Origin of the sequence: Streptomyces sp. NPDC000410 (assembly GCF_040300305.1) — a bacterium.
Lineage (GTDB): Bacteria > Actinomycetota > Actinomycetes > Streptomycetales > Streptomycetaceae > Streptomyces.
The window spans coordinates 1-56,334 of record NZ_JBEPDM010000044.1 but is presented as its reverse complement, the minus strand read 5'-3'; the positions used below and the strand labels follow the sequence as shown (position 1 = coordinate 56,334).

53 protein-coding genes (1 of these 53 only partly in view) are annotated in these 56,334 nt (G+C 70.5%); 23 read left to right on the top strand and 30 right to left on the bottom strand.

Going from position 1 to position 56,334, the window contains the following annotated elements; translation table 11 throughout:
• Positions 1-1,049 carry the 5' portion of a menaquinone biosynthesis decarboxylase gene (locus ABT342_RS30340; protein ID WP_351580987.1) on the bottom strand. It extends 409 nt beyond the left edge of the window, so the window shows 1,049 of its 1,458 coding nt (coding positions 1-1,049); the start codon lies at positions 1,047-1,049; its stop codon lies off the left edge, out of view.
• An 88-nt stretch (positions 1,050-1,137) separates the two neighbouring features.
• Between ABT342_RS30340 and ABT342_RS30335 the strand changes: the two genes are divergently transcribed.
• Both ABT342_RS30335 and ABT342_RS30330 read left to right on the top strand, forming a co-directional pair.
• Positions 1,138-1,545, top strand: a complete 408-nt coding sequence (locus ABT342_RS30335) for a PLD nuclease N-terminal domain-containing protein (RefSeq protein ID WP_351580985.1) — start codon at positions 1,138-1,140, stop codon at positions 1,543-1,545.
• A 78-nt stretch (positions 1,546-1,623) separates the two neighbouring features.
• Positions 1,624-2,574 (top strand): isopenicillin N synthase family dioxygenase, encoded by a 951-nt coding sequence (locus ABT342_RS30330; protein WP_351580983.1) that lies wholly within the window; start codon positions 1,624-1,626, stop codon positions 2,572-2,574.
• On the opposite strand, the gene ABT342_RS30325 is transcribed toward ABT342_RS30330, so the two are convergent.
• Complete coding sequence (locus ABT342_RS30325) at positions 2,561-3,100, bottom strand: SRPBCC domain-containing protein (protein WP_351580981.1); 540 nt, start codon at positions 3,098-3,100, stop codon at positions 2,561-2,563. The two genes, ABT342_RS30330 and ABT342_RS30325, sit on opposite strands and share 14 nt — an antisense overlap.
• A gap of 207 nt (positions 3,101-3,307) precedes the next feature.
• Between ABT342_RS30325 and ABT342_RS30320 the strand changes: the two genes are divergently transcribed.
• Both ABT342_RS30320 and ABT342_RS30315 read left to right on the top strand, forming a co-directional pair.
• On the top strand, positions 3,308-5,374 hold the full coding sequence (locus ABT342_RS30320; protein WP_351580979.1) for a hypothetical protein: 2,067 nt from the start codon (positions 3,308-3,310) through the stop codon (positions 5,372-5,374).
• Positions 5,374-6,951 carry an ABC transporter substrate-binding protein gene (locus ABT342_RS30315; RefSeq protein WP_502965638.1) on the top strand — a complete coding sequence of 526 codons (1,578 nt, stop codon included), beginning with the start codon at positions 5,374-5,376 and terminating at the stop codon, positions 6,949-6,951. Before ABT342_RS30320 ends, ABT342_RS30315 begins: the two co-directional genes overlap by 1 nt.
• 179 nt (positions 6,952-7,130) lie before the next feature.
• On the opposite strand, the gene ccsB is transcribed toward ABT342_RS30315, so the two are convergent.
• From ccsB to hemL, 7 genes are all read right to left on the bottom strand, one after another.
• Entirely contained in the window at positions 7,131-8,204 is a 1,074-nt protein-coding gene (gene ccsB, locus ABT342_RS30310; protein WP_351580975.1) for a c-type cytochrome biogenesis protein CcsB, read from the bottom strand.
• Positions 8,201-9,871 (bottom strand): cytochrome c biogenesis protein ResB, encoded by a 1,671-nt coding sequence (gene resB / locus ABT342_RS30305; RefSeq protein WP_351580972.1) that lies wholly within the window; start codon positions 9,869-9,871, stop codon positions 8,201-8,203. Before resB ends, ccsB begins: the two co-directional genes overlap by 4 nt.
• Positions 9,872-9,878: 7 nt before the next feature.
• Entirely contained in the window at positions 9,879-10,643 is a 765-nt protein-coding gene (locus tag ABT342_RS30300) for a cytochrome c biogenesis CcdA family protein (RefSeq protein ID WP_351580969.1), read from the bottom strand.
• A gap of 4 nt (positions 10,644-10,647) precedes the next feature.
• Positions 10,648-11,265, bottom strand: a complete 618-nt coding sequence (locus ABT342_RS30295) for a TlpA family protein disulfide reductase (protein ID WP_351580966.1) — start codon at positions 11,263-11,265, stop codon at positions 10,648-10,650.
• Between the two features lie 88 nt (positions 11,266-11,353).
• A complete protein-coding gene (locus ABT342_RS30290) occupies positions 11,354-12,589 on the bottom strand; it encodes a polysaccharide deacetylase family protein (RefSeq protein WP_351580963.1) in 1,236 nt (411 codons plus the stop codon).
• A gap of 130 nt (positions 12,590-12,719) precedes the next feature.
• Positions 12,720-13,412 carry a histidine phosphatase family protein gene (locus ABT342_RS30285; protein ID WP_351580960.1) on the bottom strand — a complete coding sequence of 231 codons (693 nt, stop codon included), beginning with the start codon at positions 13,410-13,412 and terminating at the stop codon, positions 12,720-12,722.
• On the bottom strand, positions 13,409-14,725 hold the full coding sequence (hemL, locus tag ABT342_RS30280; RefSeq protein WP_351580955.1) for a glutamate-1-semialdehyde 2,1-aminomutase: 1,317 nt from the start codon (positions 14,723-14,725) through the stop codon (positions 13,409-13,411). The genes ABT342_RS30285 and hemL overlap by 4 nt, the downstream gene beginning before the upstream one ends.
• A gap of 125 nt (positions 14,726-14,850) precedes the next feature.
• Between hemL and ABT342_RS30275 the strand changes: the two genes are divergently transcribed.
• On the top strand, positions 14,851-15,414 hold the full coding sequence (locus ABT342_RS30275; RefSeq protein ID WP_351580952.1) for a hypothetical protein: 564 nt from the start codon (positions 14,851-14,853) through the stop codon (positions 15,412-15,414).
• A 220-nt stretch (positions 15,415-15,634) separates the two neighbouring features.
• Here the strand turns inward: ABT342_RS30275 and corA are convergent, their stop codons facing one another.
• Positions 15,635-16,732 (bottom strand): magnesium/cobalt transporter CorA, encoded by a 1,098-nt coding sequence (gene corA / locus ABT342_RS30270; protein WP_351580948.1) that lies wholly within the window; start codon positions 16,730-16,732, stop codon positions 15,635-15,637.
• Between the two features lie 241 nt (positions 16,733-16,973).
• On the opposite strand from corA, the gene ABT342_RS30265 reads away from it, so the two are divergent.
• Together ABT342_RS30265 and ABT342_RS30260 are read left to right on the top strand one after the other, a co-directional pair.
• Positions 16,974-17,279, top strand: coding sequence for a hypothetical protein (locus ABT342_RS30265; RefSeq protein WP_351580945.1), 306 nt, complete (start codon positions 16,974-16,976; stop codon positions 17,277-17,279).
• Positions 17,280-17,367: 88 nt separating this feature from the next.
• Entirely contained in the window at positions 17,368-18,102 is a 735-nt protein-coding gene (locus ABT342_RS30260) for a Mut7-C RNAse domain-containing protein (protein WP_351580942.1), read from the top strand.
• A gap of 86 nt (positions 18,103-18,188) precedes the next feature.
• Here ABT342_RS30260 and ABT342_RS30255 read toward each other — a convergent pair whose 3' ends face one another.
• On the bottom strand, positions 18,189-18,764 hold the full coding sequence (locus ABT342_RS30255) for a TetR/AcrR family transcriptional regulator (RefSeq protein WP_351580939.1): 576 nt from the start codon (positions 18,762-18,764) through the stop codon (positions 18,189-18,191).
• A 124-nt stretch (positions 18,765-18,888) separates the two neighbouring features.
• On the opposite strand from ABT342_RS30255, the gene ABT342_RS30250 reads away from it, so the two are divergent.
• The gene (locus ABT342_RS30250) at positions 18,889-20,346 is read left to right on the top strand and encodes an FAD-dependent monooxygenase (RefSeq protein ID WP_351580936.1); all 1,458 of its coding nucleotides are present in this window, start codon (positions 18,889-18,891) and stop codon (positions 20,344-20,346) included.
• A gap of 39 nt (positions 20,347-20,385) precedes the next feature.
• On the opposite strand, the gene ABT342_RS30245 is transcribed toward ABT342_RS30250, so the two are convergent.
• Positions 20,386-20,925 (bottom strand): hypothetical protein, encoded by a 540-nt coding sequence (locus tag ABT342_RS30245; protein ID WP_351580933.1) that lies wholly within the window; start codon positions 20,923-20,925, stop codon positions 20,386-20,388.
• 104 nt (positions 20,926-21,029) lie between these two features.
• Between ABT342_RS30245 and ABT342_RS30240 the strand changes: the two genes are divergently transcribed.
• The 3 genes from ABT342_RS30240 to ABT342_RS30230 all read left to right on the top strand — a co-directional run bounded on the left by ABT342_RS30240 (position 21,030) and on the right by ABT342_RS30230 (position 24,094).
• The gene (locus ABT342_RS30240; protein ID WP_351580930.1) at positions 21,030-21,365 is read left to right on the top strand and encodes a YnfA family protein; all 336 of its coding nucleotides are present in this window, start codon (positions 21,030-21,032) and stop codon (positions 21,363-21,365) included.
• A 54-nt stretch (positions 21,366-21,419) separates the two neighbouring features.
• Positions 21,420-22,196: an SDR family NAD(P)-dependent oxidoreductase gene (locus ABT342_RS30235; RefSeq protein ID WP_351580927.1), complete on the top strand. Its 777-nt coding sequence runs from the start codon at positions 21,420-21,422 to the stop codon at positions 22,194-22,196.
• 248 nt (positions 22,197-22,444) lie between these two features.
• The gene (locus tag ABT342_RS30230) at positions 22,445-24,094 is read left to right on the top strand and encodes an alpha/beta hydrolase (RefSeq protein ID WP_351580924.1); all 1,650 of its coding nucleotides are present in this window, start codon (positions 22,445-22,447) and stop codon (positions 24,092-24,094) included.
• Between the two features lie 113 nt (positions 24,095-24,207).
• Here ABT342_RS30230 and ABT342_RS30225 read toward each other — a convergent pair whose 3' ends face one another.
• Positions 24,208-24,381 carry an SRPBCC family protein gene (locus tag ABT342_RS30225; protein WP_351580921.1) on the bottom strand — a complete coding sequence of 58 codons (174 nt, stop codon included), beginning with the start codon at positions 24,379-24,381 and terminating at the stop codon, positions 24,208-24,210.
• A gap of 72 nt (positions 24,382-24,453) precedes the next feature.
• Positions 24,454-25,647 carry an RtcB family protein gene (locus tag ABT342_RS30220; RefSeq protein WP_351580919.1) on the bottom strand — a complete coding sequence of 398 codons (1,194 nt, stop codon included), beginning with the start codon at positions 25,645-25,647 and terminating at the stop codon, positions 24,454-24,456.
• A gap of 163 nt (positions 25,648-25,810) precedes the next feature.
• Here ABT342_RS30220 and ABT342_RS30215 point away from each other — a divergent pair, with 163 nt between their 5' ends.
• From ABT342_RS30215 to ABT342_RS30205, 3 genes are all read left to right on the top strand, one after another.
• A complete protein-coding gene (locus tag ABT342_RS30215) occupies positions 25,811-26,635 on the top strand; it encodes a DUF3558 domain-containing protein (RefSeq protein WP_351580916.1) in 825 nt (274 codons plus the stop codon).
• 167 nt (positions 26,636-26,802) lie between these two features.
• On the top strand, positions 26,803-27,537 hold the full coding sequence (locus tag ABT342_RS30210) for a DUF3558 family protein (protein WP_351580913.1): 735 nt from the start codon (positions 26,803-26,805) through the stop codon (positions 27,535-27,537).
• A 179-nt stretch (positions 27,538-27,716) separates the two neighbouring features.
• Positions 27,717-29,057: a DUF2637 domain-containing protein gene (locus ABT342_RS30205; protein ID WP_351580910.1), complete on the top strand. Its 1,341-nt coding sequence runs from the start codon at positions 27,717-27,719 to the stop codon at positions 29,055-29,057.
• A gap of 85 nt (positions 29,058-29,142) precedes the next feature.
• On the opposite strand, the gene lysS is transcribed toward ABT342_RS30205, so the two are convergent.
• Positions 29,143-30,876, bottom strand: coding sequence for a lysine--tRNA ligase (lysS, locus tag ABT342_RS30200; RefSeq protein ID WP_351580907.1), 1,734 nt, complete (start codon positions 30,874-30,876; stop codon positions 29,143-29,145).
• Between the two features lie 251 nt (positions 30,877-31,127).
• Between lysS and argS the strand changes: the two genes are divergently transcribed.
• The 3 genes from argS to ABT342_RS30185 all read left to right on the top strand — a co-directional run bounded on the left by argS (position 31,128) and on the right by ABT342_RS30185 (position 34,752).
• On the top strand, positions 31,128-32,897 hold the full coding sequence (gene argS, locus ABT342_RS30195; RefSeq protein ID WP_351580904.1) for an arginine--tRNA ligase: 1,770 nt from the start codon (positions 31,128-31,130) through the stop codon (positions 32,895-32,897).
• Between the two features lie 120 nt (positions 32,898-33,017).
• Positions 33,018-33,695: a hypothetical protein gene (locus ABT342_RS30190; RefSeq protein WP_351580901.1), complete on the top strand. Its 678-nt coding sequence runs from the start codon at positions 33,018-33,020 to the stop codon at positions 33,693-33,695.
• A gap of 136 nt (positions 33,696-33,831) precedes the next feature.
• Entirely contained in the window at positions 33,832-34,752 is a 921-nt protein-coding gene (locus ABT342_RS30185) for an NAD(P)-dependent oxidoreductase (protein ID WP_351580898.1), read from the top strand.
• 3 nt (positions 34,753-34,755) lie between these two features.
• Here ABT342_RS30185 and ABT342_RS30180 read toward each other — a convergent pair whose 3' ends face one another.
• Positions 34,756-36,090, bottom strand: a complete 1,335-nt coding sequence (locus ABT342_RS30180) for a helix-turn-helix domain-containing protein (protein WP_351580895.1) — start codon at positions 36,088-36,090, stop codon at positions 34,756-34,758.
• Positions 36,091-36,285: 195 nt separating this feature from the next.
• Between ABT342_RS30180 and ABT342_RS30175 the strand changes: the two genes are divergently transcribed.
• From ABT342_RS30175 to ABT342_RS30165, 3 genes are all read left to right on the top strand, one after another.
• Positions 36,286-36,999: a DUF4232 domain-containing protein gene (locus ABT342_RS30175; RefSeq protein ID WP_351580891.1), complete on the top strand. Its 714-nt coding sequence runs from the start codon at positions 36,286-36,288 to the stop codon at positions 36,997-36,999.
• A 139-nt stretch (positions 37,000-37,138) separates the two neighbouring features.
• A complete protein-coding gene (locus tag ABT342_RS30170; RefSeq protein ID WP_351580887.1) occupies positions 37,139-37,573 on the top strand; it encodes a hypothetical protein in 435 nt (144 codons plus the stop codon).
• A 172-nt stretch (positions 37,574-37,745) separates the two neighbouring features.
• The gene (locus tag ABT342_RS30165) at positions 37,746-38,537 is read left to right on the top strand and encodes a DUF4253 domain-containing protein (RefSeq protein ID WP_351580884.1); all 792 of its coding nucleotides are present in this window, start codon (positions 37,746-37,748) and stop codon (positions 38,535-38,537) included.
• 43 nt (positions 38,538-38,580) lie between these two features.
• Here the strand turns inward: ABT342_RS30165 and hemB are convergent, their stop codons facing one another.
• The 6 genes from hemB to ABT342_RS30135 form a co-directional block, all read right to left on the bottom strand.
• A complete protein-coding gene (gene hemB / locus ABT342_RS30160) occupies positions 38,581-39,576 on the bottom strand; it encodes a porphobilinogen synthase (RefSeq protein WP_351580882.1) in 996 nt (331 codons plus the stop codon).
• 319 nt (positions 39,577-39,895) lie between these two features.
• Positions 39,896-41,560, bottom strand: a complete 1,665-nt coding sequence (locus tag ABT342_RS30155; protein WP_351580880.1) for a bifunctional uroporphyrinogen-III C-methyltransferase/uroporphyrinogen-III synthase — start codon at positions 41,558-41,560, stop codon at positions 39,896-39,898.
• Positions 41,557-42,516: a hydroxymethylbilane synthase gene (gene hemC / locus ABT342_RS30150; RefSeq protein WP_351580876.1), complete on the bottom strand. Its 960-nt coding sequence runs from the start codon at positions 42,514-42,516 to the stop codon at positions 41,557-41,559. The genes ABT342_RS30155 and hemC overlap by 4 nt, the downstream gene beginning before the upstream one ends.
• Entirely contained in the window at positions 42,513-44,129 is a 1,617-nt protein-coding gene (locus ABT342_RS30145) for a glutamyl-tRNA reductase (protein ID WP_351580873.1), read from the bottom strand. The genes hemC and ABT342_RS30145 overlap by 4 nt, the downstream gene beginning before the upstream one ends.
• Positions 44,126-44,959: a redox-sensing transcriptional repressor Rex gene (locus ABT342_RS30140; RefSeq protein ID WP_351580870.1), complete on the bottom strand. Its 834-nt coding sequence runs from the start codon at positions 44,957-44,959 to the stop codon at positions 44,126-44,128. Before ABT342_RS30140 ends, ABT342_RS30145 begins: the two co-directional genes overlap by 4 nt.
• A 274-nt stretch (positions 44,960-45,233) precedes the next feature.
• Entirely contained in the window at positions 45,234-45,509 is a 276-nt protein-coding gene (locus ABT342_RS30135; RefSeq protein ID WP_351580867.1) for a glutaredoxin family protein, read from the bottom strand.
• A gap of 136 nt (positions 45,510-45,645) precedes the next feature.
• Between ABT342_RS30135 and ABT342_RS30130 the strand changes: the two genes are divergently transcribed.
• The 3 genes from ABT342_RS30130 to ABT342_RS30120 all read left to right on the top strand — a co-directional run bounded on the left by ABT342_RS30130 (position 45,646) and on the right by ABT342_RS30120 (position 49,260).
• Positions 45,646-46,596 (top strand): HAD family hydrolase, encoded by a 951-nt coding sequence (locus ABT342_RS30130; protein WP_351580864.1) that lies wholly within the window; start codon positions 45,646-45,648, stop codon positions 46,594-46,596.
• A gap of 382 nt (positions 46,597-46,978) precedes the next feature.
• On the top strand, positions 46,979-47,773 hold the full coding sequence (locus tag ABT342_RS30125; protein WP_351580861.1) for an ECF subfamily RNA polymerase sigma factor, BldN family: 795 nt from the start codon (positions 46,979-46,981) through the stop codon (positions 47,771-47,773).
• Between the two features lie 266 nt (positions 47,774-48,039).
• Positions 48,040-49,260, top strand: coding sequence for a DUF5667 domain-containing protein (locus ABT342_RS30120; RefSeq protein ID WP_351580858.1), 1,221 nt, complete (start codon positions 48,040-48,042; stop codon positions 49,258-49,260).
• 91 nt (positions 49,261-49,351) lie between these two features.
• On the opposite strand, the gene ABT342_RS30115 is transcribed toward ABT342_RS30120, so the two are convergent.
• The 8 genes from ABT342_RS30115 to ABT342_RS30080 form a co-directional block, all read right to left on the bottom strand.
• Positions 49,352-50,467: a lysophospholipid acyltransferase family protein gene (locus ABT342_RS30115; protein WP_351580855.1), complete on the bottom strand. Its 1,116-nt coding sequence runs from the start codon at positions 50,465-50,467 to the stop codon at positions 49,352-49,354.
• A 15-nt stretch (positions 50,468-50,482) separates the two neighbouring features.
• Complete coding sequence (locus ABT342_RS30110; RefSeq protein WP_351580852.1) at positions 50,483-51,559, bottom strand: NAD-dependent epimerase/dehydratase family protein; 1,077 nt, start codon at positions 51,557-51,559, stop codon at positions 50,483-50,485.
• Between the two features lie 185 nt (positions 51,560-51,744).
• Positions 51,745-51,843 (bottom strand): 30S ribosomal protein bS22, encoded by a 99-nt coding sequence (locus tag ABT342_RS30105; protein WP_003948845.1) that lies wholly within the window; start codon positions 51,841-51,843, stop codon positions 51,745-51,747.
• 110 nt (positions 51,844-51,953) lie between these two features.
• Entirely contained in the window at positions 51,954-52,163 is a 210-nt protein-coding gene (locus ABT342_RS30100) for a helix-turn-helix domain-containing protein (RefSeq protein WP_158687078.1), read from the bottom strand.
• Between the two features lie 128 nt (positions 52,164-52,291).
• Complete coding sequence (locus tag ABT342_RS30095; protein ID WP_351580849.1) at positions 52,292-53,107, bottom strand: phosphatase; 816 nt, start codon at positions 53,105-53,107, stop codon at positions 52,292-52,294.
• 90 nt (positions 53,108-53,197) lie between these two features.
• Positions 53,198-54,373, bottom strand: coding sequence for an acetoin utilization protein AcuC (locus tag ABT342_RS30090; protein WP_351580846.1), 1,176 nt, complete (start codon positions 54,371-54,373; stop codon positions 53,198-53,200).
• A complete protein-coding gene (locus tag ABT342_RS30085) occupies positions 54,324-55,538 on the bottom strand; it encodes an MFS transporter (protein WP_351580841.1) in 1,215 nt (404 codons plus the stop codon). Before ABT342_RS30085 ends, ABT342_RS30090 begins: the two co-directional genes overlap by 50 nt.
• Positions 55,539-55,581: 43 nt before the next feature.
• Positions 55,582-56,226, bottom strand: coding sequence for an HAD family hydrolase (locus ABT342_RS30080; protein ID WP_351580838.1), 645 nt, complete (start codon positions 56,224-56,226; stop codon positions 55,582-55,584).
• Positions 56,227-56,334 lie beyond the last annotated feature (108 nt).

Below are 56,334 nucleotides of genomic sequence, written 5' to 3'. Positions count from 1 at the left end.
AGGTGGTAGTCCACGATGTCCGGCACGATGATCTTCAGCAGCGGCAGAAAGAAGCGCTCCGTGGCGCGGCCCAGCGGACCGTCCTCGGTCGGCGGCCGGCCGACCACGATCGACTGGAGCAGCGGGCGGCGGCGCATCGTGACGCAGTCGATCTTCAGCGCCGGGAAGTCCTCCTGCGGCGTGTAGAAGCCGGTGTGGTCGCCGAACGGGCCCTCCGGCAGCATCTCGCCGGGTTCGAGCCACCCCTCCAGGACGACCTCGGCGTCGGCCGGGACCTGCAGCGGCACGGTCTTGCAGTCGACCATCTCGACCCGCTTGCCCTGCAGGAAGCCGGCGAACAGGTACTCGTCGATGTCCTCGGGCAGCGGCGCGGTGGAGGCGTACGTGACGGCCGGCGGCGCTCCGAAGGCGATGGCGATCGGCAGCTTCTCGCCGCGCCGGGCGGCCACCTGGTAGTGGTTGCGGCTGTCCTTGTGGATCTGCCAGTGCATGCCGATGGTGCGCTTGTCGTGGCGCTGGAGGCGGTACAGCCCGAGGTTGCGGATGCCGGTCTCGGGGTGCTTGGTGTGGGTCAGGCCGAGGTTGAAGAAAGAGCCGCCGTCCTTGGGCCAGGTGAAGAGCGCGGGCAGCCTGTCCAGGTCGACGTCGTCGCCGGTGAGCACGACCTCCTGCACCGGGGCGTTCTCGGACTTCACCTTCTTCGGCGGTACGTGCGTCATGGCGCCGAGCTTGCCGAAGGCCTCGCGCACGCCGATGAAGCCCTTGGGCAGCTCGGGCTTGAGCAGCCCGGCGACCTTCTCGCTGATCTCGTCGTACGACTTCAGCCCCAGCGCCTTCAGCAGGCGCCGGTCGGTGCCGAACACGTTCATCGCCAGCGGCATCGCCGACCCGCGGACGTTCTCGAACAGGAGCGCTGGGCCGCCGGACTTCTGGACCCGGTCGACGATCTCCCCGACCTCCAGGTACGGATCGACTTCGGCCTTGATGCGCTTGAGGTCGCCCTCGCGCTCCAGCGCCCGGAGCAGCGAGCGAAGATCGTCGTAAGCCATGCCGTCCAGTATCGGCCACCCACTAGTCTGGAACGGTCACCGGGGCCCGTCCGCGCCCCGCAACCACTGCTTGGGGGCCCGTTCCACCATGATCAGATATCTCCCCTTCATCCTGATCCTGGCACTGACGATCTACGCCTTCATCGACTGCCTCAACACCCCCGAGGACGAGGTCAAGCACCTCCCCAAGGTGGTCTGGGTGATCATCATCCTGCTCTTCTCGATAGTCGGCCCGATCGTCTGGTTCGCCGCGGGCAAGCTGCGCCACGCCCCGGCAGGCGGCTCGACCCCGTCCGAGTGGCACCGCAACCACAAGACGCGCTGGGTCGCGCCCGACGACAACCCCGAGTTCCTGGACGGGCTGAAGAAGGCGAACGAGAAGGACGAGGAGCTCCTGAAGGACTGGGAGGCGGACCTGCGGCGCCGCGAGGACGAGCTGAAGCGGCGCGAGGGCGACCCCGAGAACGGTGAGGACACGCCTCCGGCCGCGCAGTGAGCACGATGCGGCCATGACGGCCGATGACGGGGCCCGGCCCGGACTTGACGGCGGGGCCGGCGGGAAAGGTATGGATCCATGACGAACCCTGACGTACTCCCGGCGTCCCCCCGCATCCCCGTGATCGACCTGGAGCCGTGGCTCTCCGGGGCCCCGGACGCCCGCGCCCGCACCGCCGCCGCCGTCGACACGGCCCTGCGCACGGCGGGCTTCCTGCTCGTCACCGGCCACGGCGTGGACCCGGCGCTGGGCGGCGAGATCCGGAAGCTGGCGCGCTCCTTCTTCCTGCTCCCGCCGGAGGCCAAGGAGCCGTACGCCGTGAAGGTCGGCGGGCGCGGCTGGCTGGGCCCCGGCGCGGAGGCCAACGGTTACGCGGAAGGGACACGGACGCCGCCCGACCTGAAGGAGTCGCTGTCCTTCGCCGCCGACGACCCGACCGGCGACCCCGCGGTCGACGCGGAGTGGTTCCTGCCGAACGCCTGGCCCGCCGAGGTCCCCGGGCTGAAACCGGCCGTGGAGACGTACCTCCGGCTGATGCGGACCCTCTCGGACCGGCTCCTCGGGCTCCTGGGCGTGGCCCTGGGCGAGCCGGAGGACTTCTTCACCCGGCACACCGGCCATCCGACCTGGGGGTTCAACGTGAACTGGTACCCGGGCCGGGACGTCGTCGGGGAGCCGCGGCCCGGACAGTTCCGGATCGGCCCGCACACCGACTTCGGGACGGTCACCGTCCTCGACCGGCAGTCGGGCCTCGGCGGGCTGCAGGTCTTCACGGACGAGGGCGGCTGGGAGGACGCCCCCCACACGCCGGGGGCGCTGACCGTCAACATCGGGGACCTGATGGCCCGCTGGACGGGCGGGCGCTGGCGCTCGGGCCGGCACCGGGTCCTTCCGCCGCCCGCCGACGCACCGGCCGAGGAGCTGCTGTCGCTCGTGTACTTCTACGAGTGCGATCCGGGCACGGACGTACGGGGCGTCGACTCGCACACGTATCTGCGCGGCCGGCTGGACGCGATCACCGCCGACTGAGGTACTCCTCCCGCAGCTGCCGCCAGCGGTCCGGGGTCCACGCGGACCAGTCGGTGGGCCGCCCGTCGAGCGCGGCGTACAGGTACTCGAAGTGCTGGTGCCAGCCCGCCAGATTGTCCAGGAGCCGCTCGCCGGTCCCGGTGAACTCGTTCGTGAAGCGCAGGACGGTCGCGAACGAGTCGGCGGGCAGCGGCTCCATGTGGAAGCGGATCCGGCCGTGCAGGTCCAGCGTGTACTCGGCGACGGCCTCCCGGTCCCAGGCGGTGACCTGCCCGGAGGCCACCGTGCCCGGCCCCTCCCCCTCGCTGTCCTCCTCCGCGTCCGCCGCGTTGAGCCAGCGCAGGACGACCCGGCCGCCGAGGCGCGGCTCCAGCAGGTCGGCGGCCGCCAGCCACTGGGGCAGGCCCTCCGGCGTGGCCACGGCGGCCCAGACGTGCACCACGGGGTGCGGCAGATGCATCACGAAGTGCAGGACCTGCGTGTCGCCGTGGGTCTCGCCGGTGCCATGAGGGATCGCTTCCGTCATGGCACCAGCCTCACGCTCCGGCGGCGCGGGCGCTACCTCAGGCCACGGGGCCGAAGTGGGCCTCCCCGCGCCCGCGCGGCCGGGATCACAGCCCGGTGACGGATCGTCGAAATCCCACACGAACACCCAACTCCCTGTCGATATCCTGAACTTGACACTGTGACGGGACGTGCGGGGCAGTCCTCGTGGGGACACAGGGGGTGGCGGGTGGACAGAGAGCTGTACGGCCGCGAGGCGGTGCTCCGGAAGGGCGGTCTGGCCGCGCGCCTCACCGGTCTCACCCCGCACGACTTCGATCCCGTCCCCTACGAGCACGGCGACGACCCGCCCGTCACCGTGTTCACCGGCGGCCGCGGCATGGGCAAGACCGCCCTGCTCAAGCAGCTCCGCAACGCCTACCGGGGCGGCACGCCGCTCGCGCTGATCGACTGCGGGGGCATCGAGCCGCCCGCCGACCACGGGCCGGGATGGACCCCGCTCACCGGCGCGCTGGCCGAGCTGTCCGTCCAGCTCTCGCCCAAGGTGCACGCCGCCCGGCCGGTGGAGTTTCCCCGGCTGGCACTCGGGCTGGTCGCCGTGGCCGCGATCAGCTGGTCCCAGGAGGACGACGAGCAGGCCCGGCGGGACCTCCAGCGGCTCGGGCCGGTGCTGGCCACCGTCCACGCGACCAAGGGCGCCGCCGCCAACTGGGTCACCAAGGTGCTCGCCAAGCTGGCCGCCAACTTCGCGGAGGCCACCGCCCCGATGGCCGGGCTGCTCGCCGAGGCCACCGTCGAAACCGTCCTGGAGGAGGTGTTCGGGCGCTTCCAGGGCAGACCCGAAGCCTGGTACGGGACGTACCGCAACGCCGGCGGACGCGGCAAGGCCGGGCTCCAGCAGCTCGCCAACGACTTCGAGCAGGGCGGCCGGCGGCGGCGCGAGGCCGAGGACTTCCTCGTCGGGGCGCTGATCGAGGACCTGGGCCGTGCCTACACCGGCCTGATCCGGCGCGGCACCCGCCGGGGCCGCCCGGTGCTGCTGCTCGACAACGCCCACCTGCCGCTCGGCCGGCAGCTGATCGAGCCGGTGCTGCGGGCCCGCGCCGACGGCCGCCGCGACCACGTCGTCGTCTTCGCCGCCTCCCGGGTGCGCGGCCACGACGGTCTACGGCACGCGACCCGGCTGCGGCTGCCCGAGACCGCGCACCGCGCGCCCTGCCCGCGCGGGTCCGACATCACCTCGGGGATCCTCGCGGTCGGGCTGACCCCGCTGAGCCCGGCCCAGACCCAGAGCGCCTTCGACCGCTTCGACCCGGCCGGGCGCACCCCCGCCGAGCTGGCCCGGGGCGTCCACCGGCTGACCGGCGGCCGGCCGCTGGGCGTCGCGCTGCTGGCGCGGGCCGCGGCCGAGGCCCCGGCGCGGCTGCGGTCCTCGCTCACTCCGGGCGCCCTGCTCGATCTGACGGTGGAGCTGCGCGAGGACCGCCCGCCGGTGCCGGTCGCCGCCACCCTGCTCGGGGAGCTGCTGCCGGGCGTGCGTCACGGCCCCTTCGCGGTGCTCGCAGCCGCCCATGACGAGGAGTCGGCGCGTCTGCTGGCCCGGACCCGGCTGCGCGGGGACTCCCCGGACGGCGACATGGCCCTGCGCGTGCGGGACCTGCTGCGCGACGAGGACTGGCCGGAGGGGCCCGAGCACTTCGTCGCCGACTCCCTGCTGCGCGCCCTGCTGCTGCACCGGCTGCGCTTCCATGACGCGGACGACCCCGACCACGCCGCGTGGCGGGCGGTGCACGAGACCCTGCACCGGCACTACGGGCCGCGGTCCACCCCGTACCGGCTGCACCAGGAGCTCGCCCTGGGCCGTACCGAGGACGCCGTCACCGAGCTGCGGCTGACCTTCCCGGAGCCGGACGTCCCGGGCTGGCTGGGGCGGCTGCGGTTCGTCGCCTCGGCCCCCCACCCGCGCGAGCCGCACCGCGCCGGACCCGATCCGCGGCGCGCGGTCGCCCTCGGTCAGGAGCCCGGCGGTCCGCTGCCGGCCGGTCTCGACGACGAGACCGTCGAGCTCCATCTGTGTCTGCGGCGGCTGCTGCACGCGGTGTGGCTGCTGACCGATCCGCTCGCCCTGCCGGACGGCGAGGTGGCCGACAAGATGGCCCACGAGCTGCGCGGGCTGTCGGGCCGCCATCTGACCGGCAACAGCCCGCTGTGGGACGCGGCCACCCACTGGCCGAGGGACATCCGGGCCTGGCGGGAGCTGTCGCTGCCGCCGGGCCGGGAGGACGGAGTCCGATGATGACCGGCAACCCGTTCCGGCACCGCGTCTGGTACACGACCAGGCAGAGGATCGTCACGTCCGTGCTGGCTCTCGCCGTTCTGCTCTCCTGCGGCTGGTACGGCGTCAACTGGCTGACGGAGCCGGAGGACCGCGGCTGCGCCCCCGGCGTCGCCCGGCCCCCGGGCAGCGACGAATGCGTCGGGGTCAACGGCGAGGGATACGACTTCGGGGTTCCCGGGCTGACCGCCGTCGCCGCGGCGATCGGCCGGGAGAACGCCACACTCAAGGCCGACGAGTACGTGACGGTGGCGGTGCTGATGCCGCTGACCGCGACCGACCGCGGGACGCGGGAGACCGTGCTGCACGAGCTCCAGGGCGCCTTCGCCCAGCAGTACCGCGCGAACCACACCTCCAACAACGAGACCCCGCGCATCCGGCTCGTCCTCGCCAACACCGGCATGGGCAACGTGCACTGGCGGCCGGCCGTGGACGGGCTGCGGACGATGACCGAGGCCCCGCACCGGCTCCGCGCGGTCACCGGGATCGCCACCAGCTCCACTGAGACGCGGCAGGCGATCACGGCGCTGACCGGCGCGGGCATCGCGGTCGTCGGCACCACCATCACCGCCGACGACATCGCGAACGGCCCGGGGACCGGCCCCGGCGGCAACCGCTACCCCGGTCTCGCCCGGGTCGCCCCCACCAACACCGACGAGGCCCGCGCGCTCGCCCGGTTCGGCAAGGTCGACGGGGCGAAGGCACTGCTCGTCCAGGACACCCGCACCGGCGACCACTACACGGACACGCTCAAGACCGCGTTCGCGGCGTCGATGAAGGGCGCGCCGTACGAGCCGCAGCTGTTCACGTCGCCCGCCGATCCGACGCAGGAGGGGACGACCGCCAATACGTTCCGCCAGATCACGCATCTGATCTGCGACACCCGCGCGGACACGGTCTATTTCGCGGGCCGCCACACCCAGCTGCGGCAGTTCGTCAACGCGCTCGGCGCGCGGGGCTGCGCCGAGCGCTCGTTCACCGTCCTGACCGGCGACGAGGGCTCGTACCTGGGCGCGGACCCCAAGCTCGACCGGGCGGCGCTGAAGCCGAAGGGGAGCGTGAAGCTGACCGTCCGCTACGCCTCGCTCGCCCATCCGGACGCCTGGGCGCCCACGAGCGGCAGGCCGGTCCCGGCGACGGGCGGGTCGACCGCCGCGTACCGCACCTTCGTCGCGGACATGGCGACCGCCGTGCAGGACGGGATCGGCCCGATCGGCCCTGTCTCGTACACCGACGGCCAGGCGATCATCGCGTACGACGCGGTGAAGACGGCGGTCCACGCGATCCGCCAGGCCACCCCGCAGGGCGCGGCCTTCCCGCCGCTCGCGGACGTGGCCACCCAGTGGCCCCGGGTCAAGGGCTCGCTGCGGGTCGAGGGTGCGAGCGGCTGGATCTGCCTGGACAACTACGGCAACCCGTACGACAAGGCGGTCCCGATCGTGGAACTGGCCCCGGACGGCAGCCAGCGCTTCGTCCAGATCGCCTGGCCGGAGGGGAAGCCTCCGGCGGCCCCGTGCCTGCCCCCGCGGCGGGGGTAGGGCCTGTCTTTCGGATCAGGCCGGATCAGCGAGCGGGGTCTGGTGCCGTCATCGCAAGGCGGAGGAGGGAATCGACGCGGAGCGTCGGTGACCGACGACAACGCGGCGAGGTGCGGCACCAGGGCACGCGAGCCCGGCAAGATCCGAAAGACAGGCCCTACGCACGGGGAGGTTCCGCCTCAGACCCCGGCGTAGCTGTGGAGGCTGTTCACGAAGATGTTGACGCCGTAGTAGTTGAAGAGGAAGCAGGCGAACGCGATCAGCGCGATGTAGGCGGCCTTGCGTCCCTTCCAGCCGGCCGTGGCGCGGGCGTGCAGATACGCGGCGTACGCCACCCAGGTGATGAAGGACCAGACTTCCTTGGCGTCCCAGTTCCAGTAGCGGCCCCACGCGTCACCGGCCCAGATCGCGCCCGCGATGATGGTGAAGGTCCACAGCGGGAAGATCGCGGCGTTGATCCGGTACGCGAACTTGTCGAGCGAGGCCGCGGCCGGCAGCCGCTCCAGGACGGAGCGGGCGAAGGAGCCCGGGTCGCCGCCGTTCGCCAGCTTGTTCTCGTAGGAGTCGCGGAAGAGGTACATCAGCGTGGCGACCGCGCCGAGGTAGAAGACCGCGCCGCAGAAGATCGCGGTGGAGACGTGGATCCACAGCCAGTACGAGTGCAGCGCCGGGACGAGCTGGTCGCTCTCGGTGTAGAGCCAGGTGACGGCGATGCCGAGGTCGAGGAGGACCGTGGTGACCAGCGGCAGTCCGATCCAGCGGACGTTCTTCTTCGCGACCAGGAAGCCGAGGTACGCGCCGACCGCCACCGTGGAGAAGGTGGTGGAGAACTCGTACATGTTGCCCCAGGGGGCCCGCTGCACCGACAGGGCGCGGGTGACCACTCCCGCCGCCTCGACGAGGAACGCCAGCGTGGTCAGCGAGATGGCGATACGGCCGTACAGATCACCCTGCACCGTGCCGCCCGCGGCGCCGGGGCCGTCCGGGACGTCGCGCCGGCCGCCCGTCGAGCGGGTGACGACCTTGGGCCCGCCGAGGACCGCGGTGCCACCGCTCTGGACGGTCACCTCGGCATCGGCGGCGGCAGCGGTGGTGGTCAGCGCGGCGGCGGTACGGCCGACCTTGCTGCGGCTGCCGAAGACCCACTCGGCGATGTGCGCGAGGAACGCGAGCGTGTAGACGGCCATCGAGGAGTAGATCAGCACGTTGCTGAACTCCGCGAGGCTTTCGTTGGTGGCGGCGGCGAGGATCACTGCTGCTCAGCCCTCTCGGAATCGGGATCGGGCGCGGTCGGCGCCTGTTCGTTGAGGGTGGCGGCCAGTTCCGCCAGCTCCTCGGGTAGCTTCGCGGACTCGCTGCGGCCGAGCCCCGCCATCTCGACGACGGTGACGCCGTCCTCTCCCCGTACGGCCCGGACCCAGACCCGGCGCCGCTGGATGAACAGCGAGCCGACGAGCCCGGCGATCGCGGCGATCGCACCCGCGAGGGCGAGACCGTCGCCGGGCTGCTGGGAGATCTGGAAGCTGGCCCACTCCTTGATCTCCTTCTCGAAGGTGACCGAGCCGGCGCCGTTGGGGAGCGTCATCGTCTCGCCGGGCAGCAGCCGCTTGGCCAGCGGCTTGCCGCCCTCCTTGAACTGGGTCATCTCGGACTTGTCCAGCTGGTACACGTTCTGCGGAAGGCCGGAGTCGACCCTCAGGTCACCGTGGTAGCCGGTGAGCGCCAGGACCGGGAATTCCAGCCCCGGGAACTGCGAGAACATGTCGCCCTTGCCGGCGCCCGCGAAGGTCGGCACGAAGAACGCCTGGAAACCGAGCTGGGTCTTCTTGCCCTTGGTGTCCCGGTAGCCGTCCATCACCTTGAGCGCGCCGGTCGAGGTGACGTTGTTGTCGATCGGCAGCAGTGGTACGGCTCCGCTGTAGACGACCTGGCCCTTGCCGTCCCGGACGGTGATGACGGGCGCGTACCCGTGGGCGATCAGATAGACCTTGGAGCCCTCGACCTTCAGCGGCTCATTGACCCTGATGATCGCCTGCTTGTCCGGCCCTCCGGCCTTGGAGTACCGGACGGATGCCTCGAAGGTACGCGGGGTGCCGCGCTGCGGCCCGCTCTTCTCGTACGTCCCGGTGAACGAGTTCAGCTTGAAACTGAACGGCGCCAGCTCGTCCGTACTGAACAGGGACCCGGACCTGAAGTCGTCGTACTGCGTCAGGGTGTTGGAGAAGCCGCGGCCCTCGACGACCAGCTTGCCGCCCTCGGACTTGAACAGCTGCCCGGTCGCGAACGCCACCAGCATCACGATGAGCGCGATGTGGAACAGGAGGTTGCCGGCCTCCCGCAGATAGCCCTTCTCCGCGGCGACCGCGTCGCCGACGGTGTGGGCGCGGAAGCGGCGTCCCTTCAGCATCGCGAGCGCGGCCGCGCGGACCTGCTCGGGATCGGCCTCGGTGCGCCAGGAGGTGTACGCGGGCAGGCGCGTCAGGCGCCCCGGTGCGCCGGGCGGGCGGGCGCGCAGCTGGCCGACGAACTGCCAGGTGCGCGGCACGATGCAGCCGATGAGGGAGACGAACAGCAGGATGTAGATCGCGGAGAACCACACCGAGCTGTAGACGTCGAAGAGCTGGAGCTTGTCGTAGACCGGCGAGAGTGTGGGGTTGTCGGCCTTGAAGGCGTTGACCTTGAATTCGTCCGCGCTGTTCTGCGGGATGAGGGAGCCGGGGATCGCGCCGAGCGAGAGCAGGAAGAGCAGGATCAGCGCGACCCGCATGGACGTCAGCTGCCGCCAGAACCAGCGGATCCAGCCGACGACCCCGAGGGTGGGGCCGCCCGTCGGCTCTTCCTTCGGTGCGGTGGAGAGCTGGGAGCCCGCCTCACCGTGGTCGAGGGGCTCCGTTTGCTCCGTCGTTTCGGTCTTGCTCATTTGGATGTCAGATCCCCACCGTGAAGCCGTTGGACCAGCCCTGCATCTCCTGGATGATGTTGTCCCACGCACCTGTGAGCAGCAGGAGACCGGTCACGATCATCATGCCGCCGCCGATCCGCATGACCCAGGCATAGTGCCGCTTGACCCACCCGAACGCGCCGAGGGCCTTGCGGAAGGCGATCGCGGCGAGGATGAAGGGCAGGCCGAGACCGAGACAATACGCGACGGTCAGGACGGCCCCCCGGCCCGCGCTGGCCTGGTCGAAGGCGAGCATGTTCACCGAGGTGAGGGTCGGGCCGAAGCAGGGCGTCCAGCCGATGCCGAAGAGCGCACCCAGCAGGGGCGCGCCCGCCAGTCCGGTTGCGGGGCGGGTGTGGAAGCGGAACTCGCGCTGGGTGAACCAGGGCATCAGACCCATGAAGAAGACGCCCATCAGGATCATCAGCGCGCCGAGGATCTTGGAGAACGTGCCCTGGTAGCTCTGCAGCGTCGAGCCGAAGTATCCGAAGAGCGCGCCACCGGAGACGAAGACGGCGGTGAACCCGAGGACGAAGAGTCCAGCGCCCGCGACCATCCGGCCGCGCCGGGCCTCGGCCAGGTCGGTGCCGCTGACGCCGGTGACGTACGAGAGATAGCCGGGGACGAGCGGCAGGACGCAGGGCGAGAAGAACGAGACCAGGCCGCCGAGTACGGCGATGGGCAGCGCGAGCATCAGAGCCCCGCTGTAGACCGTCTCGTTGCGGCCGAGTTCAGCGGCGAGGGCGATCATGCGATCACTTCTCGTTGATCAACGGGTCGATCATCAAGCGCAGTCTCTTGTCGTCCAGGGCCTCGAGCGCTCGTGCCGCGATCTTTCCGTCCCTGTCCAGCACGATCGTCGTGGGAATGCCCTTCGGATTGAGGGTGCCCTTGGGGAACGCCTCGAGGACCAGCTCGCCGTCCGGGTCGTACAGACTCGGATAACCGACACCGTGATCCTTCTCGAAGGCGATGGCGGACTGCTTGTCGGGGTCGCGGGTGTTGATCCCGACGAATTCCACGCCCTGGCCCTTGACGGCGGTGGAGACCTTGGCGAAGTACTTCGCCTCGGCGCGGCAGGGACCGCACCAGGAACCCCAGAGATTGAGCACGACGATCTTGCCCTTGAAGGCGGCGACATCGAGCTGCTTGCCGTCGAGGGTCTCGCCCGCGAGCTTGCCCGGCGCCCGGCGGTCCTTCTTGGCGACGGTCTCGGTACCACCCGCGCTCTGAACGAAGTTGGTCCCGTCGCCGGACTTGCCGTTGGTGTCGCCGCTGCACGCCGACAGCGTGAGCGCGGCGGCCAGGGCGCTGGTGGCGGCGGCGAGCAGAGTGCGTCGAGGTGCACCGCCACGGCTTCGACTAAGGCTCATGTGAAAAGTTTCGCATGGACGTTCAGGAGATCTTCCTCGCCCCCCTCGATGCCCGTATCGCCCCTTGTCAAGACTCCTTAAGCTCTTCTCAAGAGGTCTTGAGGAAGGCGTTCCAGCCACCTGCCGGGGATTGTCCGACCTCGAGCGTCTGGAGCTTCGCGACGATCGCCGGATCCTGGACATCGAGCCAGTCGCAGAACTGCCGGAAGGACACCAGCCGTACGTCCTTCTTTCCGGCCATTCCCTTCAGGGCCTCTTCCACGGCGTCCATGTATATGCCGCCGTTCCACTGCTCGAAGTGGTTGCCTATGAAGAGCGGCGCGCGATTCGATTCGTATGCCCGGTTGAATCCGCCGAGCAGCGCGCCCGCGGCCTGCCTGCGCCATTCGGGATAGCGGGACGTCATGCCCTTGGTGGAATTTCCCGACTGGTTGGCCATGAAGTTGTAGTCCATGGAGAGCGTCTCGAAGGACCGCCCGGGGAACGGCACGGCCTGGAGCGGGAGATCCCACAGCCCGCCGCGCTTCCGCGGCCACTTCTGGCGGCCGCCGGGCGAGCTCGCGTCGTACCGCCAGCCCAGCTTCTTCGCGGTCGGCAGCAGATTGTCCTGGCCGAGCAGGCAGGGGGTACGGCCGCCGACGAGTTCCTTGCGGTAGTCGAAGGGCAGTGGATCGAGGTCGGTCCAGCCGCTGTTGGTCTTCCATTCGGTGACGAAGGAAACGGCCTGGTCGATCTCGCTCTGCCACTGCGTGGGCGTCCAGTTCGCGACCGATCCCGATCCGGCGCAGAAATGACCGTTGAAGTGCGTGCCTATCTCATGGCCGTCGAGCCAGGCCTGCCGGAGGAACTTCAGGGTGTCCTTGATGTGCCCGTCGGTGAGATAGCCGATGTCCGAGGCGCCGATCCGGTTGTTCGGCGGCCGGTACAGCGTCTTCTTCGACTCGGGCAGCACATAGATGCCGGAGAGGAAGAAGGTCATCGCCGCGTCGTGGTTCTTGGCGAGCTCCAGGAAACGCGGGAAGAGGCCGTTGCCGACCTCGCCCGCGCCGTCCCAGGAAAAGATCACGAATTGCGGCGGAGTCTGACCGGGTTCGAGCGGGGCGGGCCTTTCGGGCTGGTGCGGCTGCCTTCCGGTGTCGGCGGTGGAGCCGTCCCCGATGAGCCGGAGCGGCTTGGCGGCCGGGCCCGACCCCTTGCCGTCGTTTCCGCCGGGCGCGGTCCCGGCCGGAGAAGCACCCTTCCCGGGACTGCAGCCGGTCATTCCGATCGTCGCCGCTGCCCCAAGCCCCGCCCCGAGCAAGCCCCTTCGGCTGATGCCACGCATTCTCGTCCCCCATCGCGCTGACGCACGCCCCATCTCGCACCGGCAATGGTTGAGATGGGGCGGGGAACGCAACGGTTCCAGAAATCGGGGACTGTGTTCGGATCCGGCTGCGCGCCGAGTCCGTGACCGGCTACGCGCCAAAGGCTTTTGAACGTCCCTTGACGGGCTTCGCGCCCGCGAGGAGATGCGCCGGAACAAGATCACGGGCCGGTTCGGAATATCCCACCGAAATGATCTTGTCGCCCCGGTAGGTGAAACTCGTGAGCGACGCGAGCGTGCACTGCCGGCGGCGCGGATCGTGCCAGAGGCGGCGCCGCTCCACATAACTGCGCACGATCCAGATCGGCAGCTGATGGCTGACCAGCACCGCCTCGTGCCCACGGGCCGCGTCCCGGGCCGTGCCGAGCGCGCCCATCATCCGCACCACCTGATCCAGGTACGGCTCCCCCCAGGACGGCCGGAACGGATTGGTCAGGTGCTTCCAGTTGCCCGGCTTGCGCAGCGCGCCGTCGCCCACCCCGAAGGTCTTGCCCTCGAAGACGTTCGCGGCCTCGATGAGCCGCTCGTCGGTGGCCAGGTCCAGACCGTGCGCCTTGGCGATCGGTGCGGCCGTCTCCTGCGCCCGCTCCAGCGGGGACGCCCCCACGTGAGTGATGTCACGGTCCGCCAGGTGCTCGGCGACCCGGTCGGCCATCTCCCGGCCCAGCTCGGACAGGTGGTACCCGGACCTGCGCCCGTACAGCACCCCGTCCGGGTTGTGCACCTCACCGTGCCGTACCAGGTGGACGACGGTCGTTTCCGTGCTCCTGGCGACGCCGGTCATGCGGTCGCCTCCGCGGCGGCGCGGGCTGCCGCCGGAAGCGCCGCGGCGATCCGCTCGATCGCGGCGTCGTCGTGCGCGGTCGACACGAACCAGGACTCGAACGCGGACGGCGGGAGGTACACGCCCTGCGACAGCATCGAGTGGAAGAACGCGTTGAAGCGGAACGCCTCCTGCTTCTTCGCGTCGTCGTAGTCGCGCACCTCACGGTCGGTGAAGAAGACCGAGAACATGTTGCTGGCCGTCTGCAGCCGGTGCGCGACGCCCTCCTTGGTCAGCGCCTCCGTGACCAGCGCCTGGATCCGCGCGGACACCGCGTCGACCTTCTCGTACGCCGCGTCGTCGAGCAGGCGCAGCTGCGCGAGACCGGCGGCGGTGGCGATCGGGTTACCGGACAGGGTGCCCGCCTGGTAGACCGGCCCGGCCGGGGCGAGGTGGCCCATCACATCGGCACGGCCGCCGAACGCCGCGGCGGGGAAGCCTCCGCCCATGACCTTGCCGAAGGTCATCAGGTCCGGGGTGACCCCGTCGACGCCGTACCAGCCGGCCTTCGACGTGCGGAAACCGGTCATGACCTCGTCGGAGATGTACAGCGCGCCGTTCTTGGCGCAGGCGTCCTTCAGGCCCTGGTTGAAGCCCGGCAGCGGCGGGACCACGCCCATGTTGCCCGGCGACGCCTCCGTGATCACACAGGCGATCTCGCCCGGGTGCGCGTGGAAGGCGGCGTGGACCGCTTCCAGATCGTTGTACGGCAGCACGATCGTGTCGCCCGCCTGCGCGCCCGTCACGCCGGGCGTGTCCGGCAGCCCGAACGTCGCGACACCGGAGCCGGCCGCGGCCAGCAGCGCGTCCACGTGCCCGTGGTAGCACCCGGCGAACTTGATCACCTTCGCCCGGCCGGTGAAGCCGCGGGCGAGCCGGATCGCCGACATCGTCGCTTCGGTGCCGCTCGACACGAGCCGCACCTGCTCGACCGGCGTGATCCGGTCCACGATCTCCTCGGCGAGCGCGACCTCTCCCTCCCCCGGCGTACCGAACGAGGTGCCACGGGCTACAGCCTCCTGAACAGCGGCGATGACCTCCGGGTGGGAGTGCCCGAGGATCATCGGCCCCCAGGAACACACGAGGTCGACATACTCACGGCCATCGGCATCGGTCAGGTACGGACCGGTGCCGGACACCATGAACCGGGGCGTACCGCCCACGGCGCGGAAGGCACGGACAGGAGAGTTCACGCCGCCGGGCGTCACAAGGGACGCGCGGTCGAAAAGCGTCTGCGAAACTGGGGCGTCATAGGGAAAGCTCACGGAATCCATGGTGTCAGAGGCTCGGACGTATCTGCGGACAGGTGTTTCACCGCACGTACGTGGGGGAGGTCACTGTCACGATGATCGGGTTGCGCGGCGGGGGCTGTGCGTCCTAAAAGCAGTCGGGTGGAGATATGCATCGCGGTGGCGGACTGGGCGAGGGGACCGACGACCTGGGTCCCGAGCCTGCCCGGCGGGGGAGGCACCGGCGTCACGAACATGAGGCGGACGAGCCCACGGAAAGCAGGGGTGGCCGCGGCATGGGGGTGACGTACAAGTACTTCGGCGCACCCGACGGCGCCACGGCGGCACGTGTGCCGATCTCGATGCGGCCGGAGGAGCTGGGCGGCGACGAGCTCGGCATGGGCGGAATGTTCACCAAGATCAAACCCGAGACCATAGCCGCGATGGTCCTCACGGGCATCCAGGGCATGCCCCTGCACAAGGTGCCCCCGCTGGAACTGGTCGTCCTGCACCCCGACTACGCGGTGGTGAAGCTCCCGATGACGGTCGTCGACCCCCTGCGCGGCATCGGCGAGGAGTCCGTGGGCGCGGCGGCCTTCATATGGTCCACGGTCCCCGACCGGGGCGGCCCGCGTGACGCGTTCAACGTCTACCAGCTGCTGCACGAGTGGCAGGACTTCTCGGTGAGGCTCCACGAGGCGGGACACCAGCCGTACTGCCTGGTGTGGCCCTGACCCCGGGCGCACGCGGGAGGACCGGGGTCTTCCCCCGGGTGTGCCCGAACGGGCATGCCGCGGCGCGGGTGGCAGGTATGTGCCGGCCACGGGCCGCCATGTCGCCCTGGCGGAGGTTGGGTGCCTTCCGGCGGAGCTGACAGTCGAAGCGGAGCACGGCCCGCACCCGCGAACCGACGGCCGAGGGCCCGGCTCTGGCCGGAGCCGACAGTCCGGCGGGTCAGAGCCAGCCGTTGCGGCGAAAGCCCCGGTGGATCACGACGCACGCGACGACGATGACGGTGAGGACGGCCGGGTAGCCGTACACGGACCGGAGCTCCGGCATGTGGTCGAAGTTCATGCCGTACACCCCGCAGACCATCGTGGGTACGGCCACGATCGCGGCCCACGCCGTGATCCTGCGCATGCTCTCGTTCTGCTCGACGGTCATCTGTGCCAGATGGGCCTGGAGGATCGAGTCCAGGAGCGCGTCGTAGCCGCTGATCTGCTCGCCGGCGCGGGCGAGGTGATCGGTGACGTCGCGGAAGTACGGCCGGATCGCCGGGGCGATCAGCGGCGACGGCTGGGTGGCGAGCGCCTCCAGGGGGCGGCTGAGCGGGGTCGTCGCCCGCTTGAACTCCAGCAGCTCGCGCTTGAGCTGGTAGACGCGGGCGGCATCGTTCCGGCCCGCCTCGCCGCGGCCGGCCCGCTCGGAGAAGACGGCGCTCTCGACGACCTCGATGTCCTCCTCCACGGCGTCGGCGACGACGACGTACTCGTCGACGACGAAATCGGCGATCGCGTGCAGCACGGAGGACGGGCCCTTGGCGAGCTGGTCGGGCATGGCCTCCAGCGCCTCGCGCAGCGGGCCGAGCGAGCCGTACCGGCCGGACCGGATGGTGATCACGAAGTCCCGGCCGATGATCACGGTGATCTCGCCCGACTCCACGACCTCGTCGTGCCCGGCGTAGCCGACGGTCTTGAAGACCGCGAGCAGTATGTCGTCGTACGGCACGACCTTGGGCCTGCGGTGCTCGTCGACGGCGTCGGCGACGGCGAGCGGGTGCAGCTCGAACAGTTCGGCGACCGAGGCGAATTCCTCGTGGGTCGGCTCGTGCAGGCCGATCCAGACGAAGCCGTTGCTGTCGGAGTCGGCCCTGTTCTCCTTGCGTACGCGCCGCAGCGCCTCATCCGGCGGGCAGTGGCCCGACTGCCGCTTGCCGCCCGCGTACCCGACGCAGTTGACGACGGCGCTGCCGAGCGGCGAGCGGGCGGGATGGCTCAGGTCGACCTTGCGGCGGTACGCGCGGCGTACGGCGCGACGGAGGTTCCGGATCATCGACACATGGGCTCCCGGGCGGGCAGGGGCTGCGGACGCGGTCTCGGCACGGCCTTGGTCCCGCAACCCTCTCGGAAGGGGACGCGGTTGTCCATGAGGGCCCGGCCCACCGGTCGACAGTGACGATCCGGACATTCTTTGGCCGGTGAACGGTCTCCAGTGCGGCGCCGCTACGGCCGATGTCCACAGTGCACGCATCGTGACGCGGAGGGGACCCGGCGTGGGCGACATCCTGCTGGTCTTGAGCATTTCTCTGACGGTCTGCGCGGGTGGTGTCTACGCGGTGTGCGAGAGCTGGTGGCGGCGTCGTCGGCGTCCGGTGCCGGAGCGCCCGTCCCCATACCTCTACGCCGCCGCCCGGCTCGCGGAACGGGACATGCTCGCGGCGGCGGAGGAGATCGTGGACGCCGCGTACGCACGGCTCGCAGGGCTCTACGAGATGCACGAGGTGCACGAGGCGCACAAGGCGGGACACGCGTACGGTGTCGCCCCTGTCGAGGCGACCGGAACGGGACACGGTCCCGATACCGCCTCGCGGGCGCGGTAGCGGGCGCGGTAGCCGTCGCCGTCGCCGTTGCCGTTGCCGTCGCGGAAAGTTCTGGCTGCCGCAGTCGGCCCGATGGCATGCTGACGGCGTGAACGGACCGGAGATCCACATCAGCTTCGCGCCAGAGCTGCGGCTCTTCGTCGCCGCCGAGCGCCGCGACGGACGCACGAGCCTCGTCACGGACGGCGCCTCGACGCTCGGCCATGTCGTCGAATCGCTCGGCGTGCCGCTCACGGAGGCGGGGCGGCTGACGGTGGACGGCAGCCCCGTCCAGGTCTCGCACATCCCCCGCGCCGGGGAGCACGTCGAGGTGCTCGGCGTCGAGCGCCCGCAGCGCGTACCGGGCGCACCGCTGCGCTTCCTGCTGGACGTCCATCTCGGCACCCTCGCCCGACGGCTGCGGCTGCTGGGTGTGGACGCGGCCTACGAGAGCGAGGACATCGGCGACCCGGCGCTGGCCACACTGTCGGCACGGGAGCAGCGTGTGATGCTGTCCCGGGACCGGGGTCTGCTGCGCCGCCGGGAGCTGTGGGCCGGTGCGTACATCTACAGCGACCGCCCCGACGACCAGCTCCGGGACGTACTGGAACGGTTCGCGCCCACGCTCTCCCCGTGGACCCGCTGCACGGCGTGCAACGGCCCGCTGGCGGACACCGACAAGGAAGCGGTGCAGCACCAGCTGGAGCAGGGCACGCAGCGTTCGTACGACGTGTTCGCCCAGTGCACGGCGTGCGACCGTGTCTACTGGCGCGGAGCGCACCATGCCCGGCTGGAGGCGATCGTTGAGGGCGCGCTGCGCGAATTCGGTGACGCGGCGGCGTAATTCGGGACGTACGCACGCGCGTGCCGGCGCCGGGACCGCGAATCCGCCGGAACTGCCGGGACCGCGTGGCCGCCGGGACCGGCCGGCTACGGGCTCTCGGCCGTCAGGTACCGCTGCACCGTGGGGGCCAGCCAGGCGACCACCTCCTCCTTGGTCATGTCGACCGCGGGCGGGATGTGCAGCACATAGCGGGCGAGCGCCATGCCCAGTATCTGCGAGCCGACGAGCGCGGCCCGGCGCGGCGCCTCCGCCGGGACGGGGCAGACCCCGGCGGCCAGCGGCACCACCTGCTCGGCGAACATCTGGCGCAGACGCTGGGCTCCCGCCTCATTGGTGACCCCGACGCGCACCATCGCCAACAGGACCTCGTCGCCCTCCCAGCGGTCGAGGAAATGGGAGACGAGGACCGCGCCGATGTGCTTCGCGGGCATCGAACCCAGCTCCGGCAGCCTCAGATCGAACTCGGAAGCGGCGGCGAACAGTCCCTCCTTGTTGCCGTAGTACCGCATCACCATCGACGGATCGATCCCCGCGTCCCGGGCGATGGCGCGGATCGTGGCCCGCTCGTAGCCGTCCGCGGCGAAGCGCTCGCGGGCGGCTTCGAGGATCGCGGCACGGGTGGCGTCCGAGCGGCGTGGCGGGGTGGCTGCATCCGATGTCATGCCAACAACTGTAGGCCAACACCTGTTGACACGCCACATCCCGCAGGGCTACCTTTGCCAACAAGCGTTGACCCACAGCCGTTGACCTACGGTTGTTGACCTCAAGCGTTGGCAGGAGGCCGCCATGACCGGCAAGCCCGGCACCAGCAGCACAGCCCCCACTCACGACACGCACGACGCGTACGACACCGACGTGACCGTGGTGGGCGCGGGCCCCACCGGTCTGTTACTCGCAGGCGATCTCGCCACGGCGGGCCTCCGCGTCACCGTCATCGAGCGCCGCGGGCCCGAGAGGAGCAACCTCACCCGGGCCTTCGGCGTGCACGCCCGCACCCTGGAGCTCCTCGACGCCCGCGACCTCGCCGACGAACTGGTGAAGACAGGCACCCCGATGGGAACGCTGCGCTTCTACGGCCGGCTCAACGTCGACCTCTCCCGGTTGCGCTCCCGTTTCCCGTTCATGCTGACCACCCCGCAGTACGAGGTGGAGCGACTGCTGAAGGACCGGGCGATGTCGGCCGGAGCCGACTTCCGGTACGACACGGAGCTGCGCGGCCTGCGCCAGGACACCGGGTCGGTCACGGCGGAGGTCCGCGACAAGGACGGGCAGGTCTCGGCGCTGCGCTCCCGCTATCTCGTCGGCAGCGACGGAGTGCGCAGCTCGGTGCGCGAGACACTCGGCCTGCCCTTCCCCGGCGGCGCGGTCATCCCCTCCATGGCCCTGGCGGACGTCCGCCTCACGGAAGAACCCGAGCACCCGATCTTCGCCGACGGGGCGGACGGCGCCTTCGCCCTCATCGCGTCCTTCGGCGACGGGTGGTACCGAGTCGTCACCTGGAGGCGCGGCCACGAGGTACCGGTGAGCGAACCGGTCGACCTGGAAGAGGTGCGCGACTCGGTCCGCCAGGCATTGGGCACCGACTTCGGCATGCACGACCCCCGCTGGCTGTCGCGCTTCAGCAGCGACGAACGCCAGGTCGCGGAGTACCGCAAGGGACGGGTCTTCCTCGCCGGGGACGCGGCACATGTCCACTCCCCGGCCGGCGGCCAGGGGATGAACACGGGCTTGCAGGACGCCGCGAACCTCTCCTGGAAGCTCGCCGCGGTTTTGCGCGGCGACGCGCCGGACGCCGACGCCCTCCTGGACACGTACCAGAGCGAGCGGCATCCGGTCGGCGCGAAGGTGCTGCGCAGCAGCGGGGCCCTGGTCCGTCTCGCCATGGCGCACACCCGGCCGCAGCTCATAGCCCGCGCCCTCGCGGCGAAGCTCATGTCCAAGGTGCCCCCCGTCGCGGACAAGGCGATGGGCATGATCTCGGGGATCGGCATCTCCTACGGGGCCGAGCGCGGCGCCCACCGTCTGACGGGCAAGCGCGCCCCCGACCTCGAGCTCACCGAGGGCCGCCTCTACGAGCTGCTGCGCGAGGGCCGGTTCGTCCTGGTCACGCCCGAGGGGGAGGCCTCGGGCGCGTCCTCGGCACCCACCGCCCCCGGACCCGTCACCCGGGCCCACTGGAAGGCCCCGCGCGACACATCCCTGCTGATCCGCCCGGACGGATACATCGCCTGGGCCCGGAACTGACCCGCTGACCGCGGCCCGGAACCGCCCCCGGGCCGCGGCTCAGAACACGTACCCGTCACCCGTGGCGGGGACGAGGACGCTGTGTTCGTCGTTCGCGTGGTTGCGGTCGGTCGCACCGCCGTTCCACATGGTGCCGACGCGCATGACGACCTCGGCCGGGTCGCCGGGGACGCGCAGATCGAGCGCGACCCCGCTCGCGGGGCCGTCGGCGTCCAGCGCTCCCGCACGGCACAGGACCACCCGGTCCCCGCCCCACAGGCAGTCGGCCGGAAGCTCCTGGCCCGCGACCGGCGGCTCCGAGAAGGTGAGCCGCACGGTCACGTCGGCCACGCGCGCCGGGCCGTGGTTGCCGCTCTCCAGCCAGACACCGAGCCTGCCGCCCCACAGCGAGGCGTGACCGTGGTGCGCCACGTCCGCCTCGGCCACCCTGCCCGCACCGGCACCCGCACTCGCCCCCGCATTCGCATGGGCCCCCGCACCCGCCCCCGCACCGACACCCGCATTCGCACTGCCGCTCGCGGCCAGCACCGCCACCATCGCGCAGGCAACGACACACGGGAAACCATCCATCACGCGCATAGCAGAAAGATACTGATAATCCGCCCATAACCTAACTATCCATCAGCCCCCGGCGCGTCCCACCCCCATGAGGGCCCAGGACGGCCCATGACACCCTGAGCCCCATGCTCGTCGCCCGCTCCGCCCTGCTCTTCGCCGTCGCCGCGCTCTTCGAGATCGGCGGCGCCTGGCTCGTCTGGCAAGGCGTGCGCGAGCACCGCGGCTGGGCCTGGATCGGCGCGGGCGTCCTCGCCCTCGGCGCGTACGGCTTCGTCGCCACACTCCAGCCGGACGCCCACTTCGGCCGCATCCTCGCCGCGTACGGCGGGGTCTTCGTCGCCGGTTCGCTCGCCTGGGGCATGGTCGCCGACGGCTACCGCCCCGACCGCTGGGACATCATCGGCGCACTGGTCTGCCTGATCGGTATGGCCCTCATCATGTACGCGCCGCGAGGCCGTTGACGCGGCATATTCTGACCACTGGCCACGCGTTCGACCATTTGCCGAGGAGCCGTCATGACCGCCGCACCCATCGCCGTCGTCACCGGAGCGAGCAGCGGAATCGGCGCCGCCACGGCGCGTGGACTGGCCACCGCCGGCTACCACGTCGTCCTCACCGCCCGCCGCAAGGACCGCATCGAGGCCCTCGCCGCCGAGCTCACCACCGCCGGCCACCAGGCCACGGCCTACGCCCTCGACGTCACCGACCGCCCCGCCGTCGACGCCTTCGCCACCGCCATCACCTCCGACGACGGCTCCGGCCCCGTCAAGGTGCTGGTCAACAACGCGGGAGGCGCGCTGGGCGCCGACCCGGTGGCCACCGGCGACCCGGCCGACTGGCGCCAGATGTACGAGGTCAACGTCATCGGCACCCTCAACACCACCCAGGCCCTCCTCCCCGCCCTCACCGAGAGCGGGGACGGCACGGTCGTCGTCCTGTCCTCCACCGCGGGCCACTCCACCTACGAAGGCGGCGCGGGCTACGTCGCCGCCAAGAACGGCGCCCGCGTCCTCGCCGAAACCCTCCGTCTGGAGATCGTCGGCACCCCGGTCCGCGTCATCGAGATCGCCCCCGGCATGGTCAAGACCGACGAGTTCGCCACGACCCGCTTCCGCGGCGACGCCGAAAAGGCCGCCAAGGTCTACGCGGGCGTCGCCGAGCCCCTCACCGCCGACGACGTGGCCGACACCATCACCTGGGCCGTCACCCGCCCCTCCCACGTCAACATCGACCTCCTCGTGGTCCGCCCCCGCGCCCAGGCCTCCAACACCAAGGTCCACCGGGAGCACTGACGCCGGGGCGGCCCAGCGACCACCGCAGAGGGCACCCCAGCCACCCCGGCTCCCGGCTCATCCCCCGATGGCCGCGCCCCGATCCGGGCGCGGCCATCGGCGCCATCGGCGGCCCCGGTGGCGGTGGTTCGTCCATTCGGCTGCGCCCGGCTCGCACGCGTTGCCGGACTGCTGTGGTGTTGGCACGGACGTGTGCCGACGCCGAGCTCGTGACGGGCGTCGAGCGCTCAGCCGTGAAAGGACAAGGCATGCACATATCTGGGCCCATATCCGGCCGTCGGAGTTGTGCCGCGGCCATCGCCGCGGTGGTGGCCTGTTCGACGACACTGACCGGGACGGACCTCGCCGCGGCCGACGGTATGCCGACGCCTCCGGTGCCCGCCCCGAAGCTGGACTGGAAACCCTGTGTGCAGGGCAGCCCGTTCGACTGCGCGACCGCGAAGGTCCCGCTGGACTACCGGAACCCCCGCGGCCGCACCATCGATCTGGCGGTCGTGAAGCGGAAGGCAACCGGCCCCGGACGGCGCGTCGGCACGCTGCTCTTCAACCCCGGCGGCCCCGGCGGGCCGGGAACCGTGCAGATGCCGCAGAACTACGAAGCCTTCCCGCGCGAGGTGCGGGAGCGGTTCGACATCGTCAGCTGGGACCCCCGCGGGATCGGCAGCAGCACCGCGGTGAACTGCTTCGCGAGTCCCTCGGAAGCCGCCGCCTGGAACGCGAGCAAAGCGGCGGGCTTCCCGGTGGGCGCACAGGAGCGGACGGCCTTCATCGCCGCGTACAAGGATCTGGGCCGGCGCTGTCAGCAGCGTGATCCCGAGCTCCTGCGCCACGTGTCGACCGCCGACACCGCTCGCGACCTCGACCAGCTCCGCCAGGCGGTGGGCGACCCCCAGCTCACCTACCTCGGGATCTCCTACGGCTCGATCCTGGGCGCCACCTACGCCAACCTCTTCCCCGGCAATGTCCGCGCCATGGTCCTCGACAGCAACATCGACCCGCAGGCCTGGACGAACCACGCCTCCGACGCCGCCCCCCGGCTCACGACATTCCTGCGCATGGGCTCGGACCGCACCGCGGCGACGACGCTGAACAGGTTCCTCACCCTGTGCGGGACCACCACCACCGCCCGCTGCGCCTTCTCCGCCGGCAGTCCGAAGGCGACCCAGGACAAGTTCGGCCTGCTGATGCGGCGGCTGCGGGAGCATCCCGTGGGCGCGTGGACCTACGGCCGTACGGTCGGTGACGTGGTGAACGGCCTCTACGTCCTCCACCCCGGGTGGAAGAACCTCGCCGGCAGACTGCAGGCGCTGTGGCAGGGTCGCGTCCCGGAACCGTCCCCCCTCCCGGCCGCGCCACCGGTCCCGCATCCGAATCCCTACCTGGGCGAGGAACAGGCCAGTGCGGTGGCCTGCGGCGACAGCCCCAACCCGCGTGACCCCGGTGCGTACCACTCCCTGGAGGAGGCCAGCGCCACCCGTGCGGGCGACGCCGGACGGTTCTGGACCTGGTCGGCCGAGGTGTGTGCCACCTGGCCCGCCATAGCCGCGAACCGTTACCGCGGCCCGTGGAACAAGCCGACGGCGCACCCCGTCCTGGTGGTCGGCACCGTCTACGACCCCTCCACTCCCTACGCGGGCGCGCAGGCCATGGCCAAGGAACTCGGCAACGCCCGGCTGCTCACCCACCGCGGCTACGGGCACACCGCACTGATCAACCCCAGTAGCTGCGTCAAGAATCACGAGAGCCGCTACCTCATCGACGGCACCCTCCCGCCGGCCGGAGCGACGTGCCCACAGGACACGCCCCCCTTCTCCGCGCCCAAGCCGAAGACCGGCGTCGACGCCGGCGGCGGAGCGATGGCGGGCAGGGCATCGTCCCGCACCGCTGAGCGTCACTGACCGCGGCACATCCGTTCGAGCCGCTTCATGGCGTCCTGGAAGATCTTGTCGACACGGCGCCGGCTCGCCCGCAGCAGCAGGCGCACGGGGAGTGCGCCGTCGACGGCGATCGTTCAGCTGACCCTGGTCCTCCCGTCCGCCAACGGCACCAGCGTCCACCGTTCCATCATGGCCGCGACGCCGCGCACATTGGCCTCGTGGACCCGGTAGGCGAAGCGTTCGCCCGGGTCCCGGACGAGCAGGGCCTCACGCGCCCGGACGACCCTGCACAGACGCAGGTAGCGCATCGTTCCCGCACTTCCGGATCAAGCCCCGGGGTGTGTCCGGCGGATCATGCTGGGCTCGCCCGCCGGACAGCCCTAGCCCTTGACGCAGATGACCTGCTTGAGCTTGGCCACGATCTCCACCAGATCCCGCTGCTGCTCCATGACCTTCTCGATCGGCTTGTAGGCACCCGGGATCTCGTCCACGACACCGGAGTCCTTACGGCACTCCACGCCCCGCGTCTGCTCCTCCAGGTCCCGTGTCGAGAAGCGCCGCTTCGCCGCGTTCCGGCTCATCCTGCGACCGGCGCCGTGGGAGGCCGAGTTGAAGGAGCGCTCGTTCCCGAGGCCCTTCACGATGTACGAGCCGGTGCCCATCGAGCCCGGGATGATCCCGTAGTCGCCGGACCCCGCACGGATCGCACCCTTGCGCGTGACCAGCAGGTCCATGCCCTCGTAACGCTCCTCCGCCACATAGTTGTGGTGGCAGGAGATGACCGGCTCGAAGGTGACCTTGGCCTTCCTGAACTCCCTGCGGACGACCTCCTGGAAGAGCCCCATCATGAGCGCGCGGTTGTACTTCGCGTACTCCTGCGCCCAGAAGAGGTCGTTGCGGTACGCCGCCATCTGCGGGGTGTCCGCGACGAAGACCGCCAGGTCGCGGTCGACCAGGCCCTGGTTGTGCGGCAGCTTCTGCGCCTCGCCGATGTGGTACTCGGCGAGCTCCTTGCCGATGTTCCGCGAGCCGGAGTGCAGCATCAGCCAGACCGCACCGGTCTCGTCGAGACAGAACTCGATGAAGTGGTTTCCCGCCCCGAGCGTCCCCAGCTGCTTCGTCGCCCGCTCCCGACGGAACTTGACCGCGTCGGCCACCCCGTCGAACCGCGACCAGAAATCCCCGAACCCTCCGGTCCCGAAGCCGTACACCCGCCCCGGGTCCACCGGCTCGGCGTGCATCCCCCGCCCCACCGGGATCGCCCGCTCGATCTTCGACCGGAGCCGGGAAAGATCACCCGGCAGGTCGTTCGCGGTCAGCGAGGTCTTCACGGCCGACATGCCGCAGCCGATGTCGACCCCGACCGCCGCCGGGCAGACCGCCCCGCGCATCGCGATGACCGAGCCGACCGTCGCACCCTTGCCGAAATGCACGTCCGGCATCACCGCGAGGCCCTCGATCCAGGGCAGGGTGGCGACGTTCCGCAGCTGCTGCATCGCGACGTCCTCGACCGTGGACGGGTCCGTCCACATGCGGATGGGGACCTGCGCCCCAGGCACCTCTACGTACGACATACCTACCCGATTCCCCCGAAAAGTCAGAAAACGCAAAACCGGCGCCAAGGTCAGCAAAAGAGACAACCGACCGGCGTTCACAGCTGCGCGTGCGATACACATTGTGTCCATCGGCCCGCATCGGGCGGCAACCGGTTTTCCCCGGCGGAAGGAGCTCGGCACCGTGCAGCGAAAGGCGTACGTACCCGGCCTGGCGGTGCTTCTCGCGACCCTCGTCGGCGGCTGCACCGCCGGTTCCGGCGGCGACGGCTCCGCCGCCGACACCAAGCCCGGCGAGGCCGCGGGCTCCGCCGCCGCCCCCGGCAAGTACCGCACGCTCTACGAGCCCTGCGGGGCGGTCGACCGCGCCACCCTCAGGAGCCTGCTCCCCGGCGCGGCCGAGCTGCCCGAGGAACAGCAGGCACAGGTGTACCGCGGCACGGCCGCCGTCACCTACGACACCGACCGCCGCGTCGGGTGCAGCTGGAAGGCCGACGCGGCCCACGCCTCGCACCACCTGCGGATCGACGTCGAGCGCGTCGTCTCGTACGACCCCGCGGTCAGCGACGACGACCGGGCCCAGGAGGTCTACGCCCGCAAGCAGGACGCGGCGCAACTGCCGGCCCCCGCGAACCCGCGCGACGACACGGTCCAGGAGAGCACGCCCCCGAGCGGCACACCGACGGCAACGAGCCCCACGAGCACCGCGTCCCCCACCGGCACCACGCCCCCCGTCGGAGCCCCGAGCGGAACGACCACCCCCGCGGGTCTCGAGCCCCGGGAGCTCGGCGGGCTCGGCGACGCCGCCTTCCTCGACGATGTCCTGACCCGGGCCGGCTCCACCGCGCAGCACCGCACCGTGAGCGTGGTGTTCCGCACATCGAATGTGATCGTGACCGTCGAGTACATCGCGCAGCCCGCCCGTACGACGGAGGTCCCCGACAGCAAGGAACTGCAGGAAAAGGCGCAGGCCCTGGCCCAGAAGCTGGCCGAGCGGTTCAACGACTAGCGCGCCCCCATCGAGCCGCCGCGGCGACATCCGGTCCTGCCGGTCGACCCCGGCGACGTACCGTTTCGGCGTACCGTGGCCGACCGGAGACCCCGGACGACCGTCCGTCCCGCGCGTCGGGCGGACCGGACCGGACCGGACCGTACGACACACCGACTGAAGGAACCATGCACCGATCAGCCCCGCGACTCACCCGCATATTCGCCTGTGCCGCCGTCCCGGTGATGCTCGTCGTCGCCGGCTGCTCGTCGGACTCGGACTCCGACAGCAAGAAGGACTCCGGCTCGTCCTCCTCGTCCACGGCCCCTTCCGGGTCCTCCGGTGGTGCGCAGCAGTCCGCGCCGACCGTGGCGCCCGCGAAGTTCGCCAAGCTCCCCGAGCCCTGCAAGGCGCTCACCGCGAAGACGGTCGAGGAGCTGGTACCGAAGGTGAAGAACAAGGCGGGTACGGCCGGCAAGTCCAGCGACACGTCCGTACGCGGGGGCTGCTCCTGGAACGGCCTGGAGGACAAGGGCGTCAAGGGCTCGGACTACCGCTGGCTCGACGTCTCCTTCCTCCGCTACGAGTCCGACCCCGGGCTGGGCAGCGGCGAGAAGCGTGCCACCGAGGCCTACGCGAAGGAAATCGCGAAGACCCAGGCCACTGAGGGCGCGAAGAAGGTCAAGACAGGCGCTCAGACCGTCGGTGACGAGGCGACAGCCATCACCTACGAGATCCGCAAGACGGGCGTGGACTTCAAGTACGCGTCGATCGTGGCCCGCACGGGGAACGTCGTCGTCACGCTCGGCTACAACGGCGCGGGCTACGCGGGCGCCGCCGCCCCGGACACGGCGGAGCTGCTGAAGGACGCGGTGAAGGCGGCCAAGGAAGCGGCGACCGCGGTCACGACGGCCAACAAGTAGGACAAACGGGGAGGGCCCGACACGTAGGCTCCCCCACACTCGGCTCCCCGGAAGCTCGCGCTCCGCACACATGTGCCAGGCTTGGGCCGCTCCGGGGAGCTCCCGGTTCTCCAGCTCTGCAGCTCTACAGCTTTACAGCGCCAGAATTCGATATGGGGAGGGGATCGCGGGTGGCCGCGATGCAGCTGACACGCACGCACCGCATACTCATCGGCGTCGTCGTGGCCGGCGCGGTGGTCATCGCCGCCATCGGCTTCGCCGGGTCGTACTCCGCCGTGCGCGATCTCGCCGAGAAGAAGGGCTTCGGCGACTTCTCCCTGGTCTTCCCGATCGGCATCGACGCGGGCATCTGTGTGCTGCTCGCGCTGGACCTCCTGCTGACCTGGATCCGCATCCCGTTCCCGCTGCTGCGCCAGACGGCGTGGCTGCTGACGGCGGCGACGATCGCGTTCAACGGCGCCGCCGCCTGGCCCGACCCGCTCGGTGTCGGCATGCACGCGGTCATCCCGGTGCTCTTCGTCGTGGCCGTCGAGGCCGCCCGCCATGCGGTGGGCCGGATCGCGGACATCACGGCGGACAAGCACATGGAGGGTGTGCGGCTCACCCGTTGGCTGCTCTCCCCCGTGCCCACGTTCCGGCTGTGGCGGCGGATGAAGCTGTGGGAGCTGCGCTCGTACGAGCAGGTCATCAAGCTCGAACAGGACCGGCTGATCTACCAGGCACGCCTCCAGGCCCGTTTCGGGCGGGCGTGGCGGCGGAAGGCGCCGGTCGAGGCGCTGATGCCACTGCGACTGGCGAAGTACGGCGTTCCGCTGGCGGAGACCGCGCCCGCGGGCCTGGCCGCCGCGGGCATCGAGCCGGCGCTCCTGCCGCCGAACCCGACCCCCGAACCGCTCCCGGGCCCGAGCAAGAGCCAGAGCCCGACCGAGCTGCCCGTGTCGGGGCTGCCGGCCGCGGAACTTCCCGCGCCCCGGCCCGAGGCCGTCGGCGAGGCGGTCGGCGGGGCGGTTGACGGGGCGGTCCACGGGGTGCCGCAGCCCGAGGATCCCGGCCCCGCCGCCCAAGGGAACCCGTGGTTCAGCGCACAGGCGCTCCCCCAGGACGCGTACGAGGGCGCGTACGACCCGACGTATGACCCGGCGTACGACCCGGCCCTGCAGACGGCCCCGGGTACCATTCCCGCCCCGCGCACCGAGCAGCAGCCGATGCACGAAGAGGCGTACGAGACCGCGTACGAGACGGCGGACGAAGCGGCCCCCGCGCCCCGGCCCGAGCCTCAGCCCGACCGCGAGCTCCAGTCGGACCTCATCGACGAGCGGGCCTTCGCCGAGCTGGCGTACCCCGTCTTCAAGGAGTACGTGCACCTGCACGGGGTGCACCCGAGCAACGACCAGCTCGACATAACCCTCGCCGACGCCCACGGCATCCAGCACCCGCGCAGCGCGAGCCTGCTGCGCCGCCTGATGCCGGAGTTCCAGAGCCGCTACCAGGCCGACCTGGAGGCCGAGCACATCGCGTAGCGGCACCGGACACCGGCGGCAGACACGCTGAAGGGCGCTCACCCACACCGGGTGAGAGCCCTTCAGCAACACGCCTTCGGAACCGTCAGGACCCGAGCAGCTTGCGCACCCGGTCCGCCCCCACGGCCAGCAGCAGCGTCGGCAGCCTGGGCCCGGTCTCGCGGCTGACGAGCAGGCGGTACAGCAGCGCGAAGAACGCGCGCTGGGCGACCTTCAGCTCCGGCGTCGGCTTGGCGTCCGGCTCCAGGCCCGCCATCACCTTCGGTACGCCGTAGACGAGCGTGGTGAGCCCGTCCAGGGACCAGTGCGAGTCCAGGCCCTCCAGCAGCAGCCGCAGCGACGCGCGTCCCTCGTCGTCGAGCGAGCCGAGGAGCTCGGCGTCGGGCTCGGAGCGCACGATCGTGCGGGCCTCGGCCGGGACCTGGCTGGTGATCCAGTTCTCGGCGCGGTCGAGGCGCGGCCGCACCTCGACCAGGTCGTCCAGCGGGTTCGCCGGGTCGAGCTCGCTCAGGATCCGCAGCGTCTGCTCGTCGTGCCCGGCCGTGATGTCCGCGACCGAGGCGAGCGTGCGGTACGGGAGCGGGCGCGGGGTGCGCGGCAGCTCACCGGCGGCGGTGCGCACCGCGCGGGAGTACGCGGCCGCGTCGGCGGGCAGCACGGACCCGTCGGCGACCTTGGACTCCAGCTTGTCCCACTCGTCGTAGAGCCGCTGGATCTCCTGGTCGAAGGCGATCTTGAAGGACTGGTTGGGCTTGCGGCGCGCGTACAGCCAGCGCAGCAGCGGCGCCTCCATGATCTGCAGCGCGTCGGCGGGCGTGGGCACGCCGCCGCGCGAGGACGACATCTTCGCCATCCCGGAGATGCCCACGAAGGCGTACATCGGCCCGATCGGCTGCACGCCGTCGAAGACCTCGCGGACGATCTGCCCGCCCACGACGAACGACGACCCGGGCGAGGAGTGGTCGACGCCGCTCGGCTCGAAGATCACGCCCTCGTAGGCCCACCGCATCGGCCAGTCGACCTTCCAGACCAGCTTTCCGCGGTTGAACTCGGTCAGCCGGACCGTCTCGGAGAAGCCACAGGCGGTGCACGAGTACGTCAGCTCGGCCGTCGCGTCGATGTACGAGGTGACCGTCGTCAGGTCCTTCTCGCAGTTGCCGCAGTACGGCTTGTACGGGAAGTACCCCCCGGAGCCGCCGCTGCCGTCGTCCTCGCCGGCCGCGCCGGAGCCCTCGGCGGCCTCCAGCTCGGCCTCGTCGACCGGCTTCTGCGACTTCTTGGCGGGGGCCTTCTTCGTCCGGTACTGGTCGAGGATGGCGTCGATGTCGGCGCGGTGCTTCATCGCGTGCAGGATCTGCTCGCGGTACGCCCCCGCCGTGTACTGCTCGGTCTGGCTGATCGGGTCGTACTCGACACCGAGCTCGGCGAGCGACTCGACCATGGCGGCCTTGAAGTGCTCGGCCCAGTTCGCGTGCGGCGAGCCCGCCGGTGCGGGCACCGAGGTCAGCGGCTTGCCGATGTGCTCGGCCCACGACTTGTCGACGCCCGGGACTCCGGCCGGCACCTTGCGGTAGCGGTCGTAGTCGTCCCAGGAGATCAGGTGCCGGACCTCGTAACCCCGGCGCCGGACCTCGTCCGCGACCAGGTGCGGGGTCATGACCTCGCGGAGATTGCCCAGGTGGATGGGGCCCGAGGGGGACAGCCCAGAGGCAACCACGACCGGTTTCCCGGGCGCACGCCGTTCCGACTCGGCGATGACATCGTCCGCGAAACGGGAGACCCAGTCGGTCTCGGTGCTGCTCTGAGCCACGATCGGCACGTCCTTGAATGCTTGATTCTGTCGAAGCTGGCGTCTGCCATTCTCCCAGACGAAACAACCGCCCCCGTAGTTGTCCACAGGCGAGCGATTCGCTCGCGAGCGCGGTCCGGTGCGGTCTGGTGCAGTCCGGTGGGTCCGGTGCGGTCCGGTGCGGTGGCGCGCCGCGGTGCGGCGGGAAATCAGGTTGCTCCCCCATGGGACACTTGACAACTGAAATAGACACCATCCTCACCTGACAGGAACGGAAGCTCATGGCCTCGGTCCCTTCCCTCGCTTCGACCGTGCAGCAGCGCCTCGCGGACGCCCTCTCGGCAGCCCTGCCGGAGGCCGGCTCCGCCGACCCGCTGCTGCGACGTAGCGACCGGGCCGACTTCCAGGCCAACGGCATCCTGGCGCTCGCCAAGCAGCTCAAGGGCAACCCGCGCGAGCTGGCGACGAAGGTCGTCGAGGCCATCCCGGCCAATGACGTCCTCAAGGACATCGAGGTCTCCGGCCCCGGCTTCCTCAACATCACGGTCACCGACGAGGCGATCGTGAAGACGCTCGCCGCCCGCGCCGCCGACGACCGCCTCGGTGTTCCGTACACCACGGACGCCGGCACGACCGTGATCGACTACGCCCAGCCGAACGTGGCGAAGGAGATGCACGTCGGCCATCTGCGGTCCGCCGTGATCGGCGCGGCCATGGTCGAGATCCTGGAGTTCACCGGCGAGAAGGTGGTCCGGCGCCACCACATCGGCGACTGGGGCACCCAGTTCGGCATGCTCATCCAGTACCTGCTCGAGCACCCGCACGAGCTGGACCACAAGGACGAGGCCACCGTCTCCGGTGAGGAGGCCATGTCCAACCTGAACCGGCTCTACAAGGCCTCCCGGGCCCTCTTCGACTCCGACGAGGAGTTCAAGGACCGGGCGCGCCGCCGGGTGGTCGACCTCCAGGCGGGCGACGAGCAGACGCGCGCCCTGTGGCAGCGGTTCGTCGACGAGTCGAAGATCTACTTCTACTCGGTCTTCGACAAGCTCGACATGGAGATCAGCGACCCGGACATCGTCGGCGAGTCGGGCTACAACGACATGCTGGCCGAGACCTGTCGCCTCCTTGAGGAGTCGGGCGTCGCGGTCCGCTCCAATGGTGCGCTCTGCGTCTTCTTCGACGACGTCAAGGGCCCGGACGGCAACCCGGTCCCGCTGATCGTCCAGAAGTCCGACGGCGGCTTCGGCTACGCCGCGACGGACCTCTCCGCGATCCGCGACCGTGTCCAGAACCTCGGCGCGAAGACGCTGCTGTACGTCGTGGACGTCCGCCAGTCGCTCCACTTCAAGATGGTCTTCGAGACCGCCCGCCGGGCCGGCTGGCTGAGCGACGACGTCAAGGCCCACCAGCTCGCCTTCGGCACGGTCCTCGGCAAGGACGGCAAGCCGTTCAAGACCCGTGAGGGCGAGACGGTGCGTCTGGAAGACCTGCTGGACGAGGCGGTCGAGCGGGCCACCACCGTCGTGCGCGAGAAGGCCCAGAAGGTCGGCCTGACCGAGCAGGAGATCGTCGAGAACGGCCGGTTCGTGGGCATCGGCGCGGTGAAGTACGCCGACCTGTCGACGTCCGCGGTACGGGACTACAAGTTCGACCTGGACCAGATGGTCTCGCTGAACGGCGACACGTCCGTCTACCTCCAGTACGCGTACGCCCGTATCCAGTCGATCCTCCGCAAGGCGGGCGACGCCAAGCCGGCCGCCCACCCCGAACTCGCGCTGGCCCCGGCCGAGCGCGCGCTGGGTCTGCACCTGGACCAGTTCGGGGAACTCCTGGCGGAGGTCGCCGCGTCGTACGAGCCGCACAAGCTCGCCGCGTACCTGTACCAGCTGGCGTCGCACCTGACGACGTTCTACGACCAGTGCCAGGTGCTCAGCGACGAGAACGCGGCGGAGGTCGTGGAGAACCGCCTTTTCCTCGTCGACCTCACCGCCCGGACGCTCAGCAAGGGCATGAGCCTGCTGGGCATCCGGACGCCCGAGCGTCTCTGATCCTTTCCGGGATCCTTACCGGAATCCTTTCCGGACCTGTTGGGGGTGGTGCTGGCACCACCCCCAACAGGGTGTCTGGACGGCTGTCCGGTCGGGCGCGGCGTTCATAGCCTCAATTGCATGACCGAGACGCATACGACGCACACGACGCACTTGCGCCGGACCACCGGAATCGCCGGCGTGCTGGCCGCAGCCCTCACCTTCGTCGAGATCCCGCTCTACTTCGTGTATTCGGGCCCCCCGCCGGCCTCGAACGTCCTCACCCGGATCCTGCTGAACCTGTTCGTGTGCGCGGGCCTGCTCGTCTTTCTGACGGGCTTCCGTCAGCTGCTCCGGCGCTCGGCACCACCCGAGCGCGCCTGGGCCGCGGACCTCGCCCACACGGCGGGGATCGTGTACGTCGTCGCCACCCTGGTGTCCAACTCGCTGGAGGCGGGCGTGGTCTTCGGCGCGAACGGCACGCCCGTCGACCCGACCATCGACGGCCCGCTGGCCGACGGCCACACCCTCCTGTACGGCTCCATAGGCCGCCTCCTGACCGCCCTCTTCCTCGCCGCGACCGGCCATGTCCTCGCCCGCAGCGCTCTGTTGCCCCGCTGGGCCACCCCGTCCGCCTACATCCTCGCGGCCGTCAACCTCGCCTTCGTGCCGTCCCTCTACTTCGGGACCGACCCCGCGCGCTTCCACAGCGCCATCGGCTGGGGCACGACCGCTGCCGTCGCAGGGCTGCTCCTGTACTGGATATGTGCGGTGGGCATCGCGCTGCTCCGCCCGGCGGGGCGCGCTGCCCGAAGCTGACCTTTTGGTAAGTACCCACTATTTAGTCGGTACTTGCTGATCCCTCAGTGCCGGAGAAGGATCGAGATCGAAGGAGATCGCGGAACATCCTCCGCCGCTCCCCGTCCCGATCCCCCATCTCTCCAGGAGACCCAGCATGTCCGCGCCGTCGCAGCCCTCCGCCTCCGCCTCCGCCCCCGCCCCCGCTCCGGTTTCGGTTTCGGTCCTCGGTCTCGGCATGATGGGCTCGGCGCTCGCCGCCGCGCTGCTGAACGCTGGCCACCGGGTCACCGTCTGGAACCGGTCCGCCGCGAAGACGGGCCCGCTCGTGGCCCAGGGCGCCATGCCCGCCGCCACACCGGCCGAGGCCGTCGAGGCGAGCCCCCTCCTCATCGTCTGCCTCCTGACCAACGACAACGTGACGGAGCTCCTCTCCTCCCTCGGCGACACCGTCAGCGGCAAGACCCTGGTCAACCTCACCAACGGCACCCCGGCCCAGGCCCGGGAACTGTCCGCCTGGGCAGCCAAGCACGACGCCCGGTACATCGACGGCGGCATCATGGCGGTCCCCCAGATGATCGCGGGCCCTGACGCGTTCGTCTTCTACAGCGGCGACGAGGAGGCCTTCGAGGCCCACCGCGACACCCTGGCCGCCTTCGGCGGTACGAAGTGGGAGGGCAGCGACCCCGGCCTGGCGGCCCTGAACGACCTGGCACTGCTCACCGGTATGTACGGCATGTTCGTGGGCGTCCTCCAGGCCTTCGCCCTGGTCCGCACCGAGAACATCTCGGCCGAGAAGTTCTCGGAACTCCTCGTCCCGTGGATCACCGCGATGCTCGCCGGCGCCCCCGAACTGGGCCGGGCCGTCGACACCGGACAGCACCTGACCGATGTCTCCAGCCTCGCCGTCAACCAGGCCGCGTTCCCCAACTTCCTGGCCACCTACCGCGACCAGGGCGTCAGCCCGGAGCTCTTCGAGCCGTTCCAGGCGATCCTGGACCGGTCGATAGCCGAGGGCCACGCGGCCGACGGCCTCTCCCGGCTCGCCGACCTCCTCAAGGCCGAGCACACGCGCTGACGGTCAACCGGTGGCCCACTCGGCCTTTTCGGGCCAGTAGTAACGCAGCTTGGGCTCGTCGAAGGCACTCGTACGGAAAGGCTTTCCGCCGTCGTCGACCCGGATGGTCCCCTTCTGGTCGCCGCTGTTCCAGTCGAGTTCCAGATACCAGAGGACCTCATGTCCTTCGGTGTGCACATTGAGGTTCAGGACCTGCGGGTCGCGGGTGGAAACCTGGTACGGGAAGTCCTTGGCGGGCACGACGATGTCGCCGTCCTGCCCGGCCACGGGCTTGGTCGTCGGCCGGGCGCTGTCCAGGTCGATGTCGAAGGTCTGCGGGGTGATGCCGCTGCCGCAGCCGGTGCCCATGGAGTACGCCTCCCAGTCCAGGGGTGCGTTGCGCCCCACGACGCGAACGTGCACGTCGTTGAGGAGAACCGCCCTTTCCGTGTTGCCCGTCACGGTCAGCTGGAGCTGCATCGTGCCGGCCCTGACGGCGTCCAGGGCGTTCGCCCAGCCCCGGCGGTCCTGGGGAGGGGGCGGGGGTGGGATCTGGTTCGGGGGCTGGTTCACGAGGTACTGCTCGCCGCACGGCGATTCCCAGTTGTACGAGCTGATCCCCACGTTCGGCGCCACAGGCCCGCTCTCCCTGACAGGCGGCTTCGGCTTGTTCGCGGCGGCCGGGCCCGAGGGAGCCGTGCTCGTCTTCTTCCCGTCAGGTGAGGCGCCGGCACTCGTCGATGGCGCGGCGGACGCGGAGCTGCTCGTCGGGCTCCTGGTCACGGCGCCTGGACCGGCCTCGGCGTGGCGGTCCTTTCCACCGCGTCCGTCCGTCTTCGCGTCCCCTCCCCCGCCCCCGCCTCCGCCTCCGAATGAGGTGACCGCAACGGCTGCCGGGACGGCGAGAGCGACAACAACAGCCGTGGCGAGGGCGACACGCAGACGGCGCTTGCGTGAGCCGACGGGCTCAGGCCCGATGACCACCGGCTTGGCGGCCACCTCCTCCGGCCCCGGCTCGGGCTGCGGCTCGGGCCCCGGCTGCGGCTCCGGCTCACCCGTGCGCTCTGCTGCCTCCACAGAAGCTGCTGCCTCGGGCGCGCCGGCCCGGCCACGCCTTCGGGCTTCGTCGGCAAGGATCCATCGCCGGTGCAGCTCCACCAGCTCGTCGGGACTCGCCCCGCACAGTCGTGCGAGCCGCTCCAGGGGTGCGTAGTCCGTCGGTACGACGTCACCATTGCAGTAGCGGTGCAGCGTGGACGTACTCATGTGCAGCTGCCGGGCCAGGGCCCCGTAGCTGAGCCCGGAACGTTCCTTCAGCGTGCTCAACAGCCCCGCGAAGCCGTCCGTTTCGCTGCCCACGCATGCCCTCCCCATTGTCCGGCCATCCCAGGAACGCGTTCCAGGGGAAGGACGTTTTCCCAGGTCATCGCCCGTTCCAGCGTTCCAGCTTCCCTCATTGTCCCTGCTCGGTTGCCCCATGCCCGACAGCCCCGCAAGGTTTTGGCCAGCACCTGCCGAACCGAACCACGCACCACACACGGGGAGTCGATTCACATGCGTCACATCACCCTTCGCGCCGCCATCGCCACCACCACGGCCGTTCTGGCGGGCCTGTCCCTCACCGCCTGCCAGGACGGCAACGGGGCAAAGGACGCCGGCCCGGCGAGCATCAGCCCCACCTCCGAGGCCCAGGCCCAGGCGCCCGCGAGCACTCCGTCCTCCGGTGCCGACAGCAAGACTCCGGCCGGCGGCAGCGGCAAGGACGCCGACAAGAGCGGCGACAAGAACGGCAGCGAAAACAGCAGCAGCAACACCAGGGACAAGGGCGCCGACGACAGCGACCCCAGCTCGATCGCCACCTGCACCAGCGCCAACACCAAGGTGACCGTCAGCCAGGTCACGCGGCCCATCAACCACCTGCTGCTCACGGCCACCAACACGGGTTCGGGCCGCTGCGCCGCTTACGGCGCTCCCGCGCTCCGGTTCGACGAGGATCATTCCGTGACCGGGCTGATCGAGGACAGCAAGCCCCAGGCCGTCGTCACCCTCGACCCGGGCCAGTCGGCCTACGCCGCGATCGTGCTGAGTGGCGAGAACACGGAAGGCGGCCGCATCGCCAAGAAGCTCGGTGTCTTCTTCACCCCGCGCGGCGGCTCCGGGTCCATCGGTTCCCCCACCACACTGACGCTCCCGTCGGACACCTACAGGACCAACGACGCGCGCGTCACGTACTGGCTGACCGACATGGCCGACGCACTGACCTACTGAGCCGCTGACCTCCCGGCTGGTCCGATGTGCTGATCATCGAGCCCGCTCCGGCCCGTCGCAGCGCATGGTCATCCGTGCGCGGGTCAAGCTCCCCCTCGGGGTCTCGCACGTCCCACCCCATGAACCGAGGAGCAGCCACATGAGTCCTGCGCACACGACACCACTCCGCCCCGGGCAGCCGCCCCGTCGAGGCAAGTGGCTGACCGGCGCCACGGTCGCCTCGCTCGCGCTCGTCCTGGCGGCCGGGGTCGCCGGCCCGGCCGCGGCGGATTCACGAGACGGCGACGACGCGGCCGCGCCTGGCGCGAAAACTGCCGCCAGTGCCCTCCCCGTCACCGAGGCATCCGGTCCGAACGTCACTGTCCCGGCACACGGCTCCATCGCGACCCAGGCCGTCTGTCCTGCCGGCCAGACTGCGATCTCCGGCGGCTGGTACACGAACGCGGCCGGGGCCGTCACGGGCGTGTCGCTCCAGACCACCACCAACACCAGCAAGGACACGTGGTTCGTGGTCTTCGACAACCCCGGCAACTTCGACATCATCGCCAACGTCCGGGCGTACTGCTCGCCCTGACGGCATAGCGGCGTGCAACGCACTCGCCACGTCCCGCACGGGGGCCGACTCCGCGAACGAGTCGGCCCCTCCTCTCATGCGGCTCGACGCCAGTCAGGACGTCCAACTCGCCGTCCACAGGGCATCATCGCCCTCGAGCCCCGTTGTCAGTGGCGGCCTCTACATTCACTGCATGGCGATGCTTCCCAACCCACTGCCGGCCCTGGCGACCGACCCCACAGGCCGCTCACTGGGCCTCGACCTCCCGCCCGGCCGGCTCATCGACGCGACCGTCGACGGCGCGTGGCACGAGCCCCTGCTCTGGTACGGCGACGAGCCCGCCACCTCCAGCACGTGGGCCCGCCTCCTCCCCGCCCGCAGGACGGCCGGACTGCACCCCGTCCTGATCTGCGACTCACGGGAGCCGGACGGCTGGGAGCTGTGGCCGGAGCGGATGTCGTATCCCGGGGACCACGACGCCGAAGAAGTGCTGTCGGACTTCTGGGAGGCGTACGCCGAGGACGAGCTGGACGCCGACGGCGCCTGGCCGGGCCTCGCCCCGGCCGGCACACCCGTCGAGGACCCGGACCGGATCGCCGCCGAGGTCGCGGCGGACCTGATCGAGCACGGGCAGGATGACCTGAAGGGCGCCCGCCCGGCCCTGGTCCGGGCCCGCCGCAGCGCCGACATACCGGCGGCCATCGGCTGGAGCGGCCCGCTCAACCACGAGAACGACGTGGCCCGTCTCTGCGCCGTGCTGCGGTCCTGGGAGGACCGCTTCGGCATACGGGTCGTCGCCCTGGCCTTCGACCAGCTGGTCGTGTCCGTGGCGGCGCCCCCGACCACGACCGCCGACAGCGAGGCATTGGCGGCCGAGCACTTCGCGTTCTGCCCGGACAACATCTGGCAGGGCCCCACCGCCGACCTCGGCACGTACGCACGATGGCTGGTGGGAGCCCACACCTGGACGTTCTGGTGGGACTGAGGAGTGCGGACCGAGGACTGAGGGGCCGCAGGCCGAGGAGCCCTCAGCGGCCGAGCTTCTGGGCGACCTCGGTGGCCCAGTAGGTGAGGATCATCTGCGCGCCCGCGCGACGGATCCCGGTCAGGGTCTCCAGGATCGCCTTGTCCCGCTCGATCCAGCCCTTCTCGGCCGCCGCCTCGACCATCGCGTACTCCCCACTGATCTGGTACGCGGCCACGGGCACGTCCACCGCGTCCGCGACACGTGCGAGCACGTCCAGGTAGGGCCCGGCGGGCTTGACCATGACCATGTCGGCGCCCTCCTCAAGGTCGAGCGCCAGCTCCCGCATCGACTCCCGGAGGTTGGCGGGGTCCTGCTGGTACGTCTTGCGGTCGCCGGTCAGCGAGGACCCGACGGCTTCCCGGAACGGCCCGTAGAAAGCCGACGAGTACTTGGCGGTGTACGCGAGGATCGACACGTCCTCCTTGCCGATGGTGTCCAGCGCGTCCCGGATCACCCCGACCTGACCGTCCATCATTCCGCTGGGCCCCACCACGTGGACGCCCGCGTCGGCCTGCACCTGGGCCATCTCGGCGTACCGCTCCAGCGTGGCGTCGTTGTCGACCCGGCCGTCGGCGTCCAGCACCCCGCAGTGCCCGTGATCGGTGTACTCGTCGAGGCACAGGTCGGACATGATCACGAGCTCATCGCCGACCTCGGCCTTCACGGCCCGGATGGCGACCTGCAGAATCCCGTCCGGGTCCGTCCCCGCCGTCCCCGCCGCGTCCTTCTTCGCGTCCTCCGGCACACCGAAGAGCATGATCCCGGAGACACCCGCCTCCCGGGCCTCCACGGCCGCCTTCCGCAGCGTGTCCAGGGAGTGCTGCACCACACCCGGCATGGCCGCGATCGGCACGGGCTCGCTCACACCCTCCCGTACGAACGCGGGAAGGATCAGATCAGCGGGATGCAGCCGCGTCTCGGCGACCATGCGCCGCATCGCGGGATTGACCCGCAGCCGCCGCGGCCGCGAGCCAGGAAAGGATCCATACACAGTCATAGCCCCCACGCTACGCCCGCATACGGCCCCCTCTTGCCGACACCCTGTCCCGTTGTGGGCAGTCCATCCACTCGTTGTGGGCAGTCGTTCCGCAGGGCGAGCGAAGCGAGATGGGGGTACCCCTGGGGGCACCCCCAGGCGAAGCTCTGGGGGAGAAGCTCTGGGGGAGGGTGGGCACAACCCCCGGCGCGCGGTGCCGATCCGTCGGCCCTGCGCCCCGGCAGGCCCAGCGCCCCGCCCGGTGCCGGTGGCATACCGGCGGGCGTACCGGTGGCGTACCGGTGCGGGTGCGGGGGACCAACCCCCGCACCCCCACACCTCACGTCGTACGACGCCTCCGCGCCCCCGGCCGCCGCTCGCTCGGCCGCGTCACCGGGTCCCCCGCCTCGACCGCCGCCTCGCGGCGCCGCGACCCGAACTCCGCCAGCGCCTCGGCCAGCTTGTGCACCGACGGCTCCGGCGACAGGACGTCCACCCGCAGCCCGTGCTCCTCCGCGGTCTTCGCGGTCGCGGGGCCGATACAGGCGATGACCGTCACGTTGTGCGGCTTCCCGGCGATACCCACCAGGTTCCGCACGGTGCTGCTCGACGTGAACAGAACGGCGTCGAACCCGCCGCCCTTGATCGCCTCCCGCGTATCCGCCGGCGGCGGCGACGCCCGGACGGTCCGGTAGGCCGTCACGTCGTCGACCTCCCACCCGAGCTCGATCAGGCCCGCCACCAGCGTCTCCGTGGCGATGTCGGCGCGCGGCAGGAACACCCGGTCGATCGGGTCGAAAACGGGGTCGTACGGCGGCCAGTCCTCCAGCAGCCCGGCCGCGCTCTGCTCCCCGCTCGGCACCAGGTCCGGCTTCACACCGAATTCGATCAGCGCCCGGGCGGTCTGCTCGCCCACCGCCGCGACCTTGATCCCGGCGAAGGCGCGGGCGTCGAGCCCGTACTCCTCGAACTTCTCCCGCACAGCCTTCACGGCGTTGACCGACGTGAAGGCGATCCACTCGTAGCGGCCCGTCACGAGCCCCTTGACCGCACGCTCCATCTGCTGCGGCGTCCGCGGCGGCTCGACGGCGATCGTCGGCACCTCGTGCGGCACGGCGCCGTAGGACCGAAGCTGGTCGGAGAGCGAAGCCGCCTGCTCCTTCGTACGCGGTACGAGGACCTTCCAGCCGAACAGCGGCTTGGACTCGAACCACGCGAGCTGGTCGCGCTGGGCCGCGGCGCTGCGCTCACCGACCACGGCTATGACCGGCCGGTGTCCTTCCGGCGACGGCAGCACCTTCGCCTGCTTGAAGACCTGCGCGATCGTCCCGAGCGTCGCGGTCCACGTCCGCTGCCGCGTCGTCGTACCGGCGACCGTGACCGTGAGCGGGGTGTCGGGCTTGCGCCCGGCGGCCACCAGCTCCCCGGCGGCCGCGGCCACGGCGTCCAGGGACGTCGACACGACGACCGTGCCGTCCGACGCGCCGACCTCGGTCCAGCACCGGTCGTCGGCCGTACGCGCGTCGATGAAGCGCACATCGGTGCCCTGCGCGTCGCGCAGCGGCACACCGGCGTACGCGGGCACGCCCACCGCCGTCGCGACACCCGGCACGACCTCGAAGGGAATGCCCTCCGCGGCGCAGGCGAGCATCTCCTGGCCGGCGTTGCCGTCGAGCCCGGGGTCACCGCCCACCGCACGGACGACCCGCTTGCCGCCCCTCGCGGCCTCCATGACAAGATTGGCGGCATCCCTCAACACAGGGACACCGGCGGCCATTGACGCATTGTCAACAACCGCCAGCTCAGGCGTGCTCACGCCCGCCCGCGCATGGCCGCGAACGACCTCGAGGACATCGGGCTCGGCGATCAGCACGTCCGCTCCCGCCAGCGCCTCCACAGCGCGCAGGGTCAGCAGCCCCGGGTCGCCGGGACCGGCGCCGAGGAAGGTGACGTGCCCATGCCCGGAGTACGCCGACGAGGTGGAAGTGGCAGTGGTGGGGCTCAAAGTGCTCGCTCCCCCATAAGACCGGCCGCACCCTTGGCGAGCATCTCGGCCGCGAGTTCGCGACCGAGGGCAACCGCGTCGTCGTGCGACGTGGGTACGGGACCGGTGGTGGACAGCTGCACCAGCGTGGAACCGTCGGTCGTGCCGACGACAGCCCGCAGGCGCATCTCATGAACAACCTGTCCGTCGGCCAGCAGGTCGGCCAGCGCGCCCACAGGTGCGCTGCAGCCGGCCTCCAGGGCGGCGAGCAGGGATCGCTCGGCGGTCACGGCGGCCCGGGTGTACGGGTCGTCGAGCTCGGCGAGCGCGGCAGTGAGGTCGGCGTTCGCCGACAGGCACTCGACTGCCAGGGCCCCCTGGCCGGGGGCGGGCAGGACCGCGTCGACCGACAGGAAGTCGGTCACGTCCTCGATCCTGCCGATACGGTTCAGCCCGGCCGCGGCAAGCACCACGGCATCCAGCTCCCCGCTGCGCACGTATCCGACCCGGGTGTCGATGTTGCCCCGGATCGGCACGGTCTCGATGACGAGTCCGTGCGAGCGCGCGTACGCGTTGAGCTGCGCCATCCGGCGCGGCGAGCCGGTCCCGACGCGGGCGCCGTGCGGCAGCCGGTCGAGCGTCAGCCCGTCGCGCGCGACGAGCACGTCACGCGGGTCCTCGCGCCGCGGAATCGCGGCCAGCACCAGGTCGTCGGGCTGCGCGGTCGGCAGGTCCTTCAGCGAGTGGACCGCGAAGTCCACCTCGCCCGCGAGCAGCGCGTCACGCAGCGCGGTGACGAACACACCGGTGCCGCCGATCTGCGCGAGGTGCTCGCGGGAGGTGTCGCCGTACGTGGTGATCTCGACGAGCTCGACAGGGCGGCCGGTCAGCCGGCTCACCGTCTCCGCCACCTGCCCGGACTGAGCCATGGCGAGCTTGCTGCGCCTGGTCCCGAGCCTCAAAGCCTTCTCGGTCATACTCGCCCTCGGTTCTTGACGTCCGCGTCGTTCAGGTCGGCCCGGCTGACGGATGCGACCGTCTCCGGGTCGAGATCGAAGAGTGTGCGCAGCGCGTCCGCGTAACCGGCACCGCCGGGCTCGGCCGCGAGCTGCTTTATGCGCACGGTCGGCGCGTGCAGGAGCTTGTCGACGACGCGGCGCACGGTCTGGGTGATCTCGGCGCGCTGCTTCGCGTCGAGATCGGGCAGCCGTCCCTCCAGCCGCGCGACCTCACCGGCGACCACATCGGCGGCCATGGCGCGCAGGGCGACCACGGTCGGCGTGATGTGCGCGGCGCGCAGGGCGGCACCGAAGGCGGCGACCTCGTCGGAGACGATCGTGCGCACCTGGTCGACGTCGGCGGCCATCGGGGCGTCCGCGGATGCCTCGGCCAGCGACTCGATGTCGACGAGGCGTACACCGGGGATCCGGTGGACGGCGGCGTCGATGTCGCGGGGCATGGCGAGGTCGAGCAGCGCGAGGCGGACGGGGCCGGTGCTGAGTGCAGGGGCCGTACGCCGTCCCGGGACACCGCGCCGGTCGGCGGCGGCGTTCTCCACCCAGGTGCCGTGCAGGCCCATGTCGTCGGCGTCCACGGACGCGTCGTCCAGCCCGACGGGGCAACCGTCCCCTTCGGGCAGGACGGCCGTGGCGTTCTCCGCCACCCGGTCGAGCCCGGCGAGCCGGGCGATGACCTCGGCGTCCAGCTCGACCCCGGTCCGCTCAGGGGCCGGTTCCGGTACACAGGGCACGATCTCGCCGACGGCTTCGGCGACGGCGCCCGCCGTCAGTACGAGCCCGGTCGCGCCGGTGCAGGACACCGCGATGTCGACTCGTGTCAGCTCGCCGTCGACCTCGCCCATGGGCACGGCTCGCGCGAGCACGCCCGTACCGCCCGGTTCGGCAAGGATCTCCACCAGCCGCTCCGCACGCGCCTGCGTACGGTTGGCGATGACGATCTCCTCGACCCCGGCGCGTGCCAGCGTCGCCGCCGCGAGCGAGGACATCGAACCGGCGCCGATGACCAGCGCCCGCTTGCCCTTCGCCCACTCGTCCACCGGCACGCCGAGCGACAGCTGCTCCAGGCCGAACGTGACGAGCGACTGCCCGGCCCGGTCGATCCCGGTCTCGCTGTGGGCCCGCTTGCCGACCCGCAGCGCCTGCTGGAACAGGTCGTTCAGCAGTCGGCCCGCGGTGTGCAGGTTCTGGCCGAGCGCGAGCGCGTCCTTGATCTGGCCGAGGATCTGTCCCTCGCCGACGACCATGGAGTCGAGTCCGCAGGCCACCGAGAACAGGTGGTGGACGGCCCGGTCCTCGTAGTGCACGTACAGATAAGGGGTGAGCTCCTCCAGCCCGACGCCGCTGTGCTGGGCGAGCAGGGTGGACAGCTCGGCGACACCGGCGTGGAACTTGTCCACGTCGGCGTACAGCTCGATGCGGTTGCAGGTGGCGAGGACGGCGGCCTCGGCCGCGGGCTCTGCGGCGAGCGTGTCCTGGAGCAGCTTGATCTGCGTGTCCGCGGACAGCGAGGCCCGCTCCAGCACGCTGACCGGGGCGCTGCGGTGGCTGAGTCCGACGACGAGCAGGCTCATGCCGGCATCACGGCGGGGACGTCCCCGTCAGGTCCCTTCCGGCCTGCCGCGCCCGTGGCGGCGGCACCGCGCGGCGCGGTCGAAGCGGGCGTCGCGGACGCCACAGGCACCTCGGCAGGCGCGGGCGCCACCACCGGCGTGGCGCCGGCGGCCTCGGCCTCCGCCTCCTCGCCCGCCTTGCGCTGCTCGTGGAAAGCGAGGATCTGCAGCTCGATCGAGAGGTCGACCTTGCGTACGTCGACGCCGTCCGGCACCGAGAGAACGGTCGGTGCGAAGTTCAGGATGGAGGTGACCCCGGCGGCGACCAGCCGGTCGCACACCTGCTGGGCGGCGCCCGCGGGGGTCGCGATGACCCCGATGGAGACGCCGTTGTCCGAGATGATCTTCTCCAGCTCGTCCGTGTGCTGGACGGGAATCCCGGCGACGGGCTTCCCGGCCATCGCGGGGTCGGCGTCGATCAGCGCGGCGACCCGGAAGCCACGGGAGGCGAAGCCTCCGTAATTGGCCAGCGCGGCACCGAGGTTACCGATACCGACGATCACGACCGGCCAGTCCTGGGTGAGGCCGAGCTCGCGGGAGATCTGGTAGACGAGGTACTCGACGTCGTAGCCGACGCCACGGGTCCCGTAGGAGCCGAGGTACGAGAAGTCCTTGCGCAGCTTCGCGGAGTTGACCCCCGCCGCGGCCGCGAGCTCCTCGGAGGAGACCGTCGGCACAGAGCGCTCCGACAGCGCGGTCAGTGCGCGTAGATACAGCGGAAGCCTGGCGACGGTGGCCTCGGGGATTCCTCGGCTACGAGTCGCCGGTCGGTGTGTTCGGCCAGTTGCCACGGTGCTCCTGCGGGATGAGCGGGGCTGCAGGCGGCCATACGTCCCAGGACCGCCCCGTCGAATGCAGGCTATGTCTTTGTGAACGCGTGCACAAAGATGGTGTCCGGTTTGTCCGGGCAAAGTGACCGGGGTCACGCAGGCCGAACGCGCGATTCCGGAACCGCGGACCTCATTTGTCCGTTGAGAATCCGAGAGGGGCAAACCGGTACACACTCCTTACGACCCTGCCCCCGAGACCCCAGCAAAACGCCCACGATGGTAACCGCCTTTCGGGTCAGGCCCCCAGTTCCCGGCGGAGCCGGTCCGCGTCCACACGCCAGAACGTGTGCTGTTCCCCATCCACCAGGACCACCGGGATCTGCTCCCAGTACGCGGCGTGCAGCCCCTCGTCCTCGGTGATGTCCTTCTCCTCCCACGACGCACCCGTCTGCGCGCACACTTCCCGGACCACGGCCCGCGCGTCGTCACACAGATGACACCCGGGCTTGCCGATCAGCGTGACGACCCGGTCGCCTGCCTTCTTCTTCGTACGCCGCAACAGAGGACTCATGGCCCCATTCTCCGCCTCTTCCGCCCGCTTCCGGATCGCCTGTGGACAGCCCGTTTAACAATCCGGCCGCCGAGAGTTCACGCGACCGCATCCCCGCGAGTCGGGAAGTACCGAACAGACTGGCTATGCTCACGCCATGGCCGCACTGGGATGGCTCACCCCCCGTAGGCGCTCCGCGACCGCCCGGAGCGTTCTCGCAGGCGAGGCCGCCGCCGAAGCGGCGCGCAAGACCTCGCAGCAGCTGGACGAGCTGGAGCAGCTCGAATCCGCGAAGGCGGACAGGAAACCGGCGGAGCCCGAGTTCCCCGTCATCGGGGACATCCGCGCCGCCGCCTTCTTCGACCTCGACAACACCGTGATGCAGGGCGCCGCGATCTTCCACTTCGGGCGGGGCCTGTACAAGCGGAAGTTCTTCCAGCGCCGCGAGCTGGCGAGGTTCGCCTGGCAGCAGACGTGGTTCCGGCTCGCGGGAGTCGAGGACCCGGAGCACATGCAGGACGTACGCGAGTCCGCGCTGTCCATCGTCAAGGGCCATCGCGTCTCCGAGCTGATGTCGATAGGCGAGGAGATCTACGACGAGTACATGGCGGACCGCATCTGGCCCGGCACCCGCGCACTCGCCCAGGCCCACCTCGACGCGGGCCAGAAGGTCTGGCTGGTCACCGCCGCCCCCGTGGAGACCGCGACGATCATCGCCCGCCGCCTGGGGCTGACCGGCGCGCTGGGCACGGTCGCGGAGTCCGTGGACGGGGTCTACACCGGCAAGCTGGTGGGCGAGCCGCTGCACGGCCCTGCGAAGGCCGAGGCGGTACGCGCACTCGCCGCGGCCGAGAACCTGGACCTGGCCCGCTGTGCGGCGTACAGCGACTCGCACAACGACATCCCGATGCTCTCCCTCGTCGGGCACCCGTACGCCATCAACCCGGACACCAAACTGCGCAAGCACGCGCGAGAGCGCGACTGGCGCCTGCGCGACTACCGCACGGGCCGCAAGGCGGCCAAGGTCGGCATCCCGGCCGCGGCGGGCGTCGGCGCCCTGGCCGGCGGCACGGCGGCCGCGGTCGCCCTGCACCGACGCCGCCGCTGACACACACGTACGACAGCCGTCACTGACACGCGCGTACGACACCGGGCGAACACGCGCCGACCACCGGCGTCCGGGCGCGCGGCAATCCGGCGTTCTTACCCGCCCGCGCCCCCGGCCAGTCCTGTCGCTACCACATGAGCACAACCCATCACGCGCCACGGCAGATCACGAAGTAATCCGATCAATAACCGATCACGATCTGCGACTCGATGCGCCGCTTTGCCGTAACAGAAGCGACGGAATCGATGATTTGAGCAACTCGGTGTAGCGCTGCCTGTACGAAGCGTTATTCTCCTCAGACGCATAACGGACCCCACACGTCGCCACGACGAGTGAACGGTCCCGCACTGCACGTGATGGAAGCTCTGCCTCTGGGAGTCCCGTGTACCCACACGTCGGGGTTGACGCCTCGGGCCTGGCTACGCTGCGCGCAACGGTCGCCGACTACTTGCGCGGCTTCGTCCCCACCGCGTACGCCGTCCCCGCCTTTGCCGCGCCGAGCCCTGCCGCCCTCGGCCCTACCGGCCCCTGCTACGCGCTGGCGGACGGCGGCGCGGCGGTGGGGAGACGCGGTGGCCGGGGCGGTTCCGGCACCGCGACCACGGCCCGCCGCCCGAGCGCCGACAGTGACAGCGCGCGCATGATGGACCTGGTCGAGCGCGCCCAGGCCGGCGAGGCCGACGCCTTCGGGCGGCTCTACGACCAGTACAGCGACACCGTGTACCGCTACATCTACTACCGCGTCGGCGGCAAGGCGACGGCGGAGGACCTCACCAGCGAGACCTTCCTGCGCGCCCTGCGACGCATCTCCACCTTCACCTGGCAGGGACGCGATTTCGGCGCCTGGCTGGTCACTATCGCCCGGAATCTGGTCGCCGACCACTTCAAGTCGAGCCGTTTCCGACTGGAAGTGACCACCGGTGAAATGCTCGACGCCAACGAGGTCGAGCGCAGCCCCGAGGACTCCGTCCTCGAGTCACTCTCGAACGCGGCGCTGCTGGAGGCCGTCCGCAAGCTCAACCCTCAGCAGCAGGAGTGCGTCACCCTGCGCTTCCTCCAGGGCCTCTCGGTCGCCGAGACCGCCCGTGTCATGGGCAAGAACGAAGGCGCGATCAAGACCCTCCAGTACCGCGCCGTGCGTACCTTGGCCCGGCTCCTCCCCGACGACGCACGCTGACCCCCCTCCTTTCCCCCACGCGATATTCGGCCCCCCACACACGACCCTTCCCTTCAACTCACCACCCGTGAGCGGCTGATGACGCACTGGTCCGATCATCCTTCGCGCGTAACCCAACTGCCGAGCCGCTCGTTGTGCGGAATGCAGGCTCCCTGCGGTCACGCCATGCCCGCAGCCACTCACTCGTTTGTGTGGATGTGCTCAAGGCGTGCAACCTTCCGGACCCTCCGGGGAGTCGACCGTCATGACGAGAGGAGGTGCCGCCTGTGATCGCGAACGTTTCGGCGCACCGGCGGGCGAACGCCTTCGCCCAGGCCCTGGAGGATCAGGCGCTCCGGGGCGCGGCTGCCGAGCAGTCCGAGGTTTCGGCCGAACAACCGGTCGAACAGGGACGACTGTTGGCCCTGGCGAACGGCCTCGGCGAGCTACCGAAGCCCGAAATGGACCCCGAGGCCAAAGTGGTGCAACGAGCCCAGCTCGTGGCCGCCATGGAGGCCATGTTCCGGGAGGGCACGGCCGAAGGAGGCACGGCCGGAGGCCCTACCGTCCCGGAGCAGCGCACCGCCGGCCGGGGCGCGCACCGGGCGTCCCCGCTCAGGAAGTTGCGACCGCGCTCCCGCTGGTCCAAAGGCCTCGCGGCCGGCGGCCTCACCGTGGGAGTGGCCGCGGGCGCGTTCAGCGGAGTGGCCGCCGCCAGCTCCGACGCCCTCCCCGGTGACTCGCTCTACGGTCTCAAGCGGGGCATGGAGGACCTCCAGCTCGACATGGCCGACGACGACGCGGACCGCGGCGAGCTCTATCTCGACCATGCCTCGACCCGGCTCGGCGAAGCCCGTCGGCTGATGGAGCGCGGCCGGGCCGGCGCACTGGACCACGAGTCGCTCGGCGAGATCAGGCGCGCCCTGACCGGCATGCGTCACGACGCCACGGAAGGCCACCGGCTGCTCCACCAGGCGTACGAACGGGACGGCTCGCTCGGCCCCATCGCCACCCTGTCCTCGTTCTCCCGCTCCCACCGCGAGGTCTGGAACGGGTTGCGGGACCGGCTGCCGGTCCAGCTCACCGACGTACGGGACGAAGTGACCTCGGTCTTCGACGCCATAGAGCAAGAGGTCGGACCGCTTCAGTCACTGCTGCCGCCCACTCCCGACACGGAGAGCGGAGGCTCCCAGCGCCCCGGATCGTCCCCCGGCTCCAGCGATACGTCCGGCGCGTCCGGTACGTACCGCCCCTCGCCGTCCTCGCCCTCCGCCGGGCACACGGACGGGAGCAGCCGGCCCGCGCCGTCCGGCTCGGGCACGGAGGCGGACGACGGCCTGCTCGGGGGCAACCCCGGCGGCCTGCTGAACCCGCCGCAGAACAGCACGACACCGTCGTCCTCGTCCGGTTCCGGCGATGACATGGCCCCCATGCCGGACGTGACGATCCCGCCGCTGCTGCCGGACCTGCTGCCGGGCCTGGGCATCGAGGGCGAGGACGACCGCTAGGCGCACGTATGCGCACGTCAGGAGGGGGAGATGCCCGCAGGGCGTCTCCCTCTCCTGACGTGCGGCCTGGGAGAACGGCTGAAAGAACGGCCTAGAAGAACACGGACCGCCGCTGCACCAGCAGCTTGTAGAGGGTGTGCTGGATCTGCTCCCGCACCTGGTCCGTCAGGTTGAACATCAGCATCGGGTCCTCCGCCGCCTCCGGCGGATAGCCGTCCGTCGGGATCGGCTCACCGAACTGGATCGTCCACTTCGTCGGCAGCGGCACCGCCCCCAGGGGCCCCAGCCACGGAAAGGTGGGAGTGAGCGGGAAGTACGGGAACCCCAGCAGCCGCGCGAGCGTTTTCGCATTACCGATCATCGGGTAGATCTCCTCCGCCCCGACGATCGAGCACGGAACGATCGGCGTGCCCGCCCGCAGCGCCGTCGACACAAAGCCGCCCCGCCCGAAGCGCTGCAGCTTGTACCGCTCGCTGAACGGCTTCCCGATGCCCTTGAAGCCCTCCGGCATGACCCCGACGACCTCGCCCCGCTGCAGCAGACGCTCCGCGTCCTCCGAGCAGGCGAGCGTGTGCCCCGCCTTGCGCGCCAGCTCGTTTATCACCGGCAGCATGAACACCAGATCGGCGGCCAGCAGCCGCAGATGCCGCCCCGCCGGGTGATTGTCATGGACGGCGACCTGCATCATCAGACCGTCGAGCGGCAGCGTCCCGGAGTGGTTGGCCACCACGAGCGCCCCGCCGTCCGACGGGATGTTCTCGATGCCCTTCACCTCGACCCGGAAGTACTTCTCGCACAGCGGCCGTACGAGCGACATGAGCACCTGGTCGGTGAGTTCCTTGTCGTAGCCGAACTCGTCGACCTCGTAGTCGCCGGTGACCCGCCGCCGCAGGAACGCCAGCCCGCCCGCGATCCGCCGGTCCCAGCCGCCCCGGCCGGTCTCCGGCATGGCCGCCTCCCCGTCCGCCGCGGCATCCGCAGCGGTGGCCTGAGCCGCGCCCGGCCGGTCCCTGTCGGGCTGCCCCGGCACCGAGCCGACCGGCACCTCGCGTACCGCGTCACGCACGGCGGAGGCCGACCCGGCGGTCCCGGGCTCAGCGGCGGCGGGCTTTCGCCGGCCCAGCGTGGGCCGGCGCCGTACCGGGCGCTGCGAGGCACCCGTACGTGACCGGTCGTCGTCGAACGGAATGACCTTGGCGTCCGCCATCGTTGCTCGCGCTCCTTATCCGGCGCTCTGGGTGGAACGGGTGCTCTGCGGGCCACGGGCGCCGCACGCCAGCGCCAGGGCCTCGGCCTTGTCGACCGCCCGGGCCATGTCCTCGGGCGGCAGCAGCCCGGGCCCTCGGCTCCGCGCGAACTCGGCGAACGTCTCCGACGTCGTGTACGCGGGGGTGAAGCCCAGGGTTTCGCGCATCTGGACCGTGCTCACCACCCGGCCGTGCGTCAGCAGCCGGATCTGCTCGGGCGAGAAGTCGGTGACCCCGACCGTACGCAGCGCGGTCCCCACCCAGGTGACCGCGGGCAGCAGGACCGGCACCGTCGGGCGGCCCAGCCGCCGGGAGCACTGCGACAACAGCAGCACGCCGTCGCCCGCGATGTTGAAGGTGCCGCTGTTCAGCGTTCCGCGCCGGGGATCGTGGGCGGCGATCCGCAGCACGTCGATGACGTCGTCCTCGTGGACGAACTGCAGCCGCGGGTCGTAGCCGAAGACGGTCGGCAGGACCGGTAGCGAGAAGTAGTCGGCGAGCGGGGAGTCCGCCCGGGGCCCGAGGATGTTCGCGAAGCGCAGCACGCAGACGGCCACGTCCGGCCTGCGGCGGGCGAAGCCGCGTACGTAGCCCTCGACCTCCACCGCGTCCTTGGCGAAGCCACCGCTCGGCAGGGACTTGGCCGGGGTCGTCTCGGTGAAGACGGCCGGGTCGCGGGGCGCGGAGCCGTACACGCTCGTGCTGGACTTGACCACCAGCCGCCTGACGGTCGGCGACTTCTGGCAGGCACCGAGCAGCTGCATGGTGCCGATGACGTTGGTCTCCTTGACCGATGTCCGGCCACCCGCGCCCAGGGGCATGCCCGTGACGTCCATATGGACGACCGTGTCGATGGCGTGCTCGGCGAGGACACGCGCTATGGCGGGCTGGCGGATGTCCGCCCGGATGAATTCGGCGCTACCGAGATGATGCTCCGGAGTCACCACGTCCACACCGACCACCCGGTCCACTTCGGGATCCCGCTGGATGCGGCGAACGAAGCGGCCCCCGAGTTGCCGGGCCACACCGGTGACGAGCACGACCTTGCCCAAGATCAGCGCCTTCCGTTCGGGCCTGCCTATGCGTCACCGTAGCGGGTTGATGTTGCGCTGTGATGACTGCGGGACCTTCTTCGCGGCTCTTTGGTCCCAACGCACGGCATCAGGGGTGCGCGGGACGCACCGCGGCCCTTCCACCGCAGGGGTGGAAGGGCCGCGGAATCACGGACAGCTGCCGCTTACTTCTTGTTGCGACGCTGAACGCGCGTGCGCTTGAGCAGCTTGCGGTGCTTCTTCTTGGCCATCCGCTTGCGCCGCTTCTTGATAACAGAGCCCACGACTACCCTCGCTCACTTCTCTTCACTCGGTGCGGGGCGTCTGGGCCCACACGACCTACGTCGGCCTAGCCTACCGGCCCGAGCTCCGAGCTCGTAATCCGAGGGGCGCCTCAGGCGGATTCGACCCCCACAAAGGACTCGCGGAGGTACTCGTGAACCGCTTGCTCCGGGACCCGGAAGGACCTGCCCACCCGGATCGCCGGCAGATGACCGCTGTGCACCAAGCGGTACACGGTCATCTTCGACACTCGCATCACCGAGGCGACTTCCGCCACGGTCAGGAACTTGACCTCGTTGAGAGGCCTCTCGCCAGCAGCCATGACCCACCTGTACCTTCCGCACACGACGCACACCGGCTTCCCCTCCGGTGACTCTTCGTCGCGGTGCGCTCACTCCCCAGACTAGGGGCGGGTGGTGCGAGTGGGGAAGAGGAGCAGCCATCGGCCGTTTACTGTGACAGACACGCTCGATTGAGTACATAGCGAGTAAGCGGCCGGTAGTAATCGGACCGCACCGCATCATCAACCGGAACGGCGACGGACACGCGACCCTCGGCCTCGCCGACGAACAGCGCGGGATCGTCCGTATCCGCCAGCCCGATGGCCTCGAACCCCAGCTGACCTGCCCCGCAGACCCAGCCATGGTCCCCGACGACCAGCTCGGGAAGCGGCCCGCCGGCCTCGGCCAGCCCGTCCAGGGCGACCCGAACCGGGAGTGGCGAATGGGTATGCACGCCGCTCTCACGCCCCGCGTCCCGCGCGCCGGGTTCCCGCACCAGAGCGACTCCTCGTACGTAGTCGAGGATGTACGTGCGTAGACCGAACCGGGTCGTTATGTCGACACATCGCCCCTGCGCCGGGGTGAGAACAAGACACCCCGCCGCCGACAAAGCGTCTGCAAGATCGGCGTAGAACCCGAGCAGCCGGTGCGGATGCCCGGTTCCCAGCAGCACCGCCGCCCGCCGTCCGGCGACCTCCCCCAGCCGCTCGGCGAAGGCATCCAGCCCGCTCAACGTACGTTCAGGATCGATCACGTCCGGTCCCGATACGTGCCCGGGGTCGCCCGACACCCCGCACTTGTCGGCCATCAAAGCGATCAAATCCCGCTCACCCCATACCCATTCGGGATCGAGTCCGAGCGTGACCCGCGGATCCCGCGCCGCGAAAAGCCGATAGCTGCGAAGGCTCTCCTCCCTCGACGTCGCCACCGGCCCCGCAAGCCTCGCAGCCAACAAATGCGCCCGTAATGCTCCACTGCTCAACACACCCCGATGCTCCCGCAGTCCCCTCCCCGCTGTTCCAAAACCCCGCCAAATCCCCACAGTCGGCGTAATGGGGAGTACCCTCCGCACGCGTTACGCCAGCAGCCCTCTCAGCGGAAACACCGCCCGCCGCGTGGCCAGCACCGCCTGGTCCAGCCGGTCCGCCGGGTCGTACCCCGCCTCCCATTCACGCCACGAGGGCGTACGCCCGTCCGTCATCCGCCCGGGCGCCAACTGCCGCGTCCGCGCATAGACCTCGTCCTTCCACGACGACGGAATCAACGACGTCGGGTCCACCGGGGCATGTGCCGCGATGCCCACCAGATGCGTCCACGACCGCGGCACCACATCCACCACCGCGTACCCGCCACCACCGAGCGCGACCCAGCGCCCGCCCTCGACCCACTCGTGCGCCAGCGAGTGGCACGCTTCCTGCACCAGCCGCTGCGCGTCCAGCGACACCGCCAGATGCGCCAGCGGATCCTCGAAGTGCGTATCCGCACCGTGCTGGGTCACGAGCACCTGTGGCCGGAAGTCCGCCAGCAGCTCCGGGACCACCGCGTGGAAGGCGCGCAGCCACCCCGCATCCCCCGTACCGGCCGGCAGGGCCACATTCACGGCCGAACCCTCAGCCGCACCCGCCCCGCCCGTCTCCTCCGGCCACCCCGTCCCCGGAAACAGCAGCCGCGGATGCTCGTGCAGCGAGATCGTCAGCACCCTCGGATCGTCCCAGAACGCCGCCTGCACCCCGTCCCCGTGATGCACGTCCACATCCACGTACGCGACCCGCTCGGCACCCAGCTCCAGCAACCGCGCGATGGCCAGCGACGCGTCGTTGTAAATACAGAACCCCGCCGCCGACCCCGGCATCGCATGATGCAGCCCACCCGCGAAGTTCACCGCATGCGCGGCTTCCCCCCGCCACACCGCCTCAGCCGCCCCCACCGACTGCCCGGCGATCAGCGCGGAAACCTCGTGCATCCCCGCGAAGGCCGGGTCGTCCATCGTCCCCAGCCCATAAGCCTGGTCCGCGGCACGAGGGTCCTCGGACGCGGCCCGTACGGCCGCCACATAGTCCTCACGGTGAACCAGCCGCAGCGTCGAGTCCCCGGCCGGCTTCGCACCCACCACATCCACCGCGCGGTCCAGCCCGTACGCCCGCACCAACCCCATGGTCAGCGCAAGCCGTACCGGATCCATCGGATGGCCGGACCCGAAGTCATACTTCGTTACCGCCTCGTCCCACATCAACAGTGCGCGGCCGCTCATGCTCGCCACCGTATCGGTCGGACTCCGCCGCGAACGACCGGGCATACAGCAACGTCACCAGTACCAACACCATCGGAACGAGCATCGCGCCCCGGTAGTTCCATGCATCCCCGAGCGCACCGACCAGCGGCGAGCCGATCACAAACCCCACATAATTGAACACATTCACCCGGGCCACGGCCACGTCACTCGCCCCTGGGAAGGCACGCCCCGCCGCCGCGAACGTCTGCGGCACGATCACGCACAGCCCGAACCCCAACAGCGTGAACCCGGCGAGCCCCACCCACGCCCCGGGCGCGGCCGCCACCACGGCGAACCCTCCCGCGGCCAGTACGACCCCGCACCGCACGACCGCCACCGCCCCGAAGCGCCGCACCCCGAAGTCCCCCACAGCCCGCCCCAGCAGCGTCGTCACCATGTACGCGTTGTACGGAAGGGTCGCCAGCTCCTCCGAACTGCCCAGCACGTCCTGCAGATACTTCGCGCTCCAATTCGACACGGTCGAATCCCCGATGTACGCGAACGTCATCACCAGGCACAGCGGCAGCAAAACCGCGAAGGAGACCGCCCCGCCCTGCTCCCCCGCCCCGTCCCGGCCGCGCGGGTCCTGGTCCACGTACCACCGGCTCCCGACGAGCGCCGCGGGCAACAACAGCGCGACCACGGGCAGATACGACACCACCAGCGGCAGATCCCAGTGCGCCCCCGCCCATGCGAGCGAAGCCCCGACGATCCCGCCGAGGCTGTACGTGGCGTGAAAGCCGAGCATGATGCTCCGCCCGTACGCGCGCTGCAGCCCGACCCCGAGCATGTTCATGGACGCGTCGAGCGCACCGACCGCCAGCCCGAACACACCAAGCGCGAGCGCCACCTGCCACATCGCCCCACCGGCCCCCACCGCCAGAAGGGACAGCAGCACGACGGGCTGCGACCACCGCAGCACCACGCCGGGCTGTATGCGTGCGACAAGCTTCTCGGTGGCGACACTGCCGACACCCGCCAGGATCGGCACGGCAGCCAGAAAGACGGGCAACAGTCCGTCGGATATCCCGTACCGGTCCTGAATGGCCGGGATACGCGTCACGAGCAGAGCAAAGGTCACCCCCTGCACCAAGAAGCTCAGAGCCAACGAGGCCCGGCCGTGCCGCAATCGCGCATCCGTCATGGCCGCACAGCGTAAGCCGCTCGTCTACCCATGGGTAGATAGATCACACAAGCAATCCCGGCAGCTCTGTCATGTCCGTGAAGTACCCCTTGGCACCCGCCAGTTCGCCGGCCGCCGTCATCGCCGTGAACCCGTACACATCCATCCCGGCCGCCCGGGCCGCCGCCACGCCGAGCCTGCTGTCCTCCACGACCACACACCGCTCGGGCACGGCTCCCATGCGCTCGGCGGCGTACAGGAACAGATCAGGCGCCGGCTTGCCCCGCCCGACGTCCTGCGCGCTGAAGATGTTCTCGTCCCGGAACCATCGGTCGAGCCCGGTCTTCCGATGCCCCACGCGGATCCGCTCATGACTCCCCGACGACGCCACGCAGTACGGCACGGCCTCGGCGAGGAGCTTCTCCAGCACGCCGACGACACCCTCCACCGCCTCCAACTCCCGCTCGAACGCGGAGAAGACACGGGCGTGCAGAGTCTCGTCGAAATCCGAAGGGAGCCTCCGGCCACTCCGCTCCAGAACCGTGTCGTGCACCCGATGCACAGCGGCCCCCATGTAATCGCGAACCGACTCCTCGTACGACGTCGGGTGCCCGAGCTCGGTCAGATAGGCGGCAAGGATCGTGTTGGCGATCGGCTCGCTGTCGACGAGCACACCGTCGTTGTCGAAGATGATGAGGTCATATCGCATGTCCCCACGCTATCCAGAACGCAAAAATGGCCGTGGCCCCCGGATCGAAATCCAGGGGCCACGGCCCAAAATTTGTTCGGCGGCGTCCTACTCTCCCACAGGGTCCCC

Excerpts from the sequence above, each read along its gene's own strand:
- ABT342_RS30275 (WP_351580952.1), top strand. The coding sequence starts at position 14,851 with ATGCATCGCGGTGGCGGACTGGGCGAGGGGACCGACGACCTGGGTCCC.
- ABT342_RS30285 (WP_351580960.1), bottom strand. The coding sequence starts at position 13,412 with ATGACCGGCGTCGCCAGGAGCACGGAAACGACCGTCGTCCACCTGGTA.
- ABT342_RS30240 (WP_351580930.1), top strand. The coding sequence starts at position 21,030 with ATGCTCGTCGCCCGCTCCGCCCTGCTCTTCGCCGTCGCCGCGCTCTTC.
- ABT342_RS30145 (WP_351580873.1), bottom strand. The coding sequence starts at position 44,129 with ATGAGCCTGCTCGTCGTCGGACTCAGCCACCGCAGCGCCCCGGTCAGC.
- ABT342_RS30135 (WP_351580867.1), bottom strand. The coding sequence starts at position 45,509 with ATGAGTCCTCTGTTGCGGCGTACGAAGAAGAAGGCAGGCGACCGGGTC.
- ABT342_RS30295 (WP_351580966.1), bottom strand. The coding sequence starts at position 11,265 with ATGAGCCTTAGTCGAAGCCGTGGCGGTGCACCTCGACGCACTCTGCTC.
- argS (WP_351580904.1), top strand. The coding sequence starts at position 31,128 with ATGGCCTCGGTCCCTTCCCTCGCTTCGACCGTGCAGCAGCGCCTCGCG.
- ABT342_RS30175 (WP_351580891.1), top strand. The coding sequence starts at position 36,286 with ATGCGTCACATCACCCTTCGCGCCGCCATCGCCACCACCACGGCCGTT.
- ABT342_RS30245 (WP_351580933.1), bottom strand. The coding sequence starts at position 20,925 with ATGCGCGTGATGGATGGTTTCCCGTGTGTCGTTGCCTGCGCGATGGTG.
- ABT342_RS30090 (WP_351580846.1), bottom strand. The coding sequence starts at position 54,373 with ATGAGCGGCCGCGCACTGTTGATGTGGGACGAGGCGGTAACGAAGTAT.
- resB (WP_351580972.1), bottom strand. The coding sequence starts at position 9,871 with ATGAGCAAGACCGAAACGACGGAGCAAACGGAGCCCCTCGACCACGGT.
- ABT342_RS30080 (WP_351580838.1), bottom strand. The coding sequence starts at position 56,226 with ATGCGATATGACCTCATCATCTTCGACAACGACGGTGTGCTCGTCGAC.
- ABT342_RS30225 (WP_351580921.1), bottom strand. The coding sequence starts at position 24,381 with ATGCGCTACCTGCGTCTGTGCAGGGTCGTCCGGGCGCGTGAGGCCCTG.
- ABT342_RS30315 (WP_502965638.1), top strand. The coding sequence starts at position 5,374 with ATGACCGGCAACCCGTTCCGGCACCGCGTCTGGTACACGACCAGGCAG.
- ABT342_RS30190 (WP_351580901.1), top strand. The coding sequence starts at position 33,018 with ATGACCGAGACGCATACGACGCACACGACGCACTTGCGCCGGACCACC.
- hemC (WP_351580876.1), bottom strand. The coding sequence starts at position 42,516 with ATGACCGAGAAGGCTTTGAGGCTCGGGACCAGGCGCAGCAAGCTCGCC.
- ABT342_RS30205 (WP_351580910.1), top strand. The coding sequence starts at position 27,717 with ATGCAGCTGACACGCACGCACCGCATACTCATCGGCGTCGTCGTGGCC.
- ABT342_RS30085 (WP_351580841.1), bottom strand. The coding sequence starts at position 55,538 with ATGACGGATGCGCGATTGCGGCACGGCCGGGCCTCGTTGGCTCTGAGC.
- corA (WP_351580948.1), bottom strand. The coding sequence starts at position 16,732 with ATGATCCGGAACCTCCGTCGCGCCGTACGCCGCGCGTACCGCCGCAAG.
- ABT342_RS30165 (WP_351580884.1), top strand. The coding sequence starts at position 37,746 with ATGGCGATGCTTCCCAACCCACTGCCGGCCCTGGCGACCGACCCCACA.
- ABT342_RS30100 (WP_158687078.1), bottom strand. The coding sequence starts at position 52,163 with ATGGCTGCTGGCGAGAGGCCTCTCAACGAGGTCAAGTTCCTGACCGTG.
- ABT342_RS30210 (WP_351580913.1), top strand. The coding sequence starts at position 26,803 with ATGCACCGATCAGCCCCGCGACTCACCCGCATATTCGCCTGTGCCGCC.
- ABT342_RS30185 (WP_351580898.1), top strand. The coding sequence starts at position 33,832 with ATGTCCGCGCCGTCGCAGCCCTCCGCCTCCGCCTCCGCCCCCGCCCCC.
- ABT342_RS30130 (WP_351580864.1), top strand. The coding sequence starts at position 45,646 with ATGGCCGCACTGGGATGGCTCACCCCCCGTAGGCGCTCCGCGACCGCC.
- ABT342_RS30290 (WP_351580963.1), bottom strand. The coding sequence starts at position 12,589 with ATGCGTGGCATCAGCCGAAGGGGCTTGCTCGGGGCGGGGCTTGGGGCA.
- ABT342_RS30230 (WP_351580924.1), top strand. The coding sequence starts at position 22,445 with ATGCACATATCTGGGCCCATATCCGGCCGTCGGAGTTGTGCCGCGGCC.
- ABT342_RS30300 (WP_351580969.1), bottom strand. The coding sequence starts at position 10,643 with ATGATCGCCCTCGCCGCTGAACTCGGCCGCAACGAGACGGTCTACAGC.
- ABT342_RS30255 (WP_351580939.1), bottom strand. The coding sequence starts at position 18,764 with ATGACATCGGATGCAGCCACCCCGCCACGCCGCTCGGACGCCACCCGT.
- ABT342_RS30325 (WP_351580981.1), bottom strand. The coding sequence starts at position 3,100 with ATGACGGAAGCGATCCCTCATGGCACCGGCGAGACCCACGGCGACACG.
- ABT342_RS30250 (WP_351580936.1), top strand. The coding sequence starts at position 18,889 with ATGACCGGCAAGCCCGGCACCAGCAGCACAGCCCCCACTCACGACACG.
- ABT342_RS30330 (WP_351580983.1), top strand. The coding sequence starts at position 1,624 with ATGACGAACCCTGACGTACTCCCGGCGTCCCCCCGCATCCCCGTGATC.
- ABT342_RS30170 (WP_351580887.1), top strand. The coding sequence starts at position 37,139 with ATGAGTCCTGCGCACACGACACCACTCCGCCCCGGGCAGCCGCCCCGT.
- hemL (WP_351580955.1), bottom strand. The coding sequence starts at position 14,725 with ATGGATTCCGTGAGCTTTCCCTATGACGCCCCAGTTTCGCAGACGCTT.
- ABT342_RS30220 (WP_351580919.1), bottom strand. The coding sequence starts at position 25,647 with ATGTCGTACGTAGAGGTGCCTGGGGCGCAGGTCCCCATCCGCATGTGG.
- ABT342_RS30335 (WP_351580985.1), top strand. The coding sequence starts at position 1,138 with ATGATCAGATATCTCCCCTTCATCCTGATCCTGGCACTGACGATCTAC.
- ABT342_RS30235 (WP_351580927.1), top strand. The coding sequence starts at position 21,420 with ATGACCGCCGCACCCATCGCCGTCGTCACCGGAGCGAGCAGCGGAATC.
- ABT342_RS30115 (WP_351580855.1), bottom strand. The coding sequence starts at position 50,467 with ATGGCGGACGCCAAGGTCATTCCGTTCGACGACGACCGGTCACGTACG.
- hemB (WP_351580882.1), bottom strand. The coding sequence starts at position 39,576 with ATGACTGTGTATGGATCCTTTCCTGGCTCGCGGCCGCGGCGGCTGCGG.